We start from the raw sequence: 57,671 nt of genomic DNA on the forward strand, positions 1-57,671 counted from the left end.
CTGGCGGCTGGCTCAGGCTTGCAGTATTGCCGGAACGGTACGCAATGATAGCAGTGGTGTGCTGATCGAAGCGTGGGGTAATGAATCCGCACTGGCTGATTTCCAACAGCAATTGCGTACCGACATCCCGCCGCTGGCACGGCTTGATGACATCCTCGTCACGGCGCTGGATACTGCTTGCCCACACGACGATTTTCGTATTATCGCCAGCGCATCCGGCGAGATTCACACAGGAATTGTGGCAGACGCAGCAATGTGCCCTGCCTGCCGTGTGGATATTTTCGATGCAAGTAACCGCCGTTACCGTTACCCGTTTACCAATTGCACCCATTGTGGCCCCCGTTTGAGCATTGTGCGCACGATACCTTATGACCGTGCCAATACCAGTATGGTGGGTTTTCCGCAATGTCCCGAATGTTTGCGCGAATATACAAACCCCGCTGACCGACGTTTTCATGCACAACCGAATGCTTGCCCGACGTGTGGCCCCAATGTGTGGTTGGAAGATAGGGCGGGGCAGGGGATTGCACCAAGCGGAACAGAACGCGATTGCCTCGACACTGCCAACCACTTGCTACGCGAAGGTCACATTCTCGCGCTGATGGGCTTGGGGGGCGTACACCTCGTTTGTGATGCAACGAATGAAGTCAGCGTTGCCGAGCTTCGCCGCCGCAAACGCCGCTACCAGAAACCACTGGCGCTGATGGCGCGAGATGTGGATGTAATTCGCCAGTATTGCCACGTAACTGAAGCTGAAGCGGTGTTATTGCACAGCAAACACGCCCCAATTGTATTGTTAGAACGTAGGGTAGGTGGAGAGATACCCACCATCGGCTTCATGCTCCCCTACACGCCCCTCCACGCCCTACTACTCGCAACGTGGAATACGCCGCTGATCATGACTAGCGCCAACCTCAGCGAAGAACCGCAGTGCATCACCATCGCGGAAACCCGCCAGCGAATGCAGGGCATCGCTGACTACCTGCTATTACACAATCGCCCCATCGTGAACCGTGTCGATGATTCTGTCACCCGCATCCTCGCTGGCAAACCGCGTTTATTGCGCCGTGCGCGTGGCTATGCCCCCGAACCCATCACCTTGCCGTCGGGGTTTACCAATGCACCGCCACTCCTTGCAATGGGCGGCGAACTCAAAAATACATTTGCAATGGTACGCGACGGGCAAGCCATTCTTTCGCAACACTTGGGTGATCTTGAAGATGCGCGTACTTGGCGCGAATACACCCACACCTTGCAGCTTTACCGCGACTTGTTCCAGCATCAACCGCAAGCGATTGTGGTGGATAAACACCCCGGTTACCGTTCCACCCAACTGGGGCAGCAATGGGCGCGGGAACAAGGTTTGCCGCTGATTGAAGTGCAACACCACCACGCTCACGTCGCAGCTTGCATGGCAGAAAATGGCTGGGCTATGGATGGCGGCAAAGTGCTGGGCATTGTGCTGGATGGTTTGGGCTATGGTGATGATGGCACACTCTGGGGCGGTGAGTTTTTGCTGGCAGATTACCGTGGATACCAGCGGGTCGGGCATTTCAAACCCGTCGCCATGCCTGGTGGTACGCAAGCCATTGTGCAGCCGTGGCGCAATACGTGGGCGCATTTGCACGCTCTCGGCTGGGTAGAGGTTGCCGCCCATTTTGCTGATCTGGAACTGATACAATTCCTGCAACAACAACCGCTGGCAACGCTAGAAACCATGCTGGCGCGTGGTCTGAATTCGCCATTGAGCAGTTCCTGCGGGCGTTTGTTTGATGCGGTGGCGGCTGCGCTTGATTGCAGTCGTGCCAGCATCAGCTACGAAGGGCAAGCCGCCATCGAGTTGGAAGCCATTACTCCAGCGTGTTTGCTCAATATCGTTCCGGCTTACCCGTTTGCCCTCGCCAAGAATGCCGCTGACTGTTGGGAAATTGACCCTGCACCGCTATGGTATGAATTGCTCAAAGACCTGCAAACAGGCTATTGCCGCGAAGCTATTGCTGCGCAATTTCACCAAGGTTTAATCCACATTATTACCGAGTTGGCGCAGCGTTTGTGTGCGGAATATCCCGCCATTCAAGCTATCGCTTTATCCGGCGGTGTATTCCAAAACGCCATTCTGTTTAATGGCATCCAGCAACGGCTGGAAGATGCGGGTTTGCAGGTGCTGACCCATCAACACGTACCGTCCAACGACGGTGGTATTGCCTTGGGTCAGGCAGTGATTGGCGCAACTGCGCAGATGTAGGCATACTAAGCAGCCCAATTCGCCACAGCCTGAGGAATCGCATGTTCGAGCGTATCCGTGAAGATATTTACTGCATTTTTGACCGTGACCCTGCTGCCCGCAATGTGTTTGAAATTGTCACGACCTACCCCGGCTTGCACGCTATTTTCATCCATCACCTCAGTCATTGGTTGTGGCAACGCGGTTTCAAATGGTTGGCACGCGTGTTGTCGAATGTGGCGCGATTGTTCACGGGCATTGAAATTCACCCCGGTGCAACGGTCGGGCGGCGCTTTTTTATCGACCACGGTATGGGCGTGGTGATTGGCGAAACCGCTGAAATCGGCGACGATTGCACCCTCTATCACGGTGTCACCTTGGGCGGTACAAGCTGGCAAAAAGGCAAACGCCACCCCACGTTGGGCAATGATGTGGTGATCGGTGCGGGTGCAAAAATCCTAGGGCCGATCACCCTTGCCAGCGGTGCGCGGGTCGGCTCTAACGCGGTGGTGGTGAAAGATGTGCCAGAAGGGGCAACCGTCACTGGCATTCCGGGGCGTATCGTGACCCCGCGCAAGCCGCAGGAAAAACGCCGCGAAGAAATTGCGCAGAAAATGGGGTTCGATGCTTACGGTGCAACCCAAGACATGCCTGATCCGGTCGCGCATACGATGAATCGGATGTTGGATCATATTCACTTGATGGATGAACGCATGGATAAACTGTGCGAAGAAATCCAGCATTTGGGTGGGGTCGTGGAGGCAAAACCGCTGCCCGCTTTGCAAACTGAGCGGTTTGATGAGGAAGCAACAAGACCTTGATTGTCTGCATATTTATGGCGGAAATATGGGTATGTGCTTGTTGATATTGCCAATACCTTGCTGCATGTTGTAGACCGATAGGGTCATATTTTGGGTTGACGCGTCCATCTGTTGGGCAGTGCTTGCCATGCTGTGCAAGTTGTTATGTATGTTGTGAACATGGTGATTGATGGTATCTGCTGCTTGAACCATCTCCGTCATATTATTTTTGCTGGTTTCTATCTGCTTGGTGAGAACATCCAGATTAACCTGCACTTTAGTATGCATGTTTACCATGGTTTTTTGCATCTGGTGTATGTCCGTGGTTAACGATTGTATCAAGTAAAAACTATACGCTGCCCAAATAACAAAAGCAGTGATTGAGGGAAAGGCAACTGCCCGTAATACTTCAACAGCATAGAGTTGCTTGGCGTATAAATTTCGTCGCGCATTCTGCGATTGGATTTGCTTGCGCGGGCGGTTGTTGGCGTTTTCCATACGTTTATGTGTGTCGATATTGGCTATTATGTGCGTGATCTTACGTCATTATATGCTGCGTTGCACAAAATTTATTCCAAAAGGGATACATAAAACCTTAATACTTGACTAGTTTTGTCGGGTATTGGTAGGATGTGTGCAGCTTGAATGGAGAGCATCACTATGAAACTGACTACGAAGGGTCGCTATGCGGTGACAGCCATGCTGGATTTGGCCTTGCATAATGGGGATCAACCAGTGTCACTGGCAGAGATTTCTGAACGGCAGGATATATCACTTTCTTATTTAGAACAACTGTTTGCTAAACTGCGCAAAGCGGGTTTAGTGGTCAGTATGCGCGGCCCCGGCGGCGGTTATCAACTCAATGGCACGCCCGAATCCATTGTGATTGCTGACATTATCAGCGCGGTGGATGAAAATGTGGATGCGACACGCTGCGGTGGTTTAGGCGATTGCCAAGACAATAAACGCTGCTTAACCCACGATTTGTGGATGGACTTAAGCAACCAGATTCGCGTGTTTCTCTCGGAAATCACCCTCGCCGATATGACCGCGAAAATGGAAGTGCAAGCCACTGCCGCACGCCAAAATGATAAACGCATCGACTTCCGCGCCCACCATTCACATTCCCATTAATGCTAGTGCAGGACAAGCCCCATGAGTGAACTGAAAATGCCCATTTACTTCGATTACGCTGCCACTACTCCCGTAGACCCGCGTGTTGCCGAGAAAATGATGCAATACCTAACCCCGATGGGTGTGTTTGGCAATCCAGCGTCTAAAAGCCATTCGTTTGGCTGGGAAGCCGAAGCGGCGGTGGAAGAGGCGCGTGGCAACGTGGCTGCACTGATCAACGCTGACCCCAAAGAAATCGTGTGGACAAGCGGCGCGACCGAATCGAATAACCTTGCTATCAAGGGCGCGGCACATTTCAACGAGCGTCGCGGCAAACACATTATTACGTGCAAAACCGAACACAAAGCGGTGCTGGATACCTGTCGCCAATTGGAACGCGAAGGTTTCGAGGTGACGTACCTTGACCCCGAACCCAATGGTTTGATCGACTTGGCTAAGCTCAAAGCGGCGATGCGCGAAGACACCACCGTGGTTTCGATCATGCACGTCAACAACGAAACCGGCGTGATTCAAGACATCGCCGCCATTGGTGAGATGTGCCGCGCCAATAAAACCATCTTCCACGTTGATGCAGCTCAAAGTGCGGGCAAAGTCCCCATTGACATCGAAGCCCTGAAAGTGGATATGATGAGCTTCTCTGCTCACAAGATTTACGGCCCTAAAGGCATTGGTGCGTTGTACGTGCGTCGCAAACCCCGCGTGCGTATCGAGGCACAAACCCACGGCGGCGGTCACGAACGCGGGATGCGTTCCGGCACATTGCCCACCCATCAAATTGTGGGTATGGGTGAAGCCTTCCGCATTGCCAAGTTGGAAATGAACGCGGAAAATGATCGTATCCTAATGTTGCGCAACCGTTTGTACGACGGCTTGAAAGACATTGAAGAAGTCTACGTTAACGGTGATTTAGAACATCGCGTTGCGGGCATTTTGAACATCAGCTTCAACTACGTGGAAGGTGAAAGCCTGATGATGTCGCTGAAAGGGCTGGCAATGTCCTCCGGTTCAGCGTGTACCAGCGCCAGCCTTGAACCCAGCTACGTATTGCGTGCCTTGGGGCGTAGCGATGAATTAGCACACAGTTCCCTGCGCTTGTCGATGGGGCGTTTCAGCAAAGTGGAAGAGGTGGATTACGCGATTGAGCGCATCCGCGCTGCGGTTGAGAAACTGCGCGAACTCTCCCCACTGTGGGAAATGTTCCAAGAAGGCATCGACATTAGTAAGGTCGAATGGGTTTCGCATTAAGATTTCTACGAGGAATAAATCATGGCATACGGTGAAAAGGTCATTGACCATTACGAAAATCCCCGCAACGTCGGCAGCTTCAGCAAGGCTGACCTGAATATCGGGACGGGCATGGTAGGCGCTCCGGCGTGCGGCGACGTGATGAAGCTGCAAATCAAGGTGAACGACCAAGGCATTATCGAAGATGCTAAGTTCAAAACTTACGGCTGCGGTTCGGCGATTGCGTCTTCCAGTTTGCTGACCGAATGGGTCAAAGGCAAGACGTTGGAAGAAGCCAAGCTGATCAAGAATACTGACATTGCGGCTGAATTGGATTTGCCACCGGTGAAAATCCACTGTTCAGTATTGGCGGAAGACGCGATCCGCACCGCGATTGAAGACTACCAAAAGAAACAGCAAGAACAGGCAGGCGCATAAGATGATTACCTTGACTGAATCCGCTGCTACCCGCGTCAACAAGTTCATTGCCAACCGTGGCAAAGGCTTGGGTTTGCGCTTGGGTGTCAAAACCAATGGTTGCTCTGGGATGGCTTACGTCATGGAGTTTGTGGATGACCTTCAAGCCGAAGACACGGTGTTTGAAAGTCTGGGTGTCAAGGTGATTGTTGACCCGAAAGCCTTGGTGTATTTGGACGGCACGGAAGTCGATTATGCCCGCGAAGGTTTAAACGAAGGCTTCAAATTCACCAACCCCAACGAAAAAGCGCGTTGCGGGTGTGGTGAGAGTTTCACCGTTTGACGCTGCTGCCGGAGCTGCAACAGGATTACTTTACCCTGTTCGGCTTGCCCCAACAGTTTGCGGTGGATGGTGCGGCATTAAGCCAACGTTTCCGTGAACTGCAATCGCAATACCACCCTGATCGGTTTGCCAGTGGCAGCGATCAGGAACGGCGGCTGGCGGTGCAAATCACCTCCTTGCTGAATGAAGCGCACGATACCTTGCGGCAACCGCGCCTTCGTGCCCGTTACCTGTTGGTGTTGGCGGGTGTTGAAATCAACGATGACCGCGACACCTCGTCCGACCCTGAATTTTTAATGCAGCAGATGGAATTGCGCGAAGCGATCGAGGAAGCGGAAACGTCCGACGAGCCGTTTGAAGTGCTGGATACCCTCGGTACACAAGTGCGTTTGGCAATGCGCGATTTGGAAAGCGACTTTGCTGAACACTGGGAGCTGCAAAACCACGCGGCGGCTAAAGATGCAATGCTCAAAATGCGCTTTTTCGAGCGCCTGCTGGAAGACATTCGCGCCCGCGAAGAACGTCTCGAAGAAAGCCTCTAGGATTATTCATGGCATTACTGCAAATTTCTGAACCCGGCATGTCCACGACTGCCCACCAGCATCGTCTGGCGGCGGGCATTGACTTGGGTACAACCAATTCCTTAGTTGCCACGGTGCGTAGTGGGCAAGCGGATACGCTGGCTGATGCGCAAGGGCGGCATTTGTTGCCATCGGTGGTGCGCTATGTGGCGGATGCTATGCCTATCGTCGGGCATGACGCAAAAGCGGCGATTACCGAAGATCCGTTGAATACCATTGCGTCCGCTAAACGCCTGATGGGGCGCGGGGTGGAAGATGTGGTGCAACTGGGTGGGCATTTGCCGTACCAGTTTGTTACGGGGGAGTCGCGTGTGCCGCGCATCCATACGGCGGGCGGTGATGTTTCCTCGGTGGAAGTATCGGCGGAAATATTGCGCGTCCTCAAACGTCAGGCGGAAGATACGCTGGGTGGCGATTTGACGGGCGTGGTGATTACTGTTCCGGCGTATTTTGACGATGCGCAACGCCAAGCCACCCGTGATGCGGCAACGCTGGCGGGGCTGCATGTTTACCGTTTGTTGAATGAACCTACCGCAGCTGCTGTTGCTTACGGGCTGGATCAGGATGCGGAAGGCGTGATCGCGGTTTACGATTTGGGCGGTGGCACGTTCGATATTTCGATCTTGCGCTTGCACAAAGGCGTGTTTGAAGTCTTGGCAACGGGTGGCGATTCGGCGCTCGGTGGCGATGATTTCGATCATGTGATTGCGGAATGGCTGTTGCAAGTGTCGGGTTTGCAGGGCAGTTCTGACCAGAAAGTATTGCGCACAGCGTTGGTAGTAGCGCGGAATGCGAAGGAAGCGCTGACTACGGTTGAGACAACTCCCGTGGCATTAGGCGCTTGGCAGGGTGAGTTGACCCGTCACTACATGAATAAATTGATTGCGCCGTTGGTGAAGAAAACCCTAATGGCGTGTCGGCGTACTTTGCGGGATGCGAATCTCAGCAAGGACGAGGTGAAGGATGTCGTTATGGTGGGCGGTTCGACCCGCGTATTGGCGGTGCGTGAACAGGTCAGCGAATTCTTCGGCAAGCCGTTGCTGGTGAATATTGACCCTGATCGGGTAGTGGCGATTGGTGCGGCGATTCAAGCGGATGTGTTGGCGGGCAATAAACCCGATTCCGATATGTTGCTGCTCGACGTGATTCCGTTGTCGTTGGGGTTGGAAACGATGGGTGGTTTGGTCGAGAAGGTCATTCCACGCAATACCACGATTCCAGTGGCTCGCGCTCAGGAATTTACCACGTTTAAGGATGGGCAGACCGCTATGTCGATCCACGTCCTGCAAGGTGAACGTGATACCGTGGAAGCCTGTCGTTCGTTGGCACGTTTTTCACTGCGTGGTATTCCGCCGATGGTGGCGGGTGCGGCACGTATCCGCGTGACTTTCCAAGTGGATGCGGATGGTTTGCTGAATGTGACCGCGCAAGAGCAAACCACGGGGATTACGTCGGGCGTGGAAGTGAAGCCGTCCTACGGTTTGAGCGATACCGAAATTGAAACCATGTTGCGTGATTCCATGACGTATGCGCGTGATGATATGGAAGCGCGGCGCTTGCGTGAACAGCAAGTCGAAGCGGATCGTGCTATCGAGGCGTTGGATGCGGCATTGCTGGCTGACGGTGATGTGTTGCTGACGGCGGATGAGCGTAGCTATATTTTAACCTTCCGCGACAAGCTGGTGACGTTACGCCCCGGCAATGATTACCGTGCTATCGAAGCGGGTATCAAGGCGCTGGAAAAAGCGGCGGATGCCTATGTGGAACGTCGTATGAATGCCAGTATCCGTGCTGCGATGGCGGGTCATCGCGTTGATGAATTTTAAGGGGTAATACCATGCCGAAACTGATTTTTTTACCGCATGAAGACATTTGCCCAGAAGGGGCGGTGCTGGATGTTGCGCCAGGCACGAGCATTTGCGATGCGGCTTTGGAACATGGCATCCATATTGAACACGCTTGCGAGAAGTCTTGTGCTTGCACGACTTGCCACGTGTATATCCGTGAAGGGTTCGACACGTTGGCGGATGCGACCGACTTGGAAGAGGATTACTTGGATAAAGCGTGGGGGGTTGATCCTGATTCGCGCTTAAGTTGCCAAGCCAAAGTGGGGCAGGACGATTTGGTTATCGAGATACCGAAATACACCATCAATATGGTGTCTGAACATCATTAAGGGGAAGTGGTAATGGACGAACTGAAATGGACGGATACGCTGGAAATTGCGATTCAGTTGAACGACGCACACCCAGATGTTGACCCGCGTTATATCCGCTTCACTGACCTGCACACGTGGGTGCAGGCGTTAGACGGTTTCAGCGATAATCCTGACAAATCCAACGAGAAGATTCTGGAGGCTATCCAGATGGCATGGATTGAAGAGGCTGAGTAGCGAGTTTGCGCAGGTCAGCTAATTCTTGAACCATTGCGGAAGCACGGTTCTTGAATGCTTGCATTTCGTCGGCTGACATAATGCCCACTTGCGGTATTTCGACTGCCATTGGGTTTTGTGGCTCGCCATTCACGCGAAATTCGTAATGGACATGGTTGCCGGTGGATGTGCCGGTCGATCCGACATAGCCGATAATTTCCCCGCGCTTCACGGCGCTGCCGGGTTTGAAGTCTTCATTGAAGGCGGACATGTGACCGTAGCGTGTTGTGATATTGCCGTCATGGCGCAATTCTACCAAATTACCGTAACCACCTTGACGCTCCATCACTTTGACTGTGCCATCTGCGGTGGCGTGAATCGGCGTGCCGCGTGGCGCAGCAAAGTCTGTGCCTGCGTGGTTTTTGCGTAGGAAGAACACGGGGTGATTACGCATCCCGAAACCAGAACTCAAGCGTCCATCGGTGAGTGGTTTGCGGTCAAAGGCGGGGCGTTTCAGCTCGGTATCGCCGTCGGGGCGGAAATAATCCGTTCTGCCCTCAGCAAGGGTGAAACGTATCCGTTGATAGGTTTGCTTGCTAGTGGTGTATTCTGCCGCTAAGACTTTATCGGTGTAGATGCTTTCGCCTTGGTAGACGAAATCTTCAAAAATAACCCCGACTTTATCGCCCACTTTCACGCCTTTCTTGAAATCGACATCTTTTTGGAAGATTTGGCTGATTTGGCGAATGAGTGAAGTGCTTAAGCCAGCGGATTTACCGTCGCGTTGAATGGAGTGTTTGACGCTAAAAGCAATTTTGGCGTTGCGGCTTTCTAGGGCGGTGGTATCCCATTTGCCGACATAGCCATCATCTGTGACGGAAACGATGTAGGTTTCGTCTTTGCTTTTGGCATAGATGAGTTGTTGCAAGCTGCCATCGACAACCTGTGTGAAGAGGCGGCTGTCGGTTTTGAGGTGGTTGAGGGCTTGTTTGATCGCAGAATCTTCTAAGAGTTTTTGCGAGGTTTTAGTGAGTTCTAGTCCGCCGAGAATGGTTGCTAAGCTGTCATCAGCGCCAATGGTGCGCATGGACCAGTTGCCTTGTGTCGCATCGGGCAAGACATCCATCGCGTACCCTGAAAAGGATTCGACGGCAACGGCGGGTAAATTCAGGTCTTTGATGACTTGAGCCGGAGAGTTGTTGTCTAACAGTGGGTCTGTCAAATTGATGACTTGACCGTCTTTAGAGGTATTAATCATCGAGTAAACGGGCAAATTGCCGAGGGTTGCCAAGCCACACGCTAATAGCAGAGAGCGCGTTGCAAGGTAGCGCAGTGGTTTTCTGGTGGAAGTCGCTGCCATTTTCGCTTGAGTCTGGCGCGTTTTTTCTGGTTTTGGCTTCGCGGGTGTGAGCCTGACATTGGCAGGCGCGACCGGCTTGAAAAGATTCTTTACCGATGAGGGTTTGGAAGAGGATTTGGCTGACTCGGCTTTGTGATCCACGGGGATATATCCACCCGGAAAATCAAAGCCTTTCATGGCTTCATCCCAACTTTTCTTGGGTTGCGGCCTTCGTGTAGACGATGACAAGGTTTTCACTCCATACTTGTTATCAAGTGATGTATTTCTGTATAAAAATCAACACAGAAATCCGCTAATTCGGCGGAGGTTAGCGAGTATGTACTGAATCATTCCTGAACTCAATAGAGGTTGACTCACCACGCTTATCAGCCAAAAATGTCGACACTCTCTATGCTTGCTTGACCTTGCATCTGAGAAAACTGATAAACTTACTTCCCTATGTAGATCAAAATTAAAGAATTGTCAATTCTGGAGCATGTTAAATGGATGATGTTGCTGACCTCATGCAAGAGCTGGTACGTGGTTGCGAAGAGGTGCTGGTCGAAGCCGAATTGGTGGCGAAACTTAAAAAAGGTAAGCCACTTAGGATAAAAGCGGGTTTCGATCCAACTGCGCCTGATTTGCATCTAGGGCATACCGTGCTCATTAATAAGATGAGACAGTTTCAGGACGCGGGACACCAGATTTTATTTCTGATCGGTGATTTTACTGGGATGATCGGCGATCCGACGGGTAAATCGGCGACACGCCCCGCGTTGACTGCCGAGCAAGTGCAACAAAATGCGGTGACGTATCAGGAACAAATTTTCAAGATTCTTGATCCCGATAAAACAGAAGTTATGTTCAATTCAACGTGGATGAATCAGTTGGGGAGTGCAGGGCTGATTCAGTTGGCGGCGAAGCATACCGTGGCGCGAATGTTGGAGCGCGATGATTTCACTAAGCGTTATAAGTCGGGACAGCCGATTGCGATTCACGAGTTTTTGTATCCTTTAGTGCAAGGTTACGATTCAGTGGCGATGAAGGCGGATGTGGAACTGGGTGGGACTGACCAGAAGTTTAACTTGCTAGTTGGGCGTGAATTACAACGTCAATACGGGCAAGAGCAGCAGGTGGTCATGACCATGCCATTGCTCGAAGGCTTGGATGGCGTTAATAAGATGTCGAAGTCGCTGGGCAATTACATTGGTATTACTGACGCGCCTAACGATATGTTTGGCAAAATCATGTCGATCTCGGATGAGTTGATGTGGCGTTACTTTGAATTACTCAGCTTCCGTCCACTGACTGAACTTAAGCGTTTCAAGCAAGATGTAGAGCAGGGTGCAAATCCGCGTGATCTCAAGTTCCTGTTGGCGGAAGAATTGATCGCCCGCTTCCATAGTCAGGCGGCGGCAGTCGGGGCGCGTGAAGACTTCATTGCGCGTTTCCAGAAAGGCGCGATGCCGGATGAAATGGATGAAATTAGCCTCGTTGCCGAAGGCGCGGGAATGCCAATTGCCTCATTATTGAAAGCCGCTGGCTTGATTGGCAGTACGTCGGATGCATTACGGATGATTCAACAGGGTGGCGTGAAAGTCGATGGAATCAAGGTGGAAGACCGTAATCTTTTGATTGAAAAGGGAATCACGGCGGTCTTTCAGGTGGGTAAACGCAAGTTCGCTAAAATAACCTTGGCATAAGGTAAAAAACAGGTTGACGGGCTTAACCCAGCCTGTATAATGCGCCGCTCACTCAGGGCAAAAACGCTCTGAAACAAAAGCAGAATCAAGGACTTAGGGAATTGAATTTTGCTTTTAGAGTCCGAAAGAATTTTGAGAAAGTGTTTGACACGAACCTCGAAAGCCTTTAAGATTCGCCCCTCGCTGCTTAGAGAGCAGTGCGTAGATTAACAAAAGAAGCCAGAAAACTTGTGTGGGGGCTTGTGATTGTGTTGAGAAGCACAAGAAGCAAGCAACCATTGAGTTCACGTTAATGTAATTAAAACGTAATTTCGATGGATTTGCTCTTCAATTTCAAAAGATAAAGATTGAACTGAAGAGTTTGATCCTGGCTCAGATTGAACGCTGGCGGTATGCTTAAGACATGCAAGTCGAACGGAATCTTCGGATTCAGTGGCGGACGGGTGAGTAACACGTGGGAATCTACTGAGTAGTGGGGGACAGCCCGGCGAAAGCCGGATTAATACCGCATACGCCCTACGGGGGAAAGGCGCAAGCCGCTATTTAATGAGCCCGCGTAAGATTAGCTAGTTGGTAAGGTAAAGGCTTACCAAGGCGACGATCTTTAGCTGGTCTGAGAGGATGGCCAGCCACATCGGGACTGAGACACGGCCCGGACTCCTACGGGAGGCAGCAGTCGGGAATATTGGACAATGGGCGGAAGCCTGATCCAGCAATACCGCGTGTGTGAAGAAGGCCTGCGGGTTGTAAAGCACTTTCAGTTGGGAAGATAATGACGTTACCAACAGAAGAAGCACCGGCTAACTCCGTGCCAGCAGCCGCGGTAATACGGAGGGTGCAAGCGTTAATCGGAATTACTGGGCGTAAAGCGTGCGTAGGCGGTTTATTAAGTCAGATGTGAAATCCCCGGGCTCAACCTGGGAACTGCATCTGATACTGGTAGACTAGAGTGTGGGAGAGGAGAGTGGAATTTCCGGTGTAGCGGTGAAATGCATAGAGATCGGAAGGAACATCAGTGGCGAAGGCGACTCTCTGGACCAACACTGACGCTGAGGCACGAAAGCGTGGGTAGCAAACAGGATTAGATACCCTGGTAGTCCACGCCGTAAACGATGTCAACTAGCCGTCAGGCTCGCTTTAGAGTTTGGTGGTGGAGCTAACGTATTAAGTTGACCGCCTGGGGAGTACGCTCGCAAGAGTAAAACTCAAAGGAATTGACGGGGGCCCGCACAAGCGGTGGAGCATGTGGTTTAATTCGATGCAACGCGAAGAACCTTACCTGGTCTTGACATGTAGTGAACTTAGCAGAAATGTTTTGGTGCCTTCGGGAACACTAACACAGGTGCTGCACGGCTGTCGTCAGCTCGTGTCGTGAGATGTTGGGTTAAGTCCCGCAACGAGCGCAACCCCTATCCCTAGTTGCCAGCACGTAATGGTGGGAACTCTAAGGAGACTGCCGGTGACAAACCGGAGGAAGGTGGGGATGACGTCAAGTCATCATGGCCCTTATGACCAGGGCTACACACGTGCTACAATGGGTGGTACAGAGGGAAGCGATACCGCGAGGTGGAGCAAATCCCAGAAAGCCATCCGTAGTCCGGATCGGAGTCTGCAACTCGACTCCGTGAAGTCGGAATCGCTAGTAATCGCGAATCAGCATGTCGCGGTGAATACGTTCCCGGGCCTTGTACACACCGCCCGTCACACCATGGGAGTTTGTTGCACCAGAAGCAGGTAGTCTAACCGCAAGGAGGGCGCTTGCCACGGTGTGGCCGATGACTGGGGTGAAGTCGTAACAAGGTAGCCGTAGGGGAACCTGCGGCTGGATCACCTCCTTTACGAGAAACGCCGATCAAGCGATCACAAGTTCCCACACAAGTAGTCTGGCAGACCACATTTATTGCAAGTGCTCTAGTACCGAACACGGGTCTATAGCTCAGTTGGTTAGAGCGCACCCCTGATAAGGGTGAGGCCGGTGGTTCGAGTCCACCTAGACCCACCACTCTTGCATTGCAAAGGTTCAAAGGGGCCATAGCTCAGCTGGGAGAGCGCCTGCCTTGCACGCAGGAGGTCGTCGGTTCGATCCCGTCTGGCTCCACCACTTTCTGGTCAACGTAGCAGTAACATTAGTCATAATGATACTAAGCACTTAACACCAAAAAGGCATTGCAATAAATGTATACAATCACGGTAACTTCAGAAGTCACCGCAAAGCAGCCCTGTGGGCTGCTTTGCACTGGCTTTTGTCGGTTCAACCTAAGTAGATAGGTCGTTCTTTAACAAAATGGAAAAATATCAAGGCGAAATGTATAACTGAGAAGATTATATATCTCAAGATTGATCGTTACGAGATTATAGACACTCTGTAGCCCGAGTTTACCGCACAAAAGGTAGTAGACTGTTTCGGGTTATAGGATCAAGTGACTAAGCGTACACGGTGGATGCCTTGGCAGTCAGAGGCGATGAAGGACGTTATAGCATGCGATAAGCTACGGTTAGCCTGCAAATTGGCATTGACCCGTAGATTTCCGAATGGGGAAACCCACCACTTTTGTGGTATTCCGAAAGGAAGGCGAACGCAGGGAACTGAAACATCTAAGTACCTGTAGGAAAAGAAATCAACCGAGATTCCCCCAGTAGCGGCGAGCGAACGGGGAGCAGCCGAATCTTTTAGTGTTAGTGGAATGGTATGGAAAGGCCAGCGATACCGGGTGATAGCCCCGTACACGAAAATGCTTTAAGGACATATTAAGTAGGGCGGGACACGTGAAATCCTGTCTGAAGATGGGGGGACCATCCTCCAAGGCTAAATACTACTGACTGACCGATAGTGAACCAGTACCGTGAGGGAAAGGCGAAAAGAACCCTGGTGAAGGGAGTGAAATAGAACCTGAAACCGTGTACGTACAAGCAGTGGGAGCCCTACGGGGTGACTGCGTACCTTTTGTATAATGGGTCAGCGACTTACTTTCAGTGGCAAGCTTAACCGATAGGGGAGGCGTAGCGAAAGCGAGTCTGAACAGGGCGTTCAGTCGCTGGGAGTAGACCCGAAACCGAGCGATCTATCCATGGCCAGGTTGAAGGTGTAGTAACATACACTGGAGGACCGAACCCACTACCGTTGAAAAGTTAGGGGATGAGCTGTGGATAGGAGTGAAAGGCTAATCAAGCTCGGAGATAGCTGGTTCTCCTCGAAAGCTATTTAGGTAGCGCCTCGTGTATCACTCCTAGGGGTAGAGCACTGTTATGGCTAGGGGGCCCTGACCGGCTTACCAACCCATTGCAAACTCCGAATACTAGGAAGTGCGAGCACGGGAGACAGACAGCGGGTGCTAACGTCCGTTGTCAAAAGGGAAACAACCCAGACCGCCAGCTAAGGTCCCCAAGTTGTGGCTCAGTGGGAAACGATGTGGGAAGGCACAGACAGCCAGGAGGTTGGCTTAGAAGCAGCCATCCTTTAAAGAAAGCGTAATAGCTCACTGGTCGAGTCGGCCTGCGCGGAAGATTCAACGGGGCTTAAGCCACACACCGAAGCTGCGGACTTGAAGCAATTCAAGTGGTAGAGGAGCGTTCTGTACGCCTGTGAAGGTGAACTGGAAAGTTTGCTGGAGGTATCAGAAGTGCGAATGCTGACATAAGTAACGACAAGACGGGTGAAAAACCCGTCCGCCGAAAGCCCAAGGTTTCCTGCGCAACGTTAATCGGCGCAGGGTTAGTCGGCCCCTAAGGCGAGGCAGAAATGCGTAGTCGATGGGAAACAGGTCAATATTCCTGTACCGGCACTAACTGCGATGGGAGGACGGAGAAGGCTAGGACAGCAACCTATTGGATGGTTGTTTAAGCGTTTAGGTGGGATTCTTAGGCAAATCCGGGAATCTATTAACACTGAGGCGTGATGACGAGGTACTACGGTACTGAAGTGTTTGATGCCCTGCTTCCAAGAAAAGTCCCTAAGCTTCAGGTTAGTGCTGACCGTACCCCAAACCGACACAGGTGGGCTGGATGAGAATTCCAAGGCGCTTGAGAGAACTCGGATGAAGGAACTAGGCAAAATGGTACCGTAACTTCGGGAGAAGGTACGCCCACGCAAGTGGGCCGCAGAGACCAGGCCGCTGCGACTGTTTATCAAAAACACAGCACTCTGCAAACTCGAAAGAGGACGTATAGGGTGTGACGCCTGCCCGGTGCCGGAAGGTTAATTGATGGGGTTAGCGCAAGCGAAGCTCTTGATCGAAGCCCCGGTAAACGGCGGCCGTAACTATAACGGTCCTAAGGTAGCGAAATTCCTTGTCGGGTAAGTTCCGACCTGCACGAATGGCGTAACGATGGCGGCACTGTCTCCATCCGAGACTCAGTGAAATTGAAATCGCTGTGAAGATGCAGTGTACCCGCGGCTAGACGGAAAGACCCCGTGAACCTTTACTATAGCTTTGTATTGAACTTTGAACCTACTTGTGTAGGATAGGTGGGAGACTATGAAACTGGAACGCTAGTTCTGGTGGAGTCGTCCTTGAAATACCACCCTGGTATGTTCGGAGTTCTAACCCAGGCATCACAATGCCGGGGACAATACATGGTGGGTAGTTTGACTGGGGCGGTCTCCTCCTAAAGAGTAACGGAGGAGCGCGAAGGTGTGCTAATCACGGTCGGAAATCGTGAGGTTTGTGTAAAGGCATAAGCACGCTTGACTGCGAGACAGACAAGTCGAGCAGGTACGAAAGTAGGTCTTAGTGATCCGGTGGCTCTGAATGGAAGGGCCATCGCTCAACGGATAAAAGGTACTCCGGGGATAACAGGCTGATTCCTCCCAAGAGTCCATATCGACGGGGGAGTTTGGCACCTCGATGTCGGCTCATCACATCCTGGGGCTGAAGCAGGTCCCAAGGGTATGGCTGTTCGCCATTTAAAGTGGTACGCGAGCTGGGTTCAGAACGTCGTGAGACAGTTCGGTCCCTATCTGCCGTGGGCGTTGGAGATTTGAGGGAAGCTGACCTTAGTACGAGAGGACCGGGTTGGACGAACCTCTGGTGTTCCTGTTGTCACGCCAGTGGCATTGCAGGGTAGCTATGTTCGGACGGGATAACCGCTGAAAGCATCTAAGCGGGAAGCCCCTCCCAAGATGAGATCTCCCTGACCCCTTGAGGGTCCTAAAGGGCCGTTGGAGACTACGACGTTGATAGGCTGGGTGTGGAAGTGCAGTAATGTATGTAGCTAACCAGTACTAATTGCCCGTGAGGCTTGATCCTATAACCCAAAACGGTCTACTAGAGATATACAATCGGTAGGAGTTGCTTCAGTAGCACACTACTAGACCTCAGAATTACGTATCACTTGATATTTTTCCAGATTAGGTCGAGAAGACTACGGCAGATGAGCGCACAAACGCCCTCACTGACCAACAAACCTTCCCAACCTTGCCAGTTTGCTTGGTGTCCATAGAGCTGTGGAACCACCTGATCCCATCCCGAACTCAGAAGTGAAACGCAGCATCGCCGATGGTAGTGTGGGGTCTCCCCATGTGAGAGTAGGTCAACGCCAAGCGCTATTCCAAAAGCCCCGTTAACGGTTTCCGTTGCGGGGCTTTTTTTATGCCGGTGATTTGACGAATACGGCAACTATCACCAGTTAAAAAAATGCCCGCATCAGCGGGCAAAGTTTGTTAACCATTTGGAAACACGTGTAAGCGTCTTCTGAAACTGTTCGGGTTGTACAGGTTTGGTGAGGTACGTTGATGCGCCAGCAATCACGCCTTGTACTTCATCCAGCGGAGAGGTTTTACCACTGAGCATAATAATGGGCGTTTTTTTCATGGCTTTGCTGGTTCGCATTTTACGGCACACTTCATAACCATCAATACCCGGCATGATTACGTCAAGAAAGATTAAGTCGTATAATTTCTGTGCCGCCTTTTCCAAAGCTTCTTCACCCGTTTCGGCGAACTCTGCTTTGATATTTGCGCTCCGTAATTCGAGTTCCAATTGCTTACGAATTGCAGCGCTGTCGTCAACGACTAGAGCGGTGTAGAGGTATTCATGTTCATCCGTATGCGTGATGGATGGCGACGTAATGTCATATTCTGGTGTTGTGACTACTACTGGTGGTAGTAGTGGTTCTATGATTGCTACTGTTGGTTGTTGTACTGGAATAGGGCGTGAGGTGAGTATATGAACGGCATCATCAATCGCTCGCATTACACGCGTGACCAATAACGGGCGTTGTAAGATAATATCGCACGGTAAATCAGCATCACCAATCCGTACCAGTACAGCGGTATGTCTGGGCAGTTCACTATCTTCCAGTGTAATAATAACGCTAGCGTGTTCTACCACGGGTTGTAGGCGGTAGTCTTTGCCTTGGGAAGCTGCAAAACTGACCACGCGTTGAATAACGGCTTGGTCTTTCTCAGGCAGCTCAAATAAACATATGCCAATTGTTTCTTGTTTTGTCGTAAGCATGTGGAGTTCTCTCGTTTTCAGGCAACAAGTTGTGTCTTGAGCCATTTGTCTAATTGCGTGTGCAAGGTGTCATGGTCAACAGGTTTGGTTAGATAAGAATCTACTCCGGCTTGTTGTGCCATTTGCCGATGTTTCTTGGTGCTGCGGGACGTAATCATGATAATAGGTAAGTGACGCTTCTCAGGCCAGATACGAATCGCTTGCGTCATCTCTAAACCGTTCATGCGCGGCATTTCCAAATCAGTCAGAATCAGTTCTACGGAATGTTCATGTAAGTGTTGTAAAGCATCCAAACCATCTACCGCAGTGATCGCTTGATAGCCCATTTGTTCAACCATTAGACTCAGCGATTTACGATTACTCAGCGAGTCATCGACAATCAGAATACGGATGCGCTGTAAGGTTTTGTCCGCTGTTAAGGTGCTGATGGTATTCAACGTCAATGAGCCGCTTTCCAGATTACGCAGCATCCGCAACAGATCGAGTACGGGAGCAACCGCCCCATTCGCCAGAATACAAGCGCCGCTGACACCTTGCGCAAGGTTGAGCCAAGGCGCAAGGCTTTTGACCACGATGTCACGGGTTTGCAAGATTTCGTCAACATGCAGGGCGTAAGCCTGCTGTTCGCTGGCCGTAATCAGCAGTGAATGACCTTTGCTAAGATCGGGCGGCGTAGTTTGCCAACCGAGTAGACGGGCGAGCGGCAAGACTTCCAGTGATTGACCTTGGTAAGGAATGCGCCAATGCCCATCCTCCATGTTGTGCTCTGCTGCTGAGACATGCAGCAATTGTTGGATGGTACTGCCCGGAATAGCGACCAGATTGCCGCCCGTTCTCACTAGTAATGCATTGGTAGCAATGAGTGTCAGTGGCACTTGGATGTGCATGGTCGTGCCGTGTCCGGGTGTGCTGCTGATACGCAGCAAACCTTGCAGGTCTTCCACGGCGGTTTGCACCACATCCATACCCACGCCACGCCCCGAAATATCGCTAACTTCATCACGGGTGGTGAAGCCTGGTTGTAAGATGAGTCGTAGCGTATCTTCTTCACTGAGCTTGGCATCAAATTTGATTAAGCCGCGTTCGATAGCACGAGTCCGCAGGCGTTCAGCATCTAAGCCTTGCCCATCATCACTTAAGGTTAAGTGAATTTGGTTGCCTTTTTGCTCGAAGTGCAACGTGATAGTGCCTTCTGCGGCTTTGCCAGCGGCTTGACGTTCTGCTGGGGATTCGATGCCGTGATCCACCGCATTGCGTAGCATGTGCAGCAGCGGTGGTGTTAAGCCTTGCAAAATATCTGTGTCGATCTGCAAATGTTGCCCGATGATACTGATGTTTGCTTGCTTATCTGTGCGTCGACAGGTTTCTCGTACCGTGCGTTCTAGTCGCGCCGTGAGGGATTGCACCGGAATCAGACGAGTACGCAAGATCGTTTCACTGAGCTGACGTTGCAAGCGTTGCTGCTGATAAACCTGCTCGGAAATCTGCCGGACTTGCTGTTGCAAGTTGCGTGTCAATTCACGGTTATCCGCGATAGATTCGGTCAGCAAGCTCGACGCACTTTGTAAATCGTTATAAGCCTCTAATTCCAATTGGTCGAAATTATCCTTTGCCGCAATCGTTGCTACGGTGGTATGTGCTGAACGTTGTGGCAAATGATTGGATTGCTGGTCGATGGTTTCGCTCAGTTCATCCAACATTTGCCGAATGTGTTCATCTTGCTGCTGCAACTGTTTGCCAAAGGCAATCGTGAGTTGCGCTTGTTCGGCAATTTGGCTGGTGGACGTGATCAGTTCGCCCGCAAGATTGAGCAAGCGTTGCACGGTTTCCAACGGCACGCTGAGGTGATTAGTGCCGCTACGCGTTTGTTCCGTCGCTGGCAAGTCTTCTGCATCGCTGTCGTCTGCGGCGTTGCCGGATTGGGTAATGAAGTCCGGCAAAATCATTGGCGCAAGCGGGGGCAATTCGGCAGCCGTTTCGGCGAGGCGTTGTTCCCACGTATCCATGTCTGCCAGCAGCGGCGCATATTCATCCGGCAAGCCCTTGCCTTCTTGCAAATGCTCAAACAGGGTTTCCAAACAGTCAGCAGAAGCTGCCAGCGTTTTGCCTAAGCCATTAGATAAGTGTGGGGCGATGTCGAGATCAAGAATATCCTCAAGCCGATGCGTGAAGGCGGCAATTGCTTGCACGCCAACGACACCGCTAGCACCCTTGACGGTATGCGCAAGGCGAGCAGCATGGCGGCGTTGTTCGATAGTGCTATCACCTTGAGAAATTAAATGAATCAGCCGTGCTGTTTCAGCAATTTGCCCCGGTGTTTCCTGTAAATATGCTTCAAGCAATTCGGGGTGAATATCCGCTGCCCACGCTAACGGATTGCGTTCTACTTGCGTTGGTGTTGTGTCATCGACTACTACGCTGGTTGGCTGGGAACTGACATGCAAATTGACCAGTAAGTTTTCCAGCAAGGCGGGGTCTGGCGGCTCCGGCCAAGCCTCGCTCATCAGTTCCGCCGCAATCGCAGGAAGATGCGAAGGCTCATCCGGTTCACGTAGCGCAAATGCCGTTAGCTCGATCCAGCCAAATAATTGTCCGCCTTGTAGCAGTTCGAGAATGGCTTCGGGGAGCGAGTCCTGAAAACTCGCTAACATCTCGTGTATCCACTCGGCAACATGCTGCACGGCTGCTTGCCCAGATTCGCTGGCAGCCGTGCTAAGACGCTGGTACTCAGCAATGACGCTGGAAGCCGTCGTGGCAATCGCTTCCGGCGTTTCGGCAAGCGGGTCGAGGCTAGACAGTTGTAAAGCAACATCTTCCAGTAGATCGGCAAAGGTGCTGGCATCATTCATAGGCTTACGCGTCCAATTTGAAGACGTTGACCGACTTCACCAGTTGCTGCCCGTATTCCGCCATGTTTTGGGTCAGACCTGTCAGGGAGAGCAATTCCTTACCCGTGGATTGCGTCGCTTCCAGAATGCGTTCCGCACGAACTTGCAGGGATTTACTGATGGCAACCTGTTCCGCTGAGGATGTCGCAATCTTTTCAACCGATGCCACCAATTCGTTGGTGGCTTCCAGTGTCGCTTGCATTTGCTGGGCAGCTTCTTCTGCAAGCGTTGAACCGTTGACTACTTGAGCGATGGTATTATCCATTGTGGCGATGGTGGTATTGGCTTCCTGCTGAATATTGCGCACCAAGGTAGAAATTTGGTTGGTGGAATCCCGTGAACTTTCCGCCAGTCGTTGAATTTCTTCCGCGATCATTGAGAAACCACGCCCTGCATCACCCGCCGCTGTCGCCTGCATACTCGCGTTGAGGGCGAGCACAGTGGTGCGTTCGGAGAGGTTATTGATGAAGTCGATAATCTGGCTGATTTCTTGGGAACGTTCTCCAAGGCGTTTCAGACGTTTGCCGGTTTCTTGTACGGTATCACGAATATTGCTCATATTTTCCATACTACGGGAGACGGTTTCCTGCGCATGACGGGTCGTGCTGGATGTCGTATCGGCAACCTGATTCGCTTGTTGAGCCGAAGCGGCAATACTATCCAGTCGTTGTAAGATGGTATCGAGCTGTAGCGCCGTTTCTTGTGCTTCTGACTGTTCTATTTGCGCGAGTTTGTTGACCTCAAGGGCGTAATGGTTAACGTCTTGCGAGGTACTTTCTACCGAGGTGGCAACATTACGCACTTGTTTCAGGACATCAGCGGTATCTTCTGCCAGTTGGTTGAGTGCGTCGGCGAGTGGGCCGGTGGCATCTTCGGTGACTTTGGCGCGGACTGTCAAGTTACGTTCGCTGAGGTCAAAGACCGCTTCCAGCAATGAACCCACCGACTGGTTGAGTTGTTGATGGTCTTTGTCGATACGAGCTTGCGTGGTGATCCGGTCTTCGATCATTTGGTCAAAGTTTTGACCGAGTTCTGCCAATTCGTTTTTGCCTTCGAGTTCAACACGGGCTTGCAAGTCACCCTCGGAAATCTTTTTCATCGTGACCATGAGGCGATCAATCGAATCTGCGATGGATTTGTAGATGAAGAAGCCTAATGCCGCCGCAATCACAGTACCCAGCAAAATCAGGGCGATACTGGTCATGAGGAATGAACCAACATTTTTCTGCGCACCCGTAAACGCACTTTGCGCTTGTTCAATGTCACGTTCTACTTCTTTGTGAATATTGTCCCGCAGTGACTTCGTGTCGGCACTGATGTCATTTTGTAGGTAAAGCTCCAGTTGGCTGCGATCTTCGGTTTTAAGGAGTTCGTTGGCTTTATCAATAATGCTGGTTAAGTTGTCTATTTCTGCCAAGGTGGCTAGCGTTTGCTCGTCCTGCGTGGTCGCTTTGGCGTCCTTATAAGCAGGCAACATACTGCTGCTGATGTCGGCTGTCAGTTGTCCTAGGGTTTTGCGCCCATCCTCCCAAGTGCGGCTACCAATTTGGACTTCGTGCAATAAGGTAATGTAGTCACGCTGCATTCGCCGAATAATTTTATTACCTTGGTCAATCGCCGTTACGCGGTTATTCATGTCTTCTAGTGCCAGACGGTTTTGGTTTAACGCGATAATCGCGAAAATACCGGTGATGAACAGGATAGCCAATGGAATCAGGATGAGTGCATAAATGCGTCGTGCAACCGAAAGGTTGCTCAGAAAATTCGTACGTTTGCTTGCCGCGTTAACCATGTTTTATTTCCCTCGCTTAATCCGCTTGTGGTGTTTTTTGTTGTGGAGCAAGCCATGCATTCCACACGGAATCTTGCAGCGCTTGCCATTTATCGGGTGAATATTGGGTCATAACCACGAAGTCAGAGCCTTGATTGTCGTTAGTAAAATCCATGTTTAGCCCGCCAAGATCAAACTGTTGACCTTTAAACGTGGTCAGTAAATTCGCACGAGTGATAGGTTTATTATCAGTTTCGAGTTTACGTAAGCCGTGTAGCAGTAGCTTACCGACAATATAGCCTTCCTGCGAGACATAACCGTAGTTTTTACCCAAGGCATTGCGTGCTTCTTGCACAATCGGTAGCTCGCTATCCGGCAGGGGAACGACTTGGGTCATAATAATACGGTCTTTAATATTAAATTTATTCAGCGTTTTACGGAAGTCATCCGCACCCGTGAATGATACGGCGCTAAAAATCCACGGTTCAGCCTTGCTGTTGGCATACGCAATGAAACGGGCAATCGCTTCATAAGTACCGACGCTGACAATCAGCTTGCAGCGCGTATTATGGCTGGTTTCCCAAGTTTTCAGTGAGTCGTAGCCTTCCCGCGCAATAAAAGTGTTACGGGTATACGTACCGACTGGGGCGATACCGTTCCGAGGAATGTCATCACCCGGTAGGGTTAAAACTTTCTCGATAGCCGCGACGGTCTCCTTGGCACTTTCTTGACCTTGCAAGGCTTCCTTAATGCCTTGGACGCCTGCCATGCCATAGGCATCATTTTGCACATAGGCACAGACTTCCGTGGGTTTGATCCCGTTTTGTAAAGCGGCGTCAATAACCCGTTTTGTTTCCTGCACGTAGCTGGCGCGGAAGTTAATGATGTCACCTTTGCCGGGGCGCAATAGCCCTGCACCCGTGAAAAACCCTACGGCCGGTATTTGTTGTGCTTCAAGGAGAGGTAACACCACTTTGGCAGTGGGTGTACCGACATTGCCAGCAAACAGCAAGACTTTTTGTTCGATCAGTTGCTGGGTGGCGGCGACCGCTTTATCGGGCGTGTAAGAATCATTGGCTGGCAAAAAACGGACGTTACGCCCGGCGACGGTTTGGTTTTGTAATGCTGCTTCAATGCCCGCTTTCATCCCAAGCCCTAGACCACTGGAGCGTCCTTCCAGATCTAACACGCCGCCGATGATGATTTCGGTGTCGGTTACGCCATCTTCAGCCTGTACAGTGGGTAGTAGGCTGGATAACAAGCTGAGTATGCCAGCAATGGTTACGTAAAGTTTGTTTTTGCTTTTCATTTGAATTGGTCCTCCTTGGTATGATAAGCGGTGTTAACTTCCTTGTGTGCGTTGTAAATGCCGTAATAAGCGCCCGTGATCAGCGGCTAATAAGCGGCTTCCTTCATGGGTGAGGGTGTGTGGAATCCACCCTGGCAAGTTCTCCCCCGCTTGTGCTTCCAGCGCATCCTGAGAAAGCTTTAACTGGCGTGGATAGCCATCGCAGGTCAGCGCAATCGGGGGGAAACGTGGGTGTTGTATTAGCAGCAATTGTGGCGTTTTGTTGAAGGATTGCCCTTGCAAAACGTGGTGCATGTCAATAATGGGGTATAGTTCGCCCCGTAAGCTGATCAAGCCCGCACACCACGTCGGCGCAAACGGTACAGGGTACATCGTTTGCCCACTCAACACTTCGGCACGGATGTCTGTTTCCAATAGCACCGCATGTGCGCCTATGTAATAGCAAAATCGGTTCGCGACCGCTGCGGATGACGTTTGCATTTCGTTATTCCTTGATGGTTTTTTATTGCTGGAATCATTGCAAAAGCGGGTGAACGGTCACAACTTGGCGATTTGTTGCAACACATCGTTGTCGGTATACGGTTTCACAATGTAGTCATTCGCGCCGAGTTTTTGTGCCCATTGTCGGTCAACGGGATTGGACTTGCTGGATACCATGATCACCGGAATATGCTGGGTCGCGGGGTTACGCTTAATCGCCCGGCAGGCTTGGTAGCCATCACCATCATCCATAATAATGTCGAGCAGAATGAGATCCGGTTGTTGCGATTCCGCCAGCGCTTTGGCTTCATTGCCGGATTGCGCAGCGATGACCTGAAAACCGGCGGTTTCAAGGATGCGGGTCAAGTGCAGGCGTTCAGTATTGGAATCATCTGCAATCAATATCTTGCGGATCATAAGCGCTTTTCCTTAAGTATACTCAACGGGGGGCAGTTAGGTGGAATAACTGCCAATGCTGTTTTATAGTCAATCAACTTACATTAAGCAATCTAATTTCTATGAACGCACGGGGTTTGCTGATGATTTCGCAAATGCCTTGTCGTGGTGGGTCAATTCCGTCATAATTCGTCGTTCTTCGCAATGGTGGCCTGCATTGGTTCTCCCGCGACGATAAGTAGTGAACCTTGTCAGGCCCGGAAGGGAGCAGCAACAGCTACTGATTCGGGCGCCGGGATGTGGCTGGTGTAGGCTGCCACCATTCTAAAAATTCTAGTAGCCCACTGTTTATCCCATGAGTTATCAAGTTCTTGCACGAAAATGGCGGCCTCAAGACTTTCAGCAAATGGTCGGTCAGGCGCACGTATTGCGAGCCTTGATGAATGCACTCGAAGGGGATGACGGCAAACAACGCCTGCATCATGCTTATTTGTTTACCGGCACGCGTGGCGTGGGTAAAACAACGTTAGCGCGTATTTTTGCCAAATGCCTCAACTGTGAAACCGGCGTGACCGCCAAACCCTGTGGTGAATGCCGCAGTTGCCGTGAAATCGTTGAAGGTCGCCACGTTGATTTGATCGAAGTCGATGCTGCATCACGCACCAAAGTCGAAGATACCCGCGATTTGTTGGACAACGTGCAATACGCGCCGACCCGTGGACGCTTCAAGATTTACCTGATCGACGAAGTTCACATGCTCTCCGGTCATAGCTTCAACGCTTTGTTAAAAACGCTGGAAGAACCGCCACCGCACGTCAAATTCCTGTTTGCGACGACTGATCCGCAAAAACTGCCCGTCACAATTCTGTCGCGTTGCCTGCAATTCAATTTGAAGCGAATGCCAGTGGATATGATCAGCGGGCATCTGGCGAATGTGCTGGAACAGGAAAACATTCCGTTTAGCGAAAGTGCCTTGCGTCTGTTAGCGCGTGCCGCCGATGGCAGTATGCGTGATGCGTTGAGTTTGACTGATCAAGCCATCGTGGCGGGCGGTGGAGCGGTCAGCGAAGACGATGTGCAGGACATGCTCGGTTTATTGCCGCACGAATATTTGATCGGTTTGCTGCAAGCGGTCGCCGATGATGATGGTGCAAAAATGCTTGCTATCGTTGCACAAATGGCGCAATTAACGACCGATTTTACCGCTGCTGCCGACAGTTTCCTGTCGCTGTTGCATAGCATTGCGGTGCAGCAAGTGGTGACGGCGGATGAAGCGGATGCCGACGTGGCAGAGATGGCGAAATTGCTGTCACCTGCGGATGTGCAACTGTATTACCAAATGGCACTGCACGGGCGGCGTGATTTACCGTTAGCGCCCGATCCGCGAGGCGGGTTTGAGATGTTGTTATTGCGAATGCTGGCGTTCCGGCTCGATGATGGTCAATCTCACCAACACTCAGCGCCAGTTGAGAAAAAAAAAATTGTAGTTGAAGAGAAAGAAGCGGCAAAGAAAGAAGAAAATCTTCAAGTTAACGCGAATATTGTGGCTACCCTTCCACCACCACAACCTCTTCTTGCTAACGATTGGCACACGATTTACCCGCAACTCAATCTCTCCGGCATGGCGTTACCGCTAGCGCAACATTGCTTGCTGGGCAGCGTCACCGCCGATCAGATTACGCTGTTGCTGGACGAAAGCGGGTCGAGTTTGCAAAGCCCCAGCGCCGAAACGCAACTGGAGGCAGCCTTAGCTAAACATTATGGGCGAGCAATCAAGCTTCACTTTCAACTCACCCTTATTACCGAAGAAACGCCTGAAAAACGTATCTTGCGCGAAGCTGCTGAACGGCAAGTCGCCGCTGAAGTGTCGATTATCAATGACCCGTTTGTGCAGCAATTGCAAGCGACATTTGGGGCGGTGATTGTACCGGGTAGCATCCGCCCGCGCACAAATGTCAGTTAGTGTAGTAAACTGCCACCTATTGAACACAATGAGGACATACATACCATGATGGGTAAAGCTGGACTGGGCGGCCTGATGAAGCAGGCGCAAAAAATGCAGGAAAACATGCAGAAAGCGCAAGCTGAAATTGCTGCGATGGAAGTCACAGGGCAATCCGGTGGCGGCTTGGTTTCTGTGGTGATTACCGGCAAGCACGAATGCAAGCGCGTCAACATTGACCCTAGCCTGTTTGCAGACGATAAAGACATGATCGAAGATTTGATCACTGCCGCTTTCAACGATGCTGTTCACAAACTCGAAGAAGTATCGAGCGAGCGCATGGCGGGTGTGACTGCTGGGATGCCAATGCCTCCCGGCTTCAAGATGCCGTTTTAAGCATGAGCGAATCCTCGCTGCTGAAAGAATTGGTGGATGCGTTGCGCTGCCTGCCCGGTATCGGTTCACGCACCGCGCAGCGCATGGCATTCCATTTGCTGGAAAATGACCGGCGCAGCGGTGAACGCCTTGCCGATGTGATGGCGCGGGCGATGCGTGACATCAAGCACTGTTCGCGTTGCCGCACCCTTACCGAACACGACACCTGCCGCATTTGCGCGAATCCGGCACGGCAACCGCAGTTGCTGTGCGTGGTGGAACACCCCTCCGACGTGGTGGCGGTGGAACAGGCGACGGGCTATCGTGGCTACTATTTCGTGTTGGGTGGGCGCTTGTCGCCGTTGGATGGCATTGGTCCCGACGACATTGGGCTGGATGTGCTGGAAGCGCGGCTGGATGAGGGCGAAGTGCAGGAACTAATTCTTGCCACTAATCCTACGGTGGAAGGTGAAGTAACCGCGCATTACATCAGCGAACTGGCGGCAAAACGCGGCATTCCCGCGTCACGGATCGCGCATGGTGTACCGATGGGTAGCGAACTCGAATACGTCGATAGCGGCACGCTGTCCCACGCTTTTGAAGGACGGAGAAAATACTGATGAGCAACTGTTTATTCTGCCGGATTGTCGCGGGTGAAATTCCGGCAAAGCTGGCGTATGAAGATGAGGATGTCATCGCGTTTTACGACATCAACCCACAAGCACCGCTGCATGTGCTGATTATTCCGCGCAAACACATTGCGATGATCAATGATATTCAGCCTGAAGATGCCGCATTGGTCGGCAAGTTATATTTGGCGGCGAAGAAAATCGCGGCGGATGCGGGTTATGCGGATGAAGGCTACCGCGTGGTGATGAATTGTGGGGCGGACGCGGGGCAAAGCGTGTTTCACATTCATTTGCATTTGTTGGCGGGGCGGGCGTTGAGCTGGCCGCCGGGCTAGACGTTGGAGAAGATGTCGGGCTGAAGCCCGACCTATAGAAGGGCTAATCATGCAAATCCATTCAGGCATTATTTTGTGCCTTTTTTCTCTGTGGCTTGGGGGCTGCGGGGAAGATAAACCGTCATCCGTCACTTTACCCACTGTTGATAAATTCGCCGATACCAGCACCTTAGCGCAAGCCGTGCCGCGTGAACAACTGCAATCCAACATTCCGCCACTCGCTGATTATTGGCAGCGTGTACAGGCAGCATTGCAAGCTGATCCTCCCGTGTTGTTGCTGAATGATAAAGAATTGCCGGAAGCCAACGCACAACTGGCGCAAAAGCTGGCGGTCGCCAACCCCGAATTTCTCAAATTTACCCGTGATGAAAAAACTAACGCGCCGTTGCGCAATGAAATTATGACGGTGCGCAAAGCCCTGCCTGCGGATTTCAACGGCAATGCAGGACCGTGTGCGCAGGCGGAATGCTGGCGGGTGGAGATGTACGACCATTTCCACAATGCCTCCACGATTGCGTTTGTGGATGTTAGCAAGCAGCAAGTGTTGGGGGTGAGTCGTCAAAATTATGCCCAGCCGGATTTGTCGCCGCGTTTGGTGGAATTAGCCTCGGCGATTGCGGGGGCAGCACCCGAAGTGCAGGCGATTTTGCAGGATAGAAACCGCCAGCCGGATAAGAAGGATTTCAAGACCGCCTTGCAGGATTCGATGTGTGAACGTTCGCACCATTTGTGTGTTGCGCCGACCTATGTGTTTGAAAACGATGCGCTGTGGGCAATTGTGGATTTGACCGATGGCAAGCTGGTGGGGACGCGCTGGACAGATTTGGGTAGCAGTGGCCCCAAAACCGTGGTGACGGAACGCAGTTTGGAAAACGAAACCACCTTCCGCAATTTTTGTGAAAAAGTGAATAGCTTGTCGCAGTCGGGTTGGGATATGGATTATGTGATCACCGGCTCAGATGGTTTGCAGCTTTCCAACGTGAAATTCAACGGTAAGCAGGTGCTGAAAAATGCCAAGGTGTTGGATTGGCATGTGAGTTATTCGACGCGGGAAGGCTTTGGCTATAGCGATGCGATTGGTTGCCCACTGTTCAGTGCGGCGGTGGTGATTGCTTATAACGGCCCTAAAGTTGAGCCGATTGTGAAAGATGGACAGGAAGTGGGGTTTGCGGTAGTGCAGGATTTCCGTCAGCCGCCGTGGCCTACACCGTGCAATTACCGTTACGTGCAACGCTTTGAATTTTATAAAGATGGGCGTTTCCGCGTGGCGCAAGCTGACTTCGGGCGCGGTTGTGGAACGGATGGGACGTACCGTCCGGTGGTACGGATTGATTTGGATGCTGGCGGCGCGAGCAGTGCGGATACGATTGCGGAATGGAATGGCGCCGATTGGAGCGCGTGGGATAAGGAGCAGTGGCGTTTGCAAGACGATGCCAAGTTCACCAACGAAGGCTATCAGTATCGGGTGACGGGGCAGGATGGTGCGGGGTTCTACGTCGAACCGGGGCGCGGGCAGTTTGGCGATGGCGGGCGTGGCGATAAGGCGTTTACCTATTTCAGCGCGTATAAGCCGGAAGAGGGTGAGCGGGACACTGTGACGCTGGGGACGTGTTGTAACAAAGATTATCAGCAGGGACCGGAACATTTCATCGAACCTGCTGAACCGTTACAGGGTAAAGATACCGTGCTGTGGTACGTGCCGCAAATGAAGAACGACGGTAATCCGGGCAGTGAATATTGCTGGGCGGATACGCGGGTGAAAGACGGGGTGGCAAATGTTGAGGTGTGGCCTTGCTGGTCGGGGCCGATGTTTGTGCCAGTGAAGGGGGCTTCGTGATGCGTAACGTAGTGGCAATAGCGGCAGTGGGATGCCTGCTGAGTGCGTGCGGCGAGCCGGATATGGGGAATTTCAAGCCGGGCGTGGCGAATGCTTGTCAGGCAATGCCTGCGTTTATCGGCAAGACGGGCTTGGGGACGCAAGTGGCGATTGATACCCGCCAACGAGGTTACACGGGGTTACGCTTGCTGAATGGGCAAACGGGGCAAGCGTGGCAACACCCGACGTGGGATGATGCAGGGCATGTGGGGGCGTTTGCGCGTGATCATGAGGGCAATATTTACGTTACGCCTGCACCGGAAGTGAGCCTTGCCGAAAATCCACCTGCCTTGCAAAATCGTATTTACCGGATTGATGGCGCAACGGGCGAAATGGCGTTGTGGTTGGAATTGCCTGCGTTTGCGCCGCCTTCTGCCGCGAATCCGTTTGGGACGATGGGGCTGTTTTTTGATTGTGATACGCACAGTTTGTACGTGTCATCGGTGGCAGGTTCTGAACCTAGGCAAGCCAATGGGCGGATTTATCGCATCGACATTGCCACGAAAAAGGTGAAGAGCCAACTGGATAGTGTGGATGCGCTGGGTGTTGGCGTGTTCAATGGTGTGCAACACAAGCGCTTGTATTTCGGGGCGGCACGTTCCTCCGATGTCTATTCGGTGGCGTTAGATGCGCAGGGGGATTTTGCTCAGGATGTGCGTCACGAATTTGCGCTGGTAACCTTGCCGGATGGAAATAGCACGAGTGTGCGCAAAATCGAGTTTACGCAGAACAGGCAGGGGCAGTACGTGATGCAGGCGAAGGAGCTGGAGTTCGGTTTCCGCTTGCCTGCGGAGAATAATCCTTACAAGCGGGTGTTTCGGTTTAGTTATCAGGTGGGGGATGATACGTGGCAGTTCGTGGGGGCGGCGCTGGAGGATGGCGGCTAGGACGATTACGAATAGTCCTTTTATCCGCTTTTTATTGCTACTTATCTGATTATTTTCTTAGAATAAATACTATTTATAAAAATCACAACAGTGGGCTTCAATAATGAAAAAAATTTCCCGTTCCTTCAGTCTTGCCACTGCTGTGGCTTCCATTGCTATGGTGTCTGCATCTCAGCCATTGTATGCCATTGAGCCAGTAGCCGCGTGTGCCAAGCCACTTGACCCGATGTTAGTCACTCAATACTTGGAAGCCAATAACACCACGCCCGTACTCAGCTCAGTGGTGGATGATGCTTCCATTTTGGGCGGCGAACGCGACATGAAGCTGGAGAAATTGCAAAGTAGCGCAGTCTATAACGGCACGTTTTATGTCGGCGATGATGGTGCAGGCAATGGTTCTATCGACTTTACCAACGGGTCGGGTGCTTTCAGTAAAGCCACGATTGTATGGGATGGCAATGATAATAATGCTGATACCTTAAACCCGAATGGGTTAGGTGGGGTGGATCTCAGTAGTGGCGATGCGTTTGGGATGCTGGTTAATTCCGTTGATGTGGAGCGTTTCAAAGTGACATTGCGCATCTACTCTGGCGCTGCCAATGTTTCCGAGTCAGTTTTTGCTTACGACAACACCCAGACGGGGACTTCCACCAATATTCCGGTGACATTCTCACTGGCGACCGTGGCAGGCAGTGGTGCAGACCTGACCAAAGTTGGGGCTGTTGAATTGATCATTGAGCCGATGGATTTGACGCAAACCGCCAGTGGCATTGATCTGAATATGGGTAAATTCACTGCACCTTGTCCCGTTGTGCCGGAAGTAACGGCTGATTTGGGTGATGCCCCAGACATGTACAAAACCACACTAGCGGCGGGGGGCGCACGCCACACCATCGTGGCGGGTTTGAATCTGGGTGCGGTGGTGGATGCGGAAACCGATGGGCAACCCAACGCTGCTGCTGATGGCGATGGCGTCGACGAAGACGGCATTCAGTTTCTGACGAAGCTAGTGCCGGATGAAAATGCCATCATTGGTGTGGGGACTACCCAACCTAAAACCAGCACTGCAAAACTGGATGCGTGGATCGACTTCAATGGCGACGGCGATTTTGAGGATAGCGGCGAACAAGTAGCGGTTAGCCAAGCGATTAAAGCATCGTCCTTAATCGACCAAGGCTCACTACCGCTGGATGTCACTGTACCCGCCGATGCCAAAGCAGGTGCAACTTACGCCCGTTTCCGCCTAAGTACCGCTGGTGGTTTGTCACCGGGTGGAGATGCGGCGGATGGTGAAGTGCAAGACTATAAAGTGGAGATCGTGCAAGGGGCAACCTTGGGCGATTATGTCTGGCAAGATACCAATAAAGATGGCGTGCAAAGCAGTGGTGAACCTGCGGTGGCGGGTGTGTTGGTTAACCTGATTCGCGTCAGTGATGGTGCGGTGGTGAAATCAGCGTTTACTGATGCCAAGGGTGCTTATCTGTTTACCCATTTGTTGCCGGATACGTACCAAGTCGAATTTGTTGCACCGACAGGTTATAGCTTTACCACGGCGTTGCAAGGCGGCGATGACACCGCCGACAGCAATGCGGATGCGACGACAGGGCGTACTGCTAACATTATCTTGGCAGAAGGCGATAATCAGCGCCAGTGGGATGCGGGTTTGGTGATGGCGGATAACACGATCGTCCATTGTGATGCTGTGCCCTTCAAGCCGACTGAGTTGAATGAAACCTTGTCCTTGCCCAAATTTGATGGGTCATTGGGGACGTTGACCGGGGTTAGCGTGTCTTCCTATAACGCGACGCGTCAGTTGATTGCTTCGGAAAACTCTGCTGCACAAACCCAGAAAGTCAAAATCGTCAGCAGTGTTGATGGGTATCTGACCTTACCGAATACCACCACGGTGGATACGGTCACCCGTTACGATACGGGTTACAAAAACTTGACCGTTGCTGATGGCATTCTGGACTATTACGGCACATCTGCGTTCACGCTGCCTGATTGGCTCTATGCCTCGAACAGTAAGACGGTAGCGTATACCACCCCCGCTGATTTCCTTGCTGCGACTCCGGGAGAGGTGATTAACTTGCCTTACGAAACCATGTCGGGTTTATCCACCACAGGCGGTGGCGGCAATGTGCAAGTGGTACAGCGTACTACGGGGTCAGTAGCCGCTTGTGTGGCGTATACCTACGAGAAAAAAGCAGTAGCAGTGGATCTGGCTTTAACCAAAGTAGCGGATAAAACCACCGCCAAGCACGGTGAAACGGTGGTTTACACCCTCATGGTCACTAACGAAAGTACCACCACCGATGCCACTGGCGTGAAACTGATGGATACGCTACCCGCAGGTGTCACCTATAGCAGCGATGATGGTTTGGGTAGTTACAACAAGACTACTGGTGAATGGATTGTGGGTAGCCTTGCCAAAGGTGACAGCAAGGTGCTGAAGATCACGGTAACGCTGAACTAAGTGCTTGCCGTTCATCCGTCTGCTGATTGTTTGCTAGGCGGATGAATGGTAGTCTTTTTCGGGCGAAAATAATTAGTTAATAATAAAAGAGAGCGATAACGATGAAAAAAATGACCAATGTAAAAGCCTTGCTGTTGACTTTCTGCGCTGTGGGCGTGTTGTCTGCGGCTAACCAGTCTTGGGCAGATTCCACCATCACCAACTGCGCACAAGTGTCAGCGGTGACCGAAGCGGATACCGATTCCACACCGAACAACAAAGCGACTGAGGCAGAATTGTTGGATGCTGTTACCAAGGCAACCAATGAAGATGATGAAGCGTGTGCGCCGTTGACCGTAACTTCCATCTTCGATTTGGGTGATGCACCTGATACCTACGGAACAACAGGTGCAACCGCTGCGAAACACGAAATCATTCCGGGCTTGAAACTGGGTACTACCGTGGATGATGAAGCGGATGGTCAACCGAATGCAGCAGCGGATGGTGACGGTGCAGATGAAGACGGTTACAGCGTGCCTGTTCTGACGGATGGTCAGGCGGTGACATTGAAAGTGACGGCAACCAATACTACCGATAAAGCGGCGACCTTGGGTTGCTGGATTGACTTCGACGGTAGCGGTACGTTTGACACCAGCGAATACAGTGGTGCACCCGTCGCCATTGGTGCAGCGGATTCTATCATTGATGTGATCATGCCAGCAGCACCAGCGGATGCCAGCTCTAATGCCAAAACCAAAGACGGCACGTATGCACGCTGCCGTTTGAGTACCGACACCATTGATGGCACCAAAGCTACCGGTGCATTGGTTGACGGTGAAGTGGAAGATACCAAAGTTACGTTCTCTGCAAAACCCGTCTTCGACTTGGCATTGGTCAAGCGTTTGGCAACTGATCAAGCAACCAGCGTTAAAGCGGGTGATACGGTTAAGTTCACCATCGAAATTACCAACCAAGGTAACGTGGATGCGAAAGACGTAGCGGTCACTGATTACATTCCAGCGGGTTTCACCTTGTCTGATGCAAATTGGACGGCAGTTGGCAGTGTTGCCACCTTGAATACGCCGATTGCGACGTTGGCAGCAGGCGGTAAAACAACCGTCGACATCAGCCTAACGGTTAATGCGGATGCAACCGCCGGTACAGTGCAAAACGCGGCAGAAATCAGTGGCGCAACCGATAAAGACGGCAAGCCAGTGACTGATGCAGACTCTACGCCAGACACCAATCCCGCGAACGAAACCAAGATTACCGATGATGCGATCGACAATACGGATGGCGATGAAGACGACCATGACATTGCTAACATCACCATCACGGTTGATTCAAAAGTGGATATTGAGTTGACCAAAGTGGTGACTGATACCAAAGATGTTGCGATCACGACAGTGCGCCGTGGCGACACCGTTATCTATACCCTGCAAGCGACCAATAAAGGTCCCGATGCTGCCACTGCCGTGACAGTGAAAGACCAGTTGCCAGCCGGTTTGACCTATGTCAGCGATGACAGTACAGGCAAATACGACACGGCTTCTGGCATGTGGACAGTGGGTGATATGGCTAACGGCGAAAGTAAGTTGCTGAAAATTACCGCTACTGTGAAGTAATTCACCTTTGTAACGCGTGAGATACGGGAAAGGGGCGCAATGCTCCTTTCCTGTGTGTGAATGAAAACAATAATGGGATATCAATATGCGTAAACAAAGCATTCCAGCCGCTTGGTTGGGCGTGGGGGCGAGTGCGTTGCTACTGATGGCATCGCCATCTCAGGCAACCGGCACACAAACCTTCACCAAAGAACTGTTGACACCGACGACCGCCAAACCAGGCGAAACAGTCAACTACCGTTTTCGGTTGGCGTGTTCCAGTTTAACGTCAGATTGTGGCACCTTGGTTATTGAGGATAATTTACCGCCAGAGCTTGAGGCGGTGAATTGCGCAGTACCCAGTGGTTTTACGGTGGTCTCTTGTAGTGCCGCCAGTTCATTAATCAAAGTTACCAAAGATACACCGTTCAACGGCGGTGATAGTTTTAATATAGATGTTGCGACCCGTGTCAAATTAGGGACAGCACAAGGGACTGCCTTAGCAAATACTGCCACGGCGGTGATTACTGCGCCGGATGAAGCGGGCAATGCCAGCGTGCCTTCTACCGCTAATACCGTGACGGTGGGTGCAACAGCACCCAACTGGACATTGAAAAAAGCGCGAGTTTCCCCTGCGACTAACTTGAAACCTGCGCCGGATACGGATGTGGGTTATCAGGTAGATTTCTGCTCAAATTCCGCTGTGGGCAATGTGAGCCTGAGCGGTGTTTCCCTTAAAGATGCGTTCCCAGCCGGAGCAGTCGTCGTCAATAACGGCGGGGCAACCGTGAGCGGTAGCGAGTTAGTCTGGACACTGGGTAATCAGGATTTAGCTACGCTGTACACGGGTAAAGATTACAACACCGAAGTATGCGTCACGAAAGCCTACACATTGCGTTACCCAGTCGCGACGTTCCCGATTGGTACTAGCATTACCAATACGCTCAGTGCAAATGCTAATGAAGGCGCTATTGGGCCGAATGCGACAATTACTGAGGATATTGGCGAGCCAACACCGGGTGTCGGTTTGTACAAGTGGGCGAAAGATGTTTTGGCTGGTTCATCGTCCGCTGGCTTCAACTGGGGTATTCGCGCGGATACTTATGGATCTAATGCACCTGTACCTAATTTGACACTCTATGACACTTTGCCCGTAACGCCGACAGGTATTGTGCCGACAAAAGTGTATGTGAATGAGTGGAATTCTCCGCCCACCACGAATGCGCCCAGTGGTAGTAACGTCGTGCTGACCTTGGGCTATTCCACCGATGCGGGGGATTGTAAAGCAGCTAATTACACGGCATTGGTGACTGATGCCGCCAGTAACTCCAACCCAGATGGTTTGGATTTGCCAGCAGGCGTTACCTGTTTACGCTGGCAATTTAAAGACTTAGGTCCCGATGGCCCAGCCGTACCGCGTGGTTGGCAATTTAATCCGTATTGGGCGGGTATTGTGACGGCTGATACATCAGCAGTAGCAGGGCCTTACCCCGTGGCTGTTAAAAACTGTGTCGTAGGTAGCTTCACCAAATTTGATAATTCCACCGGTTTATCGGGTGAGATGTGTGATGACTCTTTTGTAGAAGAGGCCACACCTGCCATGCAGATGTACAAGGATGTGATGAATGGTAGTAGTTTCCGCCCCGACGACACGGTGGAATTTAGGCTGCACGTCGAGCATGTCTGGGATGATTCTACGGGTACGGCACACAATCCTGTCGTGACAGATTTATTGCCTGCCACATTAGATTTTGACAGTTTCACGGCATTTAGTTTGGCTTGGGGTGAGTTTCCTGAACCGAATTTGGAAGTAATTCCTGACTATAAGGGGACAGGGCGTACTTTACTGCGCTTTAGTTGGTCTGATACACCACCGGCTGGTTCAGTGCGTAAAGATGGTTCGGCAGGGATAGCAAATGCGGGTGACTTTCCGTTAGAAAATTGGATGCGGATTGGTTTTACGACCAAGGTTAAACCCGGTACAGGGGTGGGTACGTATACTAATGATGCGGCTTTTTTTGTAGATAACGCTCGGTTTACGTGTCGTAATACTGTTGGTGTCGATGCGAATGATTTGGATGGTGACGGCAGTAGCAGCGATGCAAGCTGTGATCGTTCCATCGGCTTTAATGTTACCTCCGCAGCGATTGTATCGGCTGAAAAATGGGTGAAAGGTGAGTTCCCAACTTATCCTAACGTCGATGATCCGTTGACTAACCCAGTCGTGACCAATGAGCAATGCCCTAACGATGGTGATGGCTACACCCGCTTCCCATGCGTGGCGCAGGTGAAACACGCCGGTGCGTTTGATTACAAACTTATCGTTAGCAACAAGGGTAATGAGCCGCTGACCAACTACATTTTGTACGATGTATTACCCGTGAAAGGGGATACAGGGGTTGGTCAACCCGTGTCTACTTTGCAGCGTGGCAGCTTGTGGCGGCCTGTATTAACGGGGGCGATTACGCCAGCAGATGCTTATACCACGTCAGCAGGCGCGGTATTTGAGTACTCCAGCGCTGCGAACCCGTGTCGCCCGGAAGTGTCTTCCACGGCAACCGAAACCCCCGCTAACCATTGGCAAGCCGATTGTACGGATGATTGGACGGCTGCTCCGGCAGACTTTTCCACAGTAACCGCGTTCCGTATCAAAGCGGCGTTTGCGGCTGCTCCGTATTGGGAACCACTGAAAAACTTGACCTTCAATGTACCGATGCTGGCGCCGTTGGATGCACCGCCGAGCATTGTGGGTAACAGCAAGTACTTCAGCCCAGCCTGGAATTCAATGGCGCACCGCGTGACGCAACAATCCAATAGCCAACGTCTGGATACCGCAGAACCGCGTCAAGTGGGAATCATCGTGCCGACCATCAAATACCGTTTGGGTAACTTGGTGTGGAAAGATGATAACCACAATGGTATTGCCGATGTGGGGGAAGCGGGTATTGCCAATGTGGATGTTAACCTGATCGACAGCACTAACGCCGTCATTGCCACCACCAAAACGGATGCGAATGGTCATTACATCTTTGAAGGTTTGGCAGCAGGCAAGTACCGTGTGGCTATTCCAACCCCTATGGCGCAAGCCGCTTTGGCAGGTTTGAATTCGTCTACCGTTGGCGAAGAAGCGACCCCCGATACGAACGTTGACAACAATGACAACGGTGTAACGACGGATGCCACCCTCGGTTTGGTGTCAGGCGAAGTGACCTTGGAAGACGTTCCGGCAGAACCTGAAAACGAAGCGTTACGTACCGATAATTCCGATGATGATGGCGATGCGTGGCCGGATATTGCCTCCAACAAATCCGTGGACTTTGGTTTCTTTGTTGCGCCGAATGTACCCAAGGCAGACTTGAGTTTGACCAAAGCGGCAGATAAAACCAGCGTCAAACGCGGTGAAACCGTGGTGTATACCCTGACTGTCACCAATGGTGGCGCAGATAACGCTACGAGTGTTGCCGTCACGGATAAGCTCCCCACGGGTGTTACGTATGTCAGCTCAACTGGCGATGGCACGTATGACCATACGTCCGGCCTTTGGACAATCGGTGATGTGGCGAATGGCGTCAGTAAGTCCTTGGCGATTACCGTGACTGTTAACTAATCATTGCCAGAAGAAAATGACCACTCGGCGGCTTATTGCTGACGAGTGGTGAGTTAGCCTTTATGCTTGACTCATTAATAAAAAATACTTTTGAAGACTTAACCAATCAGGGCACTATGATGAAAATAACAAAGCTCTCCTTGTGCGTTTCTATGGCCGGTTTATTAGCAACGCTGCCCGCTGCGTATGCAAATGAAATCGTGACCAACTGCACCCAAGTATCAGCAGTAGACGGTGGCGACAGCAACGCGACCAATAACGAATCCTGTGCGAAATTGCTGATCCCTTTCGACTTTGGTGATGCACCCGATCCGAGTTTCCAAACGTTGGATGCTAGCGGCGGTGCACGTCATCAATTGGGTACAGATGTATTCCTCGGTAAGTGTATCGACGCGGATACGGGCTTGTTACAAGGAACAGCAAGTGCTGATGATGCTGATAAAGGTTCACTCGAATTTGGTACGTGTACCGACCCTGCCAGTGGTGACGAAGATGGCGTAGCCATTGCGCCGCTGCATGTGGGCGATACTCAGAATGTGGTGCAAGTCACCGCGAATGCTGCCTGTAAATTAAACGCTTGGGTCGACTGGAATAAAGACGGCAGTTGGGGCGGTGCGGGCGAGCAAGTGTTCATTGACCAAGTGCTCGCCGCAGGCAGAAATGACCTGACGATGGACGTTCCCGCCTTCGCCGCAGAAGGCACGATTTATACCCGCTTCCGTTGTTCCACGGCGGGTGCTGATGGCATCGGTGGCGAAGCGGCGGATGGTGAAGTCGAAGACTATGCGCTGAATATTTTGCCCGCCATTCCCAAAACGCCGGTTTCTGTCGGTGACACCATTTGGGAAGATACCGATAAAGATGGCAAGCAAACCGTTGGTGAAAATCCACTGGCAGGTGCAGTCGTTACCTTGCTGGATAGCATGGGTGCGCCAGCGAAAGATTTGAGTGGCACAATCGTCGCTGATATCACAACAGATGCGACAGGCAAATACCTGTTCGGCAATCTGCCCGAAGGTGATTACAGCGTTAAAATTACACCACCGAAAGATTACATCCCCACCCTGAATGCGGGCGATGTAGACACTGTTCCCGCCAACGATGATAGCAACTGTGCGGTACAAGGTGATGGCAGCATTACCAGCACATTGTTCAGCCTGACAGCAGGCGGCGAACCGATTGATGACGGTGATACGGATGCTAACAGCAATTTGAGTGTTGACTGTGGTTTCTATAAACCGACTGTACCCATGCACAGTTTGGGTAACAAAGTCTGGATCGACGATGGCGCTGGCACAGATGCCAACGCTAACAACGGCACACTGGATGCAGGCGAAACAGCCGTAGCGGATGGTGTTGTGGTTGAATTGCGTGATGCGGCGGGTGTGCTGATAACTAGCACCACGACTAGCAAAGGTTTCTATTTGTTCAGCGGTCTGGTCGCGGGTGATTACAAAGTTTGTGTGGCTAACAGCAACTTCGCCACGGGTGCAATGTTGGATGGTTTTAGCCCTAGTACCGGCGGCAACGAAGTGGATACTAACGCTGGGATAGATAGCAACGACAATGGCAGTGATGTGCTTGCTGATGGCTTGTGCTCGAATGTGATTACCTTGGATGGTGATGCGCCCACCGGGGAAATTGACACCGCGAATGGGGCAGCCGGTGAAGACGGTGTTGGTACACCGGATGCGCTGTCTGATTTGACTGTCGACTTTGCAGTAGTGCGACCAAAACCACCCAAGCCTGTTTCCGTGGGTGATTACGTCTGGATTGATGCCAATGAAGATGGTCAGCAAGACAAGGATGAGCTGCCGCTAGTAGGCGCAGTTGTTACCTTATTGGATAAAAACGGTAATCCTGTGACAGATTTGGCTGGCAAACCTGTTGACTACTTGCAAACTGATCTTACCGGTAAATACTTGTTCAGCAACTTGCCCGAAGGCGAGTATATCGTGCGTGTGAAAGCACCGGATGGCTATGTGGCGACGCAAGGTGGCGCGGCGGTGGATGCTGATGCCTCCAATACCGATAGCAACTGCGCGGTCACGGGTAGCAATGTGCAAACCCTGCCCTTCCTGCTGACAGCGGGTGCGGAATCCACCAAAGACGGTGATACCGATGCAAACAGCGATCTGAGTGTTGACTGTGGTTTCTACGTGCCTAAAGCACCGGTGCACAGCGTGGGTAACCGTGTTTGGGTCGATACCGACAACAACGGTTTGGCGGATAACGGTGAAATGCCAGCGGTTGCGGGTATTAAGCTGGAACTGAAAGATGCCAATGGTGCAGCCATTACCTCTACCACGACGGATGCGGCAGGGCGTTACTTGTTCAGCAATCTGGCAGCGGGTAGCTATCAGGTGTGCGTGGTGGCCGATAACTTCAGCGCCACGGGTGTCCTGAACGGTTTCACGGCAAGTAACGGCGGTAACGTGGCGGATGCGAACACCGACGTTGACGGTGACGACAATGGCACGGACGACATCGCGCAAGGGCTGTGTTCTAACCTCGTGGTGTTGGATGATAAAGAACCAAGCGGTGAAGCAGGTGTTAACGACCAACCGGGTGTTGACGGCGTAGGCACAGACGATAACCGTTCTAACCTGAGCGTTGACTTCGGTATTGTGCCGCCAGTTGCGCCAACGCTGGTGGCAGTGGGCGATTACCTCTGGATTGATGCCAACGAAGACGGTCTGCAAAGCGCTGGTGAACAAGGTTTGGCAGATGCAACCGTGACCCTGCTCGATAAAGCGGGCAACGTAGTTGCGTCGATGGTAACAGGCGCAGACGGCTTGTATGGCTTCACTAAATTGCCAGAAGGCGATTATTCAATCAGTGTGAAACTGCCCGATGGCAGCCCCTACATCCCCACTCAGAACGCGGGTGATGTGGATGACGTACCGGCTAACAATGACAGCAATTGTGCGGTACAAGGCGATGGCAGCATTACCTCCGCTATCTTCACGCTGAACGCTGGGCAAGAGCCTGCTGCTGCGGAAGACGGTGACAGTGCCGACAAAAACATGACGGTTGACTGCGGTTTCTATGAACCCAAACAGCCAGTGCACAGTATCGGTAACATGGTGTGGGTGGACAATAGCGCAGGCGATGCTACCAAAGACAACAACGGTAAGTTCGACTCAGGCGAAACCCTGATGAGTGGGGTTAAAGTCGAATTGCGTGACAAAGCGGGCGTCGTCATCGATAGCACCATGACCACCGACGGTTACTACTTGTTTGCTGGCGTAGCAGCGGGTGAATACCAAGTCTGCGTGGCAGCCAGCAACTTTAGCGGCGTCGGCAAGCTGGTGAAATACACCGCTGGCATCACTGGCAACGAAGCCGATGCCAATGCTGACATCGACAATAACGACAACGGTGACACCACCCTTGTAGATGGTTTGTGCTCCAACGTAGTCGTGCTTGACGACAAAGAGCCAACGGCTGAAGCCCTTACCGCCAGCGGTACAGCGGGTGATGACGGTGCAGGTACAGAAGATGCACGTTCTAACCTGACGGTTGACTTTGCGGTGCTTGCACCTGCTAAGCCGAAGCCTGTTTCTGTCGGCGACATGATTTGGATTGACGCGAACGAAGACGGCAAGCAAGACAAAACCGAAGCGCCTTTAGCCGGTGCAACGGTCACGCTGTTGGATAAAGACGGCAAGCCGGTCATTGACCTTGCAGGCAATGCAGTCACGCCGGTTACAACCGACGCAGACGGCAAGTACGTGTTCATCAACCTGCCCGAAGGTGACTACAGCATCAGCGTGGCTGCCCCTAAAGACAGCGGCTACCTGCCCACTAAAGGCGGCGCGGATGTTGACGACGATCCGTCCAACATCGACAGCAATTGCGCCGTGAGTGGCAGCAGCGTCCAGACAGCTTTGTTCACCCTCACTGCTGGTGGCGAACCTGTTGACGATGGCGATACTGATGCTAGCAGTAATTTGAGCGTTGATTGCGGTTTCTACCTGCCGAAAGTCCCCGTACACAGCCTCGGTAATCGCGTGTGGATTGACACCAATAACAACGGTGTGGCAGATGCAGGCGAAGTTCCTGCTGCTGAAGGCGTTAAGCTGGAACTGCAAGATGCAACAGGTAAGCTGCTGGATACCACCACGACGAATATTGACGGGCGTTACCTGTTTGGCGGTCTGGCAGCGGGTAGCTATCAAGTGTGCGTCGTTGCGGATAACTTCTTGGCAGGCAATGTTCTGGAAGGTTTCAGCGCGAGTACTGGCGGTGACTTAGCCGCTGCGATTGCCAACAATACCGACGGCGATGACAACGGTAATGATGACATTAGCAAAGGCTTGTGTTCCAACGTCGTGGTGCTGGATGACAAACAACCATTGGGTGAAGCGGGTGCAGGTGCACCGGGCGAAGACGGCATTGGTACAGACGATGCGCGTTCTAATCTGACTATCGACTTCGGTATTGTGCCGCCAACAGTTGCACCGAAAACCGTGTCGGTGGGTAACGTTGTGTGGGAAGACACCAACGCGGATGGCAAACAAGACGCCGCCGAACCCATCTTGGCAGGTGTTGAAGTCACCTTGCTGGACAACGCAGGCACGGTCGTCAAAACCATGCTGACGGACGCGACGGGTAACTACCTGTTCAGCGAATTACCCGAAGGCGACTACAGCATCACCGTCAAAGCGCCAGCGGGTTACGAGTTCACCGCGCAAGGCACGGATGCGACCGCCAACGATGACAGCAACTGCTCCGTCGCGGGTGCCATCAGCCTGTTCAACCTGACCGCAGGTGCAGAGTCCATCACCGACGGTGACACCGATGCCAACAGCGACCTGACCCAAGACTGCGGTCTGGTCAAGCCCAAAGTAGTACCGAAAACCGTATCCGTGGGTAACGTTGTGTGGGAAGACACCAACGCGGATGGCAAACAAGACGCCGCCGAACCCATCTTGGCAGGTGTTGAAGTCACCTTGCTGGACAACGCAGGCACGGTCGTCAAAACCATGCTGACGGACGCGACGGGTAACTACCTGTTCAGCGAATTACCCGAAGGCGACTACAGCATCACCGTCAAAGCGCCAGCGGGTTACGAGTTCACCGCGCAAGGCACGGATGCGACCGCCAACGATGACAGCAACTGCTCCGTCGCGGGTGCCATCAGCCTGTTCAACCTGACCGCAGGTGCAGAGTCCATCACCGACGGTGACACCGATGCCAACAGCGACCTGACCCAAGACTGCGGTCTGGTCAAGCCCAAAGTAGTACCGAAAACCGTGTCGGTGGGTAACGTTGTGTGGGAAGACACCAACGCGGATGGCAAACAAGACGCCGCCGAACCCATCTTGGCAGGTGTTGAAGTCACCTTGCTGGACAACGCAGGCACGGTCGTCAAAACCATGCTGACGGACGCGACGGGTAACTACCTGTTCAGCGAATTACCCGAAGGCGACTACAGCATCACCGTCAAAGCGCCAGCGGGTTACGAGTTCACCGCGCAAGGCACGGATGCGACCGCCAACGATGACAGCAACTGCTCCGTCGCGGGTGCCATCAGCCTGTTCAACCTGACCGCAGGTGCAGAGTCCATCACCGACGGTGACACCGATGCCAACAGCGACCTGACCCAAGACTGCGGTCTGGTCAAGCCCAAAGTAGTACCGAAAACCGTATCCGTGGGTAACGTTGTGTGGGAAGACACTAACGCGGATGGCAAACAAGACGCCGCCGAACCCATCTTGGCAGGTGTTGAAGTCACCTTGCTGGACAACGCAGGCACGGTCGTCAAAACCATGCTGACGGACGCGACGGGTAACTACCTGTTCAGCGAATTACCCGAAGGCGACTACAGCATCACCGTCAAAGCGCCAGCGGGTTACGAGTTCACCGCGCAAGGCACGGATGCGACCGCCAACGATGACAGCAACTGCTCCGTCGCGGGTGCCATCAGCCTGTTCAACCTGACCGCAGGTGCAGAGTCTATCACCGACGGTGACACCGATGCCAACAGCGACCTGACCCAAGACTGCGGTCTGGTCAAGCCCAAAGTAGTACCGAAAACCGTGTCGGTGGGTAACGTTGTGTGGGAAGACACCAACGCGGATGGCAAACAAGACGCCGCCGAACCCATCTTGGCAGGTGTTGAAGTCACCTTGCTGGACAACGCAGGCACGGTCGTCAAAACCATGCTGACGGACGCGACGGGTAACTACCTGTTCAGCGAATTACCCGAAGGCGACTACAGCATCACCGTCAAAGCGCCAGCGGGTTACGAGTTCACCGCGCAAGGCACGGATGCGACCGCCAACGATGACAGCAACTGCTCCGTCGCGGGTGCCATCAGCCTGTTCAACCTGACCGCAGGTGCAGAGTCCATCACCGACGGTGACACCGATGCCAACAGCGACCTGACCCAAGACTGCGGTCTGGTCAAGCCCAAAGTAGTACCGAAAACCGTATCCGTGGGTAACGTTGTGTGGGAAGACACTAACGCGGATGGCAAACAAGACGCCGCCGAACCCATCTTGGCAGGTGTTGAAGTCACCTTGCTGGACAACGCAGGCACGGTCGTCAAAACCATGCTGACGGACGCGACGGGTAACTACCTGTTCAGCGAATTACCCGAAGGCGACTACAGCATCACCGTCAAAGCGCCAGCGGGTTACGAGTTCACCGCGCAAGGCACGGATGCGACCGCCAACGATGACAGCAACTGCTCCGTCGCGGGTGCCATCAGCCTGTTCAACCTGACCGCAGGTGCAGAGTCTATCACCGACGGTGACACCGATGCCAACAGCGACCTGACCCAAGACTGCGGTCTGGTCAAGCCCAAAGTAGTACCGAAAACCGTGTCGGTGGGTAACGTTGTGTGGGAAGACACTAACGCGGATGGCAAACAAGACGCCGCCGAACCCATCTTGGCAGGTGTTGAAGTCACCTTGCTGGACAACGCAGGCACGGTCGTCAAAACCATGCTGACGGACGCGACGGGTAACTACCTGTTCAGCGAATTACCCGAAGGCGACTACAGCATCACCGTCAAAGCGCCAGCGGGTTACGAGTTCACCGCGCAAGGCACGGATGCGACCGCCAACGATGACAGCAACTGCTCCGTCGCGGGTGCCATCAGCCTGTTCAACCTGACCGCAGGTGCAGAGTCCATCACCGACGGTGACACCGATGCCAACAGCGACCTGACCCAAGACTGCGGTCTGGTCAAGCCCAAAGTAGTACCAACACCAGTTGCGGTTGGGGATTACCTCTGGATTGATACTAACGAAAATGGCTTGCAAGACGCGGATGAAAAAGGCTTAGAGGGCGTAACGGTTACGCTGCTCGATAAAGACAGCAATCCAGCGAAAGACCTGCAAGGCAACGTAGTTGCGTCGATGGTAACAGGCGCAGACGGCTTGTATGGCTTCACTAAATTGCCAGAAGGCGATTATTCAATCAGTGTGAAACTGCCCGATGGCAGCCCCTACATCCCCACTCAGAACGCGGGTGATGTGGATGACGTACCGGCTAACAATGACAGCAATTGTGCGGTACAAGGCGATGGCAGCATTACCTCCGCTATCTTCACGCTGAACGCTGGGCAAGAGCCTGCTGCTGCGGAAGACGGTGACAGTGCCGACAAAAACATGACGGTTGACTGCGGTTTCTATGAACCCAAACAGCCAGTGCACAGTATCGGTAACATGGTGTGGGTGGACAATAGCGCAGGCGATGCTACCAAAGACAACAACGGTAAGTTCGACTCAGGCGAAACCCTGATGAGTGGGGTTAAAGTCGAATTGCGCGATAAGACGGGTACATTCATTAGCAACACCATGACCACCGACGGTTATTACTTGTTCAGTGGACTTGCGGCAGGTGAATACCAAGTCTGCGTGGTAGCCGATAACTTTAAAAACATGGGCAAGTTGGTGAATTACACCGCTGGCATCACTGGCAACGAAGCCGATGCCAATGCTGACGTCGACAATAACGACAACGGTGACACCACCCTTGTAGATGGTTTGTGCTCCAACGTGGTTGTGCTCGATGACAAAGAGCCAACCGCAGAAGCCACTACCGCCAGCGGTACAGCGGGTGATGACGGTGCAGGTACAGAAGATGCACGTTCTAACCTGACGGTTGACTTTGCGGTGCTTGCACCTGCTAAGCCGAAGCCTGTTTCTGTCGGCGACATGATTTGGATTGACGCGAACGAAGACGGCAAGCAAGACAAAACCGAAGCGCCTTTAGCCGGTGCAACGGTCACGCTGTTGGATAAAGACGGCAAGCCGGTCATTGACCTTGCAGGCAATGCAGTCACGCCAGTTACAACCGACGCAGACGGCAAGTACGTGTTCATCAACCTGCCCGAAGGTGACTACAGCATCAGCGTGGCTGCCCCTAAAGACAGCGGCTACCTGCCCACTAAAGGCGGCGCGGATGTTGACGACGATCCGTCCAACATCGACAGCAATTGCGCCGTGAGTGGCAGCAGCGTCCAGACAGCTTTGTTCACCCTCACTGCTGGTGGCGAACCTGTTGACGATGGCGACACCGATGCTAGCAGCAACTTGAGCGTGGATTGCGGTTTCTACTTGCCGAAAGAACCAGTCCACAGCCTTGGTAATCGCGTATGGATCGACACCAACAACAACGGTGTCGCTGATATTGGCGAAGAAGCCGCGATGGAAGGTATCAAGCTGGAGCTGCAAGATGCAACAGGTAAGCTGTTGGATACCACCACGACGAATATTGACGGGCGTTACCTGTTTGGCGGTCTGGCAGCGGGTAGCTATCAAGTGTGCGTCGTCGCGGATAACTTCACGGCAGGCAACATTCTGGAAGGTTTCAATGCCAGCACGGGCGGTGATTTGGCGGCTGCGATTGCCAGCAATACCGATGGCGATGACAACGGTAATGATGACATTAGCAAAGGCTTGTGTTCCAACGTCGTGGTGCTGGATGACAAGCAACCGTTGGGTGAAGCGGGTGTTGGCGCACCGGGCGAAGACGGCATTGGTACAGACGATGCGCGTTCTAACTTGACCATCGACTTCGGTATCGTGCCGCCCATCGAACCTGCTAAACCGGTTTCCGTGGGTAACTACCTGTGGATCGACGCAAACGAAGACGGTATTCAGGATGAGACTGAAGCTGCTTTGGCGGGCGCGACGGTCACGTTGCTGGATGCTAAGGGTGAACCAGCGAAACATCTGGATGGCGCAGCAGTAGATGCCATTACCACAGGTAAAGACGGTCAATACCTGTTCGACAATCTGCCCGCAGGCGATTACAGCATTACTGTACTGCCCCCTGAAGGCGGTTATGTCGTCACCAAAGGCGGCACAGATGCGGATACTGATGAATCCAATACCGACAGCAATTGCGCGGTAGTTGGTACGGGTATCCAAACTGCATTGTTCACACTGACCCCCGATGCTGAACCCGTGGATGACGGTGATACTGATGCTAGCAGCAACTTGAGCGTTGACTGTGGTTTCTACGTACCCAAAGTGCCCGTACACAGTATTGGTAACATGGTCTGGGTGGACGATGGCGCAGGCGATGCCACCAAAGCCAACGACGGCGTGCGTGATGCAAAAGAGCTAGCTGTGCCGGATGGCGTGGTGATGGAATTGCTGGGTAAAGACGGCAAAGTTATCAGCGAAGTGCCCACCAAAGACGGTTACTACTTGTTCAGCGGTTTGGAAGCGGGTGAATACAGCGTCTGCGTGGCACATGGCAACTTCGATCAAGGTCTGCTGAAAGGCTATACCGCGAGCACGGGTGGTGATGAGAAAGACATCACCGCAGGCGTGGATAACGGCGATAACGGTGAAAATGACACCCAAGATGGCTTGTGTTCCGGCGTGATCGTGCTGGATGACAAGCAACCGACGGGCGAACTGCCAACCGCAAGCGGTACAGCGGGCGACGATGGCATGAAAACCGACGACAACCGTTCCAACCTGACCATCGACTTCGGCGTATTACCACCTGCGCCAGTGAAGCCGAACACGGTTTCCGTGGGTGATTACATTTGGATCGACACCAACAAAGACGGTCAGCAAGACGCGGCTGAAACCGGCTTGGCAGGCGCAACCGTTACGTTGATGGATAAAGACGGTAAGCCAGTGGTACTGGATGGCACAACCCTTATGCCAATCGTCACAGGTGCGGACGGCAAATACGTGTTCAGCAACCTACCTGAAGGTGAGTACAGCATCAGTGTAGCTGCACCTAAGGATAGCGCCTACCTGCCCACCCAAGGCGGCGCGAAGGTTGATAGCGATCCTTCCAACACCGACAGCAACTGTTCCGTTGATACCGGCAAAACCAGCCTGTTCACCTTAACAGCAGGCGCTGAGCCGGATGTGGCGGAAGACGGCGATGGTCTGGATGGCAATTTGACGGTGGATTGCGGTTTCTATCTGCCCGTAGCGGCGAAAGCCAGCATCAGTGGTACGGTTTCGGTGGATACCACCGGCGATAGCGTCGGCGAAACCCCACTGGAAGGCATTAGTCTGGCATTGCTGAACAAAGACGGCACACCTGTGCTGGATAAAGACGGCAAGCCACTGACGACACTGACTAATGCCAAAGGCGAGTACGTGTTTGCTGATGTTGAAGCGGGTGATTATTTGGTCGTGGAAACACAGCCAGAAGGTTATAGCTCGGTCATTGACGGCGATACCACGTTACCAGACGACGACACTGCCAACACCGACACCACCGATGACAGTATTCCTGTCACAGTGACTGCGGGTGAAACGGATGACCGCAACGACTTCGTAGAGCGTGCACCCGTGAAACCGAACACAGTTTCCGTGGGTGATTACATCTGGATCGACGCGAACGAAAACGGTCAGCAAGACGCAGGCGAAGCACCGTTGGCAGGTGCAACCGTTACCTTAATGGACAAAGACGGCAAGCCAGTGGTATTGAGCGGCGATATGGCGATTGCGCCGATCACTACAGGTGCAGACGGCAAATACCTGTTCAGCAATCTGCCCGAAGGTGAGTACAGCATCAGTGTGGCTGCCCCCAAAGATAGCGGCTACTTGCCGACTCAAGGTGGCGCGAAGGTTGATACTGATCCATCCAATACCGACAGCAACTGTTCAGTGGATACGGGCAAAACCAGCCTGTTCACCTTAACAGCAGGCGCTGAACCAGATGCAACAGCAGACGGTGATAGCACAGATGGCAATATGACCGTGGATTGCGGTTTCTATCTGCCTAAAAAGCCTAAGCACAGCATCGGTAACATGGTCTGGGTCGATAACGGTGAAGGCACTAAAGCCAGCAACGGTAAATACGACCAAGGCGAAACCTTGCCAAGCGCGGTACAGGTTGAACTACGTGATGCCACTGGCACGCTGATCCGCAGTACGCAAACCGACAAAGGTTTCTACCTGTTCAATGAGCTGGAAGCAGGCGAGTACAAAGTCTGTGTCGCAGGCAGCAACTTCAACGAAGGCGCAGTGCTGGCGGGTTATGCTGTCAGTGATGTGGCTGACGAAACCGATGTGAACGACGGTGGCGACAATAACGATAACGGCGATAACACGGCCTCGGATGGTCTGTGTTCTAACCTGATTGTGTTGGATGACAAAGAGCCGAAAGCTGAAACGCCAACCGCTAGCGGTATAGCGGGTGACGATGGTATGGCGACTGACGATAACCGTTCCAACTTGACGGTTGACTTTGCGGTTGTCCCTGTTGAGCCAGTGCAACCGGGTACACCGGTGTCGGTGGGTAATCAAATCTGGGTCGACAGCAATGCCGATGGCAAGCGTGACGAAGGTGAAAGCCTCTTGGCGGGTGCAGTCGTAACCTTGACGGATGGTTCAGGTCGTGCCGTGACCGATTTGGATGGTGCAGCCGTGGCTTCCCATACAACGGGCAACGACGGTTTGTATGTGTTCAGCAACTTGCCAGAAGGTGAGTACATCGTCACGGTCGAACCACCGGAAGGTTTCTTCCCAACCGTTGGCGGCATTGATGCGGATAGCGATGCGAGTGACTTCGACAGCAACTGCCGGGTTAACCCGATCAATACCACCATCGAAACGCACCCCTTCACCCTGACGGCAGGTGCTGAACCGGATGCAGACGGTGATGATACCAACGGCAATATGACGGTTGACTGCGGCTTCTACGGCTCAGTCTCGCTGGGTAACAAAATCTGGCAAGACGACAATGCCAACGGTCAGCAGGACAATGCCGAGCCGGGTATTGCAGGCATTACGATCAGTTTGATGGAAGAAGATGGCATTACGCCAGCGACCGACATCAGCGGCAATGTGGTGGCAGGCGTTAAGACGGATGCGAGCGGTAACTACCTGTTCGAGAACCTGAAACCGGGCAACTACATTGTGGTCGTCAATCCGGGTAAGGATTCTGGCTACAGCCTGACCAAAGGTGGTGCTGACCCAGATACCGATACCTCCAACACCGACAGCAACTGTAAGGTCGTTGCAGGCACATTCCAGACACCAGCGGTCACGCTGTTGCCGGGTTCTGAGCCGGGGGCAAAGGTTGACGGTGATGACGAAAGCCGTAACAGCACGGTCGACTGCGGTCTGTTCCGCCCTGTGAATCTCGGCAGCCGCCTGTGGCTTGACTTAGACAACGACGGTAAGCAAGACGGTGGTGAACCGGGTATTCCGGGGGCAACCGTGACCTTGCTGACAGTCGATGGTAAGCCTGTGACCGACATCTTCGGTGATGTGCTGAAACCACAAACCACGGATGCGGAGGGTAAGTACTTCTTCGGCAGCTTGCGTGAAGGTCAGTATGTCGTGAAGGTCATCCCACCAGCGGGCTACTTGCCAACGGTTGCGGTTATTGACCCGAACAACAACGATGGCACGGATAGCAATGGCGTACTCAATGCCGATGGCAGCATCGTGAGCAAACCGATTGACCTGACGTGGGGCGATGAGCCTGCGGATGGTGGTGCAACCAATACCACGGTTGGCTTCGGTCTGATTGCGAACCTGCACGTTCCGACCTTGAGCCAATGGGGTGTGGCGATCATGAGTATGTTGCTGGCAACGGCTGCATTCTTCCGCCGCCGTCGGGAAGACTAAGGGAGCGGGGACTCCCCCCATCCCCGACCAACAAAAAGCCAGCTTTGTGCTGGCTTTTTGTTTGCTCGGTATGGAGGACAATCCCTCATCATATTGGAAAAGTGGCAATGCCTTTTTCTAGCGTTTCCTCAATGATACTCCCACCGTATTTTTTAAATACATCGGCAAAGGTAAGTTCTATTTCGTTTTCCACTGGATATGTCCGTAAATATCGGGTTGATTGATAAAGTTTTCCTGTGTGCTTAGATAAAACGGTTAGACAGATACCATCGTTTATTTCTTTATCTAAAATGGTGCGGTTTTGTTGGGTAACGATTTCATCTATTTTCTGTGTCCACTCTACTAGTTGATGTTCGCCGCAGGATTGAAGCACACTCTCCAGTAAGTTTGATTGGTCACGACAGACCGAAATTAACTCCCAAAACTTCATCCATCTTGCGCGAGATACCCCGTCTTTTAGGTCGGGGAGGGATAGCGCGTCGGTGGTAGCCGACCCTCTTCTCGCTCCTCTTTCGTTAAGCTATCTTGGTTAAACACGCATAACTCACCGCATCCACTATACTGAGAGCCATGCAAACGAAACGCGCCTACAAGTTCAGGTTTTACCCCGACCCGCAACAAGAAAAACTGCTGGCGCAAACCTTTGGTTGTGTGCGCTACGTGTACAACAGCATTTTGCGTTACCGCACGGATGCCTATGATCAGACGCAAGAAAAAATCGGTTACATGGGCGCGAATGCCCGATTGACCGCCATCAAGAAATTGCCTGAGTCGCTGTTTCTGAACGAAGTCTCCAGTGTCCCACTGCAACAATGCTTGCGAAACCAGCAAACGGCGTTCAAAAACTTCTTTGAAGGTCGGGCGAAATATCCCGTCTTTAAATCCAAAAAACACCGCCAGTCGGCTGAATTCACTTACCGCGCGTTCACTTTTAAAAACGGTGAACTGAAACTGGCGAAGTGTGAGCAGCCATTGGCGATTAAATGGAGTCAGACGCTTCCGTCCAATCCCACCACCACTACCGTTTCCAAAGATCAAGCAGGGCGCTATTTTGTGTCTTGCTTGTGTGAATTTGATGCCACGTTGTTGCCCATCACCGATAAGAAGGTGGGCATCGACGTGGGCATCAAGGATTTGTTCGTCACTTCTGACGGTTTTAAATCCGGCAATCCCCGCCATACCGCAGAATACGCGGCTAAACTTGCGAAATACCAACGCCGTCTTGCCAAGAAGAAACTCGGCAGCAAGAATCGGCTGAAAGCCAAACGCAAGGTTGCCCGTATTCACGCGAAAATTTCCGATTGCCGCTCGGACAACTTGCACAAGCTGTCCCGCAAACTGATTAACGAGAACCAAGTGGTTTGCGCTGAAAATCTCGCTGTGAAGAACATGATTAAGAACCCAACATTAGCCAAGCACATTGCCGATGCAAGCTGGGGAGAATTTACCCGCCAGCTTGCGTACAAAGCCAACTGGGCGGGCAGAACGTATGTCGAAATCGGCAGGTTCTTCCCCTCCAGTAAGCGGTGCAGTGGTTGTGGATGTGTAGTTGATCGTTTGCCATTGGCAGTACGTGTCTGGGAATGCCCTGAATGCAAGGTAATCCACGACCGTGACGTAAACGCTGCCCGCAATATTTTAGCCGCCGGACTGGCGGTGCTAGCCTTTGGAGAGAATGTCAGTGGCGCGTGCATTTCGGTGTATTCGTCCGGTTCTCGATGAATTAGGAATCCCCTTCCTTCAGGGAGGGGAGGAAGTCAAATTACTTTTCTCCCCGTGGAATGCTTTTCACATCGTATCCCAAATTACTCCAATACTTAGAGGCGGCTTCCCACTGTTCAGGTGTGACACCAGTTGCTTTACTGATGCTGTAACCAAAACGCCCAGAATCAGCATTGATAGTGACCTGCTCCGTTGTGCCAAACCATGCCTCGCCACCAACATAAGCCTTGTCACTCAAATTAGTGTGAACGATATTTTCTCTTGGTGTTGGAAAAGGTGTAGATTCTAAGGCGATATTGACCCGGTTTTTCTGTTATTTTTCTGGTTACTAGGTCGGCAATATCGACATATTTCCCATAAGTAGAATCGTTGTAAGTTTGCCCCATATTTTTGGCAAGTTCATAAGCGCCTTTTGCTGTTTCGCCGACTACTTCACCAACTCCAACAAAAAAGCCACCTACCTGTTGGGTAATTTGTTTTGTGGTATTCCATGCTGTGTGGCTATTGCTATCGTTACCAATCTTGCCAAGTTGACTGTTAACAAGCTGCGTGACAGATTCCGCTACTGCTGGAAGCAGGATAGGACGTATCGTTGACGGTATGGTGTGGGGGATTCCCGATAAGTTTGAGGCACGTTGAGTAATAGGTGTTACATAATTTACATTGGGTGTCATGTGATCCCTTCCTTGGGATTGAGTGGTCATCTGCCCAAGACTAGTTCTACGGTTTGTATGATAGAGATGTGCGAGTGATTGGTGGTCGTCAATATGTGACAAACGGCTGACCTAAAAGCAAGCCTCGTGTTGATCTTTCTTTGTCGCTAATTTCCAGCCGTTGATCACTTGTTTTGGGATTTTGTGTCGTGATTGGCACTATTGTTGCCGCTTTAAAGCCTAGATATAGAGGAGAATAGGGTCATGACTATTGGTTTATTGGGTAATTTGTTGAGTTTTGGGCAACAGCGTCCTGTTAGTAATAATAGCAATACGGTGAGTTGTGGTTGTAACAGCAATGCGAACACTGGTAGCAACAATATAAGTGGTGGCTTACTGGGTGGTTTGCTGGGAGCTAAAACCAATTTAATTGGTAATATCCTTGGTGGTATGAAAGGCGGTAGCAGTGTTAATAACAACCCTATTGGTTCAGTGGTTGGTGGACTTGCGCAAGGCGTGCACCATACGGCTGAGAATGTTATTGCCTCAACCGGTTTAGGTAGTGTATTTGCGCCAGTTGATGCTGCGGTCATTCACCCAGTGTTGTGGGATCCGATTTCACTGGCGACTGGCGTTGATGTGAGTTCACATCCGGCAGGGGTGGCGAATGTTTCGAACCCGTTGAAGGTCCCACGTTGATTGGGAGTGTTTACAAGTGCAGTTGACATCCTCTCCTCCCTGAAGGACGAGGTTTTACGCGAAAGAAGGAAAAAGGTCAGCTTCGTGCTGACCTTTTTGGTTTAGGGGGTGCGGAATTGGTTGAGGATGGTTAGGAGGGTTTTGGCGGCATTCGAGAGGGTGCGTTTGCGGTGGTAAATCACGCCGAGTTGGCGTTGCAATTGCAAGGGTGTGTTGACGATGACGAGTCCCTCATCTAACAGGGTGTGTGGTAGCAATGACCACCCTAAGCCTGCGCTGACCAGCATCTTTAAGGTTTCCAAATAATTGGTGTTGAGATAGACATCAATGTGTTCATTAACCGATGCCAGCGCTTGGCTAATAATTCGGTAGGTATACGTGTCTTTACACGGCATAACGCAACGGTATTGCACCAGTGCTGCCAGTGAGACCTCCGGCACTTGGCTGAGTGGGTGGTCACGGCTTACCACGATGTGTAGCTGGTCTGTCCAAATACTTTGCGCTTGTAACTGTTCGGGCAATTCGCTGGGTAATGTCACTACCGCTATTTCTAAATCCCCGCGTTCGACGGACTGGCACGCCAGTTCCGAGTCCACAAAGCGCAAATCCAGTTTGACCTCAGGGTGATGTTGGTTGAAATAACGCAGTACGGGCGGTAAACGATGCAAGCCAATGTGATGGCTTGTGCCCATCACCAATTCGCCGTGCATATTCCCCGATAGGTTAGAAGCAATGCGGCGGATGTCTTCCAGTTCATTGCGCAACACTTGTACGTGTGGTAAGAGTGCCTGACCCGCTTCGGTGAGGGTTACTTTGCGGTTGATGCGATTGAACAGTAGTGTACCCAGCTCATTTTCCAGCGACGTAATGCGCTTGCTGATGGCAGGTTGGGTAATGAACAAGGCTTCTGCCGCCAATGAAAACGATTGGCGGCGAGCTACTTCAAGGAAGGCGTTGAGGTTATTAATATCCATGTTTTGCATTCTACGTTGGAATGCAGGATATGAAAATTATGAATTTTATTTATTCATACGGGAATGTTATTCTCTGCGCATCCATTATGTCAGAGGGGTTAGTTGTGGCAGGTAAAACACTTTACGATAAGGTCTGGGATGCGCATGTGGTGCGGCAAGAAGCCGACGGCACAGCCTTACTGTATATCGACCGTCACTTGGTTCACGAAGTGACTTCACCGCAAGCCTTTGAAGGGCTACGTTTGGCGCAGCGCCAACCGTGGCGCGTCAATTCAATGGTGGCAGTTCCCGATCATAACGTGCCGACCATTGGGTTGGAACACGGCATTACCGATCCGGTAGCACGTTTGCAGGTCGAAACGCTGGATGCGAATTGCCGCGATTTTGGGATTACCGAATTTAATATTGGCGACATTCGTCAAGGTATTGTGCACGTTATTGGCCCGGAGCAAGGTGCAACTTTGCCCGGCATGACCGTGGTTTGCGGCGATTCGCACACCTCTACTCACGGCGCATTCGGCGCACTCGCGCATGGCATCGGCACATCCGAAGTTGAACACGTCATGGCAACCCAATGCCTCATCCAGAAAAAGATGAAAAACATGCTGATCAGCGTGGATGGCAAAGTCGGCGCAGGCGTGACTGCCAAAGACATCGTGCTGGCCATTATCGGTGAAATTGGCACGGCAGGTGGCACCGGTTACGCCATCGAATTCGGTGGCGAAGCCATCCGCGATTTGTCGATGGAAGGGCGCATGACCGTGTGCAATATGGCCATCGAAGGCGGTGCGCGTGCGGGCATGATTGCGGTCGATGACACCACCATCAATTACGTCAAAGGTCGTCCGTACTCGCCAAAAGCAGAAGATTGGGAAGCAGCGGTAGCGGCATGGCAAGACCTACATTCCGATGTTGACGCGGTATTTGATCGGGTGATGCGTCTGGATGCTGCCAGCATTCAACCGCAAGTGACGTGGGGAACATCCCCAGAAATGGTCTTGCCAGTCGATGGCAAAACGCCAGACCCTGCCAAGGAAAGCGATCCGGTCAAAGCCAGTGGTATTCGTGCCGCGCTCAAGTATATGGGGCTGGAAGCGAATACGCCGATTACTGACGTGCAGGTGGATAAAGTATTCATCGGTTCGTGCACCAATTCGCGTATCGAAGACATCCGCGCTGCTGCTGCGGTGGCGAAAGGGCGCAAAGTGGCGGCGAATGTGAAACTGGCGATGGTCGTCCCCGGCTCTGGTTTGGTCAAGCAGCAAGCGGAAAGCGAAGGGCTGGATAAAATCTTCATCGAAGCGGGATTTGAATGGCGTGCGCCGGGTTGTTCCATGTGTCTTGCCATGAATGCTGACCGTTTAGAACCGGGTGAGCGTTGCGCTTCCACTTCCAACCGCAACTT

General features: G+C 52.2%; 36 protein-coding genes, 2 tRNA genes, 3 rRNA genes and 1 other RNA gene (2 of these 42 only partly in view). 30 read left to right on the plus strand and 12 right to left on the minus strand.

The features are described 5' to 3' along the window. Positions 1–2,245 carry the 3' portion of a carbamoyltransferase HypF gene (gene hypF, locus J1836_RS10450; protein WP_207251036.1) on the plus strand. The gene continues 62 nt to the left of window position 1, outside the view, so 2,245 of the gene's 2,307 nt are visible here — the last part of the coding sequence; the start codon falls outside the window, past its left edge; the stop codon is at positions 2,243–2,245. Positions 2,246–2,286: 41 nt separating this feature from the next. Further along, positions 2,287–3,045, plus strand: a complete 759-nt coding sequence (cysE, locus tag J1836_RS10455) for a serine O-acetyltransferase (protein ID WP_207251037.1) — start codon at positions 2,287–2,289, stop codon at positions 3,043–3,045. A gap of 12 nt (positions 3,046–3,057) precedes the next feature. Here the strand turns inward: cysE and J1836_RS10460 are convergent, their stop codons facing one another. After that, positions 3,058–3,522, minus strand: a complete 465-nt coding sequence (locus tag J1836_RS10460; RefSeq protein ID WP_207251038.1) for a hypothetical protein — start codon at positions 3,520–3,522, stop codon at positions 3,058–3,060. Positions 3,523–3,684: 162 nt separating this feature from the next. Here J1836_RS10460 and J1836_RS10465 point away from each other — a divergent pair, with 162 nt between their 5' ends. From J1836_RS10465 to iscX, 8 genes are read left to right on the plus strand one after another with little or no spacing between them, the layout of a single operon-like run. Then, positions 3,685–4,158 carry a Fe-S cluster assembly transcription factor gene (locus tag J1836_RS10465; RefSeq protein WP_207251039.1) on the plus strand — a complete coding sequence of 158 codons (474 nt, stop codon included), beginning with the start codon at positions 3,685–3,687 and terminating at the stop codon, positions 4,156–4,158. Positions 4,159–4,179: 21 nt separating this feature from the next. Then, on the plus strand, positions 4,180–5,403 hold the full coding sequence (locus J1836_RS10470; protein WP_278189476.1) for an IscS subfamily cysteine desulfurase: 1,224 nt from the start codon (positions 4,180–4,182) through the stop codon (positions 5,401–5,403). A gap of 21 nt (positions 5,404–5,424) precedes the next feature. Further along, the gene (gene iscU / locus J1836_RS10475; protein WP_207251040.1) at positions 5,425–5,820 is read left to right on the plus strand and encodes a Fe-S cluster assembly scaffold IscU; all 396 of its coding nucleotides are present in this window, start codon (positions 5,425–5,427) and stop codon (positions 5,818–5,820) included. Between the two features lies 1 nt (position 5,821). Next, positions 5,822–6,142 (plus strand): iron-sulfur cluster assembly protein IscA, encoded by a 321-nt coding sequence (iscA, locus tag J1836_RS10480; protein ID WP_202718029.1) that lies wholly within the window; start codon positions 5,822–5,824, stop codon positions 6,140–6,142. Then, entirely contained in the window at positions 6,139–6,684 is a 546-nt protein-coding gene (gene hscB, locus J1836_RS10485) for a Fe-S protein assembly co-chaperone HscB (RefSeq protein WP_242632793.1), read from the plus strand. The genes iscA and hscB overlap by 4 nt, the downstream gene beginning before the upstream one ends. Before the next feature lie 8 nt (positions 6,685–6,692). Beyond that, positions 6,693–8,549 (plus strand): Fe-S protein assembly chaperone HscA, encoded by a 1,857-nt coding sequence (hscA, locus tag J1836_RS10490; protein WP_207251041.1) that lies wholly within the window; start codon positions 6,693–6,695, stop codon positions 8,547–8,549. 11 nt (positions 8,550–8,560) lie between these two features. Beyond that, complete coding sequence (gene fdx, locus J1836_RS10495; RefSeq protein WP_207251042.1) at positions 8,561–8,899, plus strand: ISC system 2Fe-2S type ferredoxin; 339 nt, start codon at positions 8,561–8,563, stop codon at positions 8,897–8,899. Positions 8,900–8,911: 12 nt separating this feature from the next. Further along, positions 8,912–9,115 (plus strand): Fe-S cluster assembly protein IscX, encoded by a 204-nt coding sequence (gene iscX / locus J1836_RS10500; RefSeq protein WP_207251043.1) that lies wholly within the window; start codon positions 8,912–8,914, stop codon positions 9,113–9,115. Here the strand turns inward: iscX and J1836_RS10505 are convergent. Further along, positions 9,081–10,682, minus strand: coding sequence for a M23 family metallopeptidase (locus J1836_RS10505; protein ID WP_207251044.1), 1,602 nt, complete (start codon positions 10,680–10,682; stop codon positions 9,081–9,083). The genes iscX and J1836_RS10505 overlap by 35 nt on opposite strands. A gap of 254 nt (positions 10,683–10,936) precedes the next feature. Here J1836_RS10505 and tyrS point away from each other — a divergent pair, with 254 nt between their 5' ends. The 6 genes from tyrS to rrf all read left to right on the plus strand — a co-directional run bounded on the left by tyrS (position 10,937) and on the right by rrf (position 17,677). Further along, positions 10,937–12,136 carry a tyrosine--tRNA ligase gene (gene tyrS / locus J1836_RS10510; protein ID WP_207251045.1) on the plus strand — a complete coding sequence of 400 codons (1,200 nt, stop codon included), beginning with the start codon at positions 10,937–10,939 and terminating at the stop codon, positions 12,134–12,136. Between the two features lie 349 nt (positions 12,137–12,485). After that, positions 12,486–13,974, plus strand: a 16S ribosomal RNA gene (locus J1836_RS10515). Between the two features lie 87 nt (positions 13,975–14,061). Then, a tRNA-Ile gene (locus J1836_RS10520) sits at positions 14,062–14,138 on the plus strand. A gap of 23 nt (positions 14,139–14,161) precedes the next feature. After that, positions 14,162–14,237: transfer RNA gene (locus tag J1836_RS10525), tRNA-Ala, on the plus strand. A gap of 313 nt (positions 14,238–14,550) precedes the next feature. Next, positions 14,551–17,382: ribosomal RNA gene (locus J1836_RS10530) — 23S ribosomal RNA — on the plus strand. A gap of 179 nt (positions 17,383–17,561) precedes the next feature. Beyond that, positions 17,562–17,677 (plus strand): 5S ribosomal RNA (gene rrf, locus J1836_RS10535). Together the 16S, 23S and 5S rRNA genes with 2 tRNA genes alongside form the textbook arrangement of a ribosomal RNA operon. Before the next feature lie 101 nt (positions 17,678–17,778). On the opposite strand, the gene J1836_RS10540 is transcribed toward rrf, so the two are convergent. Genes J1836_RS10540 through J1836_RS10565 form a run of 6 tightly spaced genes read right to left on the minus strand, consistent with a single transcriptional unit; the run spans position 17,779 to position 25,456 of the window. Next, complete coding sequence (locus tag J1836_RS10540; protein WP_207251046.1) at positions 17,779–18,591, minus strand: response regulator; 813 nt, start codon at positions 18,589–18,591, stop codon at positions 17,779–17,781. Positions 18,592–18,608: 17 nt separating this feature from the next. Further along, positions 18,609–21,440, minus strand: a complete 2,832-nt coding sequence (locus tag J1836_RS10545; RefSeq protein WP_207251047.1) for a hybrid sensor histidine kinase/response regulator — start codon at positions 21,438–21,440, stop codon at positions 18,609–18,611. Between the two features lie 4 nt (positions 21,441–21,444). Next, on the minus strand, positions 21,445–23,271 hold the full coding sequence (locus tag J1836_RS10550) for a methyl-accepting chemotaxis protein (protein ID WP_207251048.1): 1,827 nt from the start codon (positions 23,269–23,271) through the stop codon (positions 21,445–21,447). A 16-nt stretch (positions 23,272–23,287) separates the two neighbouring features. Further along, positions 23,288–24,559 carry an ABC transporter substrate-binding protein gene (locus J1836_RS10555; protein ID WP_207251049.1) on the minus strand — a complete coding sequence of 424 codons (1,272 nt, stop codon included), beginning with the start codon at positions 24,557–24,559 and terminating at the stop codon, positions 23,288–23,290. A 33-nt stretch (positions 24,560–24,592) separates the two neighbouring features. Continuing rightward, entirely contained in the window at positions 24,593–25,039 is a 447-nt protein-coding gene (locus tag J1836_RS10560; protein WP_207251050.1) for a chemotaxis protein CheW, read from the minus strand. Positions 25,040–25,096: 57 nt separating this feature from the next. Next, complete coding sequence (locus J1836_RS10565; RefSeq protein WP_207251051.1) at positions 25,097–25,456, minus strand: response regulator; 360 nt, start codon at positions 25,454–25,456, stop codon at positions 25,097–25,099. A 194-nt stretch (positions 25,457–25,650) separates the two neighbouring features. Between J1836_RS10565 and ffs the strand changes: the two genes are divergently transcribed. From ffs to J1836_RS10620, 11 genes are all read left to right on the plus strand, one after another. Then, positions 25,651–25,747, plus strand: an RNA gene (gene ffs, locus J1836_RS10570) — signal recognition particle sRNA small type. Between the two features lie 43 nt (positions 25,748–25,790). Then, on the plus strand, positions 25,791–27,398 hold the full coding sequence (dnaX, locus tag J1836_RS10575; RefSeq protein ID WP_207251052.1) for a DNA polymerase III subunit gamma/tau: 1,608 nt from the start codon (positions 25,791–25,793) through the stop codon (positions 27,396–27,398). A 45-nt stretch (positions 27,399–27,443) separates the two neighbouring features. Beyond that, on the plus strand, positions 27,444–27,773 hold the full coding sequence (locus J1836_RS10580) for a YbaB/EbfC family nucleoid-associated protein (RefSeq protein WP_443735672.1): 330 nt from the start codon (positions 27,444–27,446) through the stop codon (positions 27,771–27,773). Positions 27,774–27,775: 2 nt separating this feature from the next. Continuing rightward, entirely contained in the window at positions 27,776–28,372 is a 597-nt protein-coding gene (gene recR / locus J1836_RS10585; protein WP_207251053.1) for a recombination mediator RecR, read from the plus strand. Beyond that, positions 28,372–28,716, plus strand: coding sequence for a histidine triad nucleotide-binding protein (locus J1836_RS10590; protein ID WP_093070978.1), 345 nt, complete (start codon positions 28,372–28,374; stop codon positions 28,714–28,716). Before recR ends, J1836_RS10590 begins: the two co-directional genes overlap by 1 nt. A 49-nt stretch (positions 28,717–28,765) precedes the next feature. Beyond that, positions 28,766–30,553, plus strand: coding sequence for a hypothetical protein (locus J1836_RS10595; protein WP_207251054.1), 1,788 nt, complete (start codon positions 28,766–28,768; stop codon positions 30,551–30,553). Next, the gene (locus J1836_RS10600) at positions 30,550–31,479 is read left to right on the plus strand and encodes an SMP-30/gluconolactonase/LRE family protein (protein WP_207251055.1); all 930 of its coding nucleotides are present in this window, start codon (positions 30,550–30,552) and stop codon (positions 31,477–31,479) included. The genes J1836_RS10595 and J1836_RS10600 overlap by 4 nt, the downstream gene beginning before the upstream one ends. Positions 31,480–31,582: 103 nt before the next feature. Next, positions 31,583–33,955 carry an SdrD B-like domain-containing protein gene (locus tag J1836_RS10605; protein WP_207251056.1) on the plus strand — a complete coding sequence of 791 codons (2,373 nt, stop codon included), beginning with the start codon at positions 31,583–31,585 and terminating at the stop codon, positions 33,953–33,955. Between the two features lie 101 nt (positions 33,956–34,056). Then, positions 34,057–35,559, plus strand: a complete 1,503-nt coding sequence (locus J1836_RS10610) for a CLIPPER-2 domain-containing protein (protein WP_207251057.1) — start codon at positions 34,057–34,059, stop codon at positions 35,557–35,559. Between the two features lie 85 nt (positions 35,560–35,644). Beyond that, positions 35,645–39,145 (plus strand): SdrD B-like domain-containing protein, encoded by a 3,501-nt coding sequence (locus J1836_RS10615; protein ID WP_207251058.1) that lies wholly within the window; start codon positions 35,645–35,647, stop codon positions 39,143–39,145. 152 nt (positions 39,146–39,297) lie between these two features. Continuing rightward, positions 39,298–52,218, plus strand: a complete 12,921-nt coding sequence (locus J1836_RS10620) for an IPTL-CTERM sorting domain-containing protein (RefSeq protein WP_207251059.1) — start codon at positions 39,298–39,300, stop codon at positions 52,216–52,218. Between the two features lie 88 nt (positions 52,219–52,306). Here the strand turns inward: J1836_RS10620 and J1836_RS10625 are convergent, their stop codons facing one another. Beyond that, positions 52,307–52,648 carry a hypothetical protein gene (locus J1836_RS10625; RefSeq protein ID WP_207251060.1) on the minus strand — a complete coding sequence of 114 codons (342 nt, stop codon included), beginning with the start codon at positions 52,646–52,648 and terminating at the stop codon, positions 52,307–52,309. Between the two features lie 140 nt (positions 52,649–52,788). On the opposite strand from J1836_RS10625, the gene J1836_RS10630 reads away from it, so the two are divergent. Beyond that, positions 52,789–53,940 carry an RNA-guided endonuclease InsQ/TnpB family protein gene (locus tag J1836_RS10630; RefSeq protein WP_207251061.1) on the plus strand — a complete coding sequence of 384 codons (1,152 nt, stop codon included), beginning with the start codon at positions 52,789–52,791 and terminating at the stop codon, positions 53,938–53,940. 40 nt (positions 53,941–53,980) lie between these two features. Here the strand turns inward: J1836_RS10630 and J1836_RS10635 are convergent, their stop codons facing one another. After that, complete coding sequence (locus J1836_RS10635) at positions 53,981–54,178, minus strand: hypothetical protein (protein ID WP_207251062.1); 198 nt, start codon at positions 54,176–54,178, stop codon at positions 53,981–53,983. A 1-nt stretch (position 54,179) separates the two neighbouring features. Next, a complete protein-coding gene (locus tag J1836_RS10640) occupies positions 54,180–54,614 on the minus strand; it encodes a hypothetical protein (protein ID WP_207251063.1) in 435 nt (144 codons plus the stop codon). A gap of 243 nt (positions 54,615–54,857) precedes the next feature. Between J1836_RS10640 and J1836_RS10645 the strand changes: the two genes are divergently transcribed. Further along, on the plus strand, positions 54,858–55,292 hold the full coding sequence (locus tag J1836_RS10645) for a hypothetical protein (RefSeq protein WP_207251064.1): 435 nt from the start codon (positions 54,858–54,860) through the stop codon (positions 55,290–55,292). 101 nt (positions 55,293–55,393) lie between these two features. Here J1836_RS10645 and J1836_RS10650 read toward each other — a convergent pair whose 3' ends face one another. Beyond that, a complete protein-coding gene (locus tag J1836_RS10650; RefSeq protein ID WP_207251065.1) occupies positions 55,394–56,266 on the minus strand; it encodes a LysR family transcriptional regulator in 873 nt (290 codons plus the stop codon). Between the two features lie 104 nt (positions 56,267–56,370). Here J1836_RS10650 and leuC point away from each other — a divergent pair, with 104 nt between their 5' ends. Continuing rightward, on the plus strand, positions 56,371–57,671 hold the 5' portion of the coding sequence (leuC, locus tag J1836_RS10655; RefSeq protein WP_207251066.1) for a 3-isopropylmalate dehydratase large subunit. Its footprint extends 103 nt past the window's final position; only the first 1,301 of its 1,404 coding nucleotides appear in the window; the start codon lies at positions 56,371–56,373; its stop codon lies off the right edge, out of view.

The organism is Thiothrix fructosivorans (assembly GCF_017349355.1).
GTDB classification, from domain to species: Bacteria; Pseudomonadota; Gammaproteobacteria; order Thiotrichales; family Thiotrichaceae; genus Thiothrix; species Thiothrix fructosivorans.

Bases quoted from the DNA above. Each gene is read 5' to 3' on its own strand.
- cysE (WP_207251037.1), top strand. From the start codon at position 2,287: ATGTTCGAGCGTATCCGTGAAGATATTTACTGCATTTTTGACCGTGAC.
- J1836_RS10460 (WP_207251038.1), bottom strand. From the start codon at position 3,522: ATGGAAAACGCCAACAACCGCCCGCGCAAGCAAATCCAATCGCAGAAT.
- J1836_RS10465 (WP_207251039.1), top strand. From the start codon at position 3,685: ATGAAACTGACTACGAAGGGTCGCTATGCGGTGACAGCCATGCTGGAT.
- J1836_RS10470 (WP_278189476.1), top strand. From the start codon at position 4,180: ATGAGTGAACTGAAAATGCCCATTTACTTCGATTACGCTGCCACTACT.
- iscU (WP_207251040.1), top strand. From the start codon at position 5,425: ATGGCATACGGTGAAAAGGTCATTGACCATTACGAAAATCCCCGCAAC.
- iscA (WP_202718029.1), top strand. From the start codon at position 5,822: ATGATTACCTTGACTGAATCCGCTGCTACCCGCGTCAACAAGTTCATT.
- hscA (WP_207251041.1), top strand. From the start codon at position 6,693: ATGGCATTACTGCAAATTTCTGAACCCGGCATGTCCACGACTGCCCAC.
- fdx (WP_207251042.1), top strand. From the start codon at position 8,561: ATGCCGAAACTGATTTTTTTACCGCATGAAGACATTTGCCCAGAAGGG.
- iscX (WP_207251043.1), top strand. From the start codon at position 8,912: ATGGACGAACTGAAATGGACGGATACGCTGGAAATTGCGATTCAGTTG.
- tyrS (WP_207251045.1), top strand. From the start codon at position 10,937: ATGGATGATGTTGCTGACCTCATGCAAGAGCTGGTACGTGGTTGCGAA.
- J1836_RS10540 (WP_207251046.1), bottom strand. From the start codon at position 18,591: ATGCTTACGACAAAACAAGAAACAATTGGCATATGTTTATTTGAGCTG.
- J1836_RS10545 (WP_207251047.1), bottom strand. From the start codon at position 21,440: ATGAATGATGCCAGCACCTTTGCCGATCTACTGGAAGATGTTGCTTTA.
- J1836_RS10550 (WP_207251048.1), bottom strand. From the start codon at position 23,271: ATGGTTAACGCGGCAAGCAAACGTACGAATTTTCTGAGCAACCTTTCG.
- J1836_RS10555 (WP_207251049.1), bottom strand. From the start codon at position 24,559: ATGAAAAGCAAAAACAAACTTTACGTAACCATTGCTGGCATACTCAGC.
- J1836_RS10560 (WP_207251050.1), bottom strand. From the start codon at position 25,039: ATGCAAACGTCATCCGCAGCGGTCGCGAACCGATTTTGCTATTACATA.
- J1836_RS10565 (WP_207251051.1), bottom strand. From the start codon at position 25,456: ATGATCCGCAAGATATTGATTGCAGATGATTCCAATACTGAACGCCTG.
- dnaX (WP_207251052.1), top strand. From the start codon at position 25,791: ATGAGTTATCAAGTTCTTGCACGAAAATGGCGGCCTCAAGACTTTCAG.
- J1836_RS10580 (WP_443735672.1), top strand. From the start codon at position 27,444: ATGATGGGTAAAGCTGGACTGGGCGGCCTGATGAAGCAGGCGCAAAAA.
- recR (WP_207251053.1), top strand. From the start codon at position 27,776: ATGAGCGAATCCTCGCTGCTGAAAGAATTGGTGGATGCGTTGCGCTGC.
- J1836_RS10590 (WP_093070978.1), top strand. From the start codon at position 28,372: ATGAGCAACTGTTTATTCTGCCGGATTGTCGCGGGTGAAATTCCGGCA.
- J1836_RS10595 (WP_207251054.1), top strand. From the start codon at position 28,766: ATGCAAATCCATTCAGGCATTATTTTGTGCCTTTTTTCTCTGTGGCTT.
- J1836_RS10605 (WP_207251056.1), top strand. From the start codon at position 31,583: ATGAAAAAAATTTCCCGTTCCTTCAGTCTTGCCACTGCTGTGGCTTCC.
- J1836_RS10610 (WP_207251057.1), top strand. From the start codon at position 34,057: ATGAAAAAAATGACCAATGTAAAAGCCTTGCTGTTGACTTTCTGCGCT.
- J1836_RS10615 (WP_207251058.1), top strand. From the start codon at position 35,645: ATGCGTAAACAAAGCATTCCAGCCGCTTGGTTGGGCGTGGGGGCGAGT.
- J1836_RS10620 (WP_207251059.1), top strand. From the start codon at position 39,298: ATGGCCGGTTTATTAGCAACGCTGCCCGCTGCGTATGCAAATGAAATC.
- J1836_RS10625 (WP_207251060.1), bottom strand. From the start codon at position 52,648: ATGAAGTTTTGGGAGTTAATTTCGGTCTGTCGTGACCAATCAAACTTA.
- J1836_RS10630 (WP_207251061.1), top strand. From the start codon at position 52,789: ATGCAAACGAAACGCGCCTACAAGTTCAGGTTTTACCCCGACCCGCAA.
- J1836_RS10640 (WP_207251063.1), bottom strand. From the start codon at position 54,614: ATGACACCCAATGTAAATTATGTAACACCTATTACTCAACGTGCCTCA.
- J1836_RS10645 (WP_207251064.1), top strand. From the start codon at position 54,858: ATGACTATTGGTTTATTGGGTAATTTGTTGAGTTTTGGGCAACAGCGT.
- J1836_RS10650 (WP_207251065.1), bottom strand. From the start codon at position 56,266: ATGGATATTAATAACCTCAACGCCTTCCTTGAAGTAGCTCGCCGCCAA.